Genomic DNA, 56,529 nt, shown 5'->3' with positions numbered 1-56,529 from the left:
GGGTGACGAGCCGTCGGGACTCCACGTCCTGGCCGTTCCAGCCGTCGCGCCCCTCCTCCCGGTGGACGACCTCCAGGAGCCGGTATCTTCCCGCCACCGGCTCGTCCGTGGAGACTTGCACCTTGACCATGGTCATCCCTCGCTGCACAACGGGCGTTCACCTTTCCCGTTTGTACGGCGCATGTGACGGTGGGTGTTCAAAGGCGGACGATTCCCGGGTCCCGTTTTTCCTGAATTCTTTTCATGTAGCGCACATGTACGAACAGTTCGGGCCCGCTCTGCCGCCGGGCCGCCCCGCTGCCGTCCGGCCGTCCGCGGCCGTTCAGCTCACGGCGTCCTTGCCGATGTACGACGCGGCGAAGGTGGCCGCCGCCGCGGGCGACTCCAGGACGCGCCGCAGCCGGGCGCGCGCGGCCCCCGCCCGGAAGGGATCGCCGGAGGACGGCCCGTGCAGCAACTCGGCCAGCCACTGGGAGAATTCCTGGTACTCCCAGACCCGCCGCAGACAGGCCGCCGAGTAGTCCCGCAGCCCGTCGCCGTCCCCCGTACCGCAGTACGCGACGAGCGCGTCCGCCAGCAGCAGGGCGTCGTGCAGCGCGAGGTTCATGCCCTTGGCGGCGATCGGCGCCACGAGGTGGGCGGAGTCGCCCGCCAGGAACAGCCGTCCGTACGCCATCGGTTCCACGACGTAGCTGTGCATGTCGAGCACGCGCTTCTCGATCAGCCGCCCCTCGGTCAGCGGGGGCGCCCCGGCCACCGCCAGCCGGGCGTGCAGCTCCGACCACACGCGGTCGTGCGACCAGCGCTGCGGGTCCTCGCCGGGTGCCACCTCCAGGTAGTAGCGCGTGACCTCCGGACTGCGGGCCATATGGGCGGCGAATCCCCGGGGGTGGACGCCGAAGACGACACAGTCACTGGACGGCGGGGCCTCGGCCAGCAGCGCCAGCCATCCGACGCCGTAGTCGTGACGGGCGACGGTGCCCCGCCCTGGCGCCACGCAGGAGCGGGTCACCCCGCGGGCCCCGTCGCAGCCGGCCACGAACTCGCAGTCGACGCGCCGCCGTTCGCCGGTGGCCGGATCCGTGTACAGCACCGAGGGCCGGTCGCCGTCGAGGCCGTGCAGGGTCACGTCCTTCACCCCGAACCGGATGTCGCCGCCCTTCACGTCGGCGTACGCGCGCACCAGATCGGTGACCAGCAGGGGCTGCGGATAGACGAAGTGGCGCTCCCCGGTCAGTTCGGCGTACCGGAAGCGGTGACGTTCGCCGTCGATGCGGAACTCGCACGCGCTGTGCGGCTGCGCGCGCTCCACGAGCCGGTCCGCGAGCCCCCGCTCGCGCAGCGCCCGCACCGCCCACTCCTCGATGAACCCCGCGCGGGGCCGCTGTTCGACGAACTCCCGGCTGTCGGTCTCCAGGACCACGCAGCCGACGCCCGCCGCGTGCAGGATGTTCGCGACGGTGAGTCCGGCGGGCCCCGCGCCGATGACGACGACCGGGACGCGCCGCGCCGGCGCCGAGGTGGGGGAGGGCTTGATCATCCGTGCATTATGTCGGTGGCCCGACAACCTCTGGCGGGTCTGCACAACCCCCTGACACTTCCTTCGCCGGCGCGCCGCGACCTCCCCGACACCTCAGGCGCGCGCCACGAAGTCCCGGCTCCCTTGCCTGAATGGTCGAGGCCATTCATCACGGTTTCAGCGACCCTGTGCACCATGTGCACCACGTCAGTTGGGCCTCAGGGGTCCTGCGCACATCTCATGGACAGGTGGTGGCGGACAGGGGAAGGATGGTGCATGCACCGAATGGCGTCCCCCGTTCCGACGCCACTGTCACCGTCAGTCACCCACCGCGTCCCACCGTCCCACCGTCCCACCGCGTTCCGCTGTCACCGCCGTCGCCCCGGAGGCCCGCGTATGAGTGCCCGTCCCCTGCCCGTCAGCACACCCGCCGCCCAGGGGGTCGACGCCGCGGGCGTCCACGCGTTCCTCGACGCGGTCGAGGCCGCGCCGGACATCGAACCGCACAGCCTGATGCTCCTGCGCCACGGGCACGTCGTGGCCTCCGGCTGGTGGGCGCCGTACGCGCCCGACCGCCTCCACCTGCTGTACTCGCTCAGCAAGAGCTTCACGTCCACGGCCGCCGGATTCGCCGTGGCGGAAGGGCTGGTGCGCCTCGACGACCCCGTGATCTCGTACTTCCCCGAGTTCGAGGCGGAGATCACCGACCCGCGCAGCCGCGCCATGCTCGTCCGGCACGTGGCGTCCATGGCCAGCGGTCACCTCGCTGAGACCTTCGAGGCGGCCGTCCGCGCCGACCGGAAGGAGATCGTGCGGGGATTCCTCCTCGTGCCGCCGGATCGGGATCCGGGCACCGTCTTCGCCTACAACCAGCCCGCCACGTACACGCTCGCCTCGATCGTCCAGCGGGTGACCGGCCAGTCGCTGACTGAGTACCTGCGGCCCCGACTGCTCGACCCGCTGGGTATCGGCGAGACCGCCTGGCTCCAGCGTCCGCACGGTCGCGACCTCGGCTTCAGCGGTCTGCACGCGGCCACGGACGCGATCGCCCGCCTCGGCCAGTTCTACCTCCAGGACGGTGTCTGGGACGGCGAGCGCCTGTTGCCCTCCTGGTGGATCAAGGAGGCCACGCGCGAGCAGATCCCCACCGCGGACGGAACGGCCGCGGGCACGGGGTCCGACTGGCAGCGGGGATACGGGTTCCAGTTCTGGATGGGCCGGCACGGCTACCGCGGCGACGGTGCCTTCGGGCAGTTCTGTGTGGTGCTTCCCGAACAGGACGTGGTGATCGCGACGACGGCCGCGACCGAGGACATGGAGGCCCTGCTGAACCTGATGTGGCGACACCTCCTCCCCGCGTTCGGCCCCGCACCTCTCGCGGGTACGGAGGACGAGGGACTGCGACGCCGGCTGGCGGACCTCGCCCTGCCGCCGGTCGGGGCGAACCCCGAACCGCCGGCCGCGCGGGACGCCTGGGCGGGCGCCGTGTTCGTCCCCCGGGACGGCGTCTGCGCGGAGCAGCGGACCCTGACGGGCGTCGAGGTCGTGGCCCCGGCGGACGGTGGCGGGTGGAGCCTGTCGCTCGCCGAGGGCGACGAGCGGCACCCACTGCGGCTCGCCGCGGGGGAGTGGACGGTCGAGGACGGACCGGTCCCCATGGCGGTGAGCGGAGGCTGGTCGGATCCGGACACGCTCCGCTTCGACGTGGTGTTCCTGGAGACCCCGCATCGCCTGACCGTGCGCTGCGTGCGGCCGGACGGGACGTTCGACGTGCGCTGGCACACGACCCCGCTGCACCGCGGCCCCCTGCGCTCGCTGGCGGCACCCGGACGGGGCCGGGAAGAGGCCCGGCAGCGGTAGCGGGGGTGCCGGCGGACTCGCCGCCCCCTTTGGGCTGCTGTAGCGTGAAATCACCCGCCGCCGCGTCCGTCAGCGGCCTGTCGAGGTGCGGGGGCGAGCCCCCGCCCCGCCGCTGACCGGCGCACACCACACGGGCGATGCCCGCCGGTCCGGTCCGCGTTTGAGCACGCGTCGGGTTCGCGGGCCCACCACGACCACCTGCGGGCAGAGAGCCTCGAGATCGGTCCGACTCTCCAAGGCAGGGATCCAGATGACCACCTATCGAGTCGCTCAAGTGGAATCCGCCGGCGGTTCGTTCGCGATCGCCGAGCGGGAGGCGACTCCGCCGGGCCCCGGCCATGTGCGGATCACCGTGGACGCCTGCGGGGTGTGCCACAGCGACACCCTCTTCGTGAACGCCGGGGTTCCGGGCGTGACGTTCCCGGTGGTCCCCGGGCACGAGATCGCCGGGCGTGTCGAGGTACTCGGAGAGGGGACGCAGGGCCGCGGGTGGGAGGTCGGCGACCGGGTGGGGGTCGGCTGGTTCGGCGGCGCCTGCGGCTACTGCACGCCGTGCCGGGAGGGCGACTTCATCGTCTGCGAGAACCTGAAGGTTCCCGGGTGGGCGTACGAGGGCGGATACGCGGAGTCGGTCGTCGTACCGGTGGACACCCTGGCCCGGATCCCCGACGCGCTGGCGGCGACCGACGCGGCGCCGCTGGGCTGCGCGGGAGTGACGGTGTTCAACGGGCTGCGGCGCAGCTCGGCCCGGCCGGGTGACCTGGTGGCCGTCCTCGGGGTCGGCGGACTCGGCCACCTCGCGGTGCAGTACGCGGTCGCGATGGGCTGCGAGACGGTGGCCATCGCGCGTGGCGCGGGCAAGGCGGACTTCGCCAAGCGGCTCGGCGCCCATCACTACGTCGACAGCACGGCCGGCACCCCGGTCGCGGAGGCACTGCGGTCCCTCGGCGGCGCGCAGGTCGTCCTCGCCACCGCCTCCAACTCCGAGGCGATCACGGCGACCGTGGACGGACTGCGCCACCGCGGCGAGCTGGTCGTCATCGGCCTGGACGGCACCCCGCTGGGCATCAGCCCGGCCCAGCTGATCACGGGCGCCAGGGTCGTCCGCGGTCATCCGAGCGGTACCTCGCAGGACGTGCAGGACACCATGGCGTTCAGTGCCCTGCACGGCATCCGCCCGATGACGGAGGTCGTACCGCTGGACCAGACCGACGAGGCCTACCGCAAGATGCTCGCGGGCTCGGCGCGGTTCCGGATGGTGCTCAGCAACGGGTGACGCCGGGCGGTTCGATCGGTGGGACGGGGCGCTGCCGTGGAGGGCGGCGCGCGGAGGGCGGGGTGCGCGGGGCGCGGTCGGCTCGTCGTCGCCGACCTCAGGGTGCCGTGACCGGCGCCGGGCAGGCCGCGTACCCGGCCGGGGCGGGAGCGGAGCGGCAGGGGTCGCGTCTCCCGCCGGAACTCACGAAGTGGCCGTGAGGCCTTCGTCCGCCCCTCCCGGTGTGCCGGACTCGGAGGAGTCGAGCAGTTCCCGCACCAGGTCGACGACCAGCTCCGGACGTCCGACGAACGGAGAGTGCCCCGTCGCCCACTCGCGAACGGAGTCGCAGCGCGCGGCCAGCGTCCGCTGGAGACCCGGGTCGACGGCTCGGTCCTGTGCGCAGACGACGTAGACGGAAGGGGCATGTTTCCACCCTTGACGTTCCGGGACTCCGCGCCCGCAGCCGGCCGCCTGGGCTCGTAGCAGTCCCACGGCCCAGGAAGCCAGGTGCTCGGGACAGTCCCCGTACAGCACGTCCATGGCCCGCGCCGGGTCAAGGCGCGTGGAACCGTCCGCCTGTGGCTCGATGGCGGCTTTCAACCGGACGGACGCGCCGCCCAGGCTCGCAGCGCTCTCCTGCGCATCCGGTACGAAGGCCGCCAGATACACCAGACGCCCGACTCCGCGCAGACCGGTGATCACCGACCCGCCGTACGAGTGCCCCAGAACCAGGGGAGGCTCCGCCAGCATGTCGACCGCGGCCTGCACCGCCGCCGTGTCCGCGGCCAAGGAGCCCCGGTGCAGTTCGGGAGTGACCACGTCCACGCCGGCCGCCCGTAGGCGTTCAGCAACCCGGGTGAAGTGCTCGGGCCGGTGATACAAGCCGTGAACCAAGACCACGCCGGCCACCACTTGGTCCGCCTCTCTGGGTCGACTTGCTGGAGAGAGCGATCCTAGACGCCGGGTATGGCCGGTGATCCACTTGCGAGAGACACCTCCCAGCCCGGCTCGGCCAGCCCAACCCAGTCCGTTCGTGCGCTGGCGCATACGCAGCCAGACCCCGCTCGGGCGGCCGGTGACTCAGAATCCTCGGAATACGCCATCGTTCCCGGCAGCACCGGTGAACTCCTCGAAGTCCATGTTCGCGAGCGAGAGGTTGTTCTCGATGCCCCACAGTTCGGCTGCCGTAACACGGGGCCGTAACCCGTCCCGCGCAAAACGGGGTTGCCCGGGCCCACCGGTGGCTGCGGTGGGCCCGGGACCGGCCGATGCGCGGTCGGTTCGCGGATTCAGTTCGCGGTGAAGGAGTAGTCGTAGAGGGCCAGTTGGATGCCGGTTCCGGTCGTCGCGTAGACCTGGAGGCCGTAGGAACCGTCCGAGTCCGGGGTCCAGTCCACGCTCGCGGAGCCGTCGGCTCCCGCGGCGACCGTGACCTCTGGTTCCGTGTCGAAGGAGTACGTGTAGCTCACGATGCCCTTCACCTTCGGCGTGAACGTGAAGGTGCCCGGGACGCCCACACCGCCCCCGGAGCCGTTCTCGGGGTAGGTGTCGGAAGTGACGGTGGGAGTCGTGTCGTAGTCGATGTCCCACGATGCCGCGTCACTGAGCCAGCCGTTCGCGCTCTTGCTGGTCACCCGGAGATGCTCGCCGACGATGCCGTCGAGCGTGAGCTCCGTCGTCGCCGTGCCGTCCGCCGCGGCCGGGACGTCGACGGTCTTGTCGCCGTCCGGGCCTCCGAAGGACTGCACGGAGTAACTGACGACCGGGCTCTTCGACTGGAGCGCGGCGTCGGGCCGGAGCGTGAACGTGGTCGGCTCACCGAACTCCGGCGACGGGACGGCCGGGGTGATGGTGGGTGCCGTCGTGCGGACGAGGAACCTGTAACTGGTGGTCTCCGACGGGTTGTAGGCCCGGTCCAGGCTGCGCACCCACAGGGTCGTCGGGCCGGCGTTGCTCGGCGGAACCAGGTCGAGCGTGGCCGAACCGCCGGGGGCGTCGGCCCGCGTGAAGTGACTCGGGTCCGCGTACGGGTCTTCGGGCTGCGGGATGCCGTGGTCCCCGATGTGCGCGACGACGACGACCGGGAGCGGCTGCGTCCACGAGTACTCGAACCCGGCGACATCGTCGGCCCCGTTGGCGTTCAGCGTGAACCTGACCGGGTCGCCGCCCTGGTTCCACTGGTCCGGCGCGTAGTTCGGCGAGGAGATGGTGGGCGCGCTCGCCGGGAGAGTGTCGTCGATCGTGACGTAGCAGGGAACGGACCAGTCCGAGGCCGTGCCCCCGGCCACCGTCTGCGCCCGCCACGCATAGGTCTGCCCGTCGGCGAGCACCTCCGCGGGCAGCAGGCTAGTGGCCTCGAACCCGGGGGTGGCGCGGTCACGGGTGAATGTCGTGGTCTGCGACGGGTCGGTGGCCGGCCAGACCTGATACCGCACGGCGACCGGGGAGTTGTCGGTGGTGTCCGTGGTCCCGGGGATGCCCTCGACGACGACGTTGTTGCCGGCCCAGAGGTACGTGGGCCGGTCCGCGTCGGTCGAGCAGCTCCGGTTGCCGTTGAACAACCGGGTGGGTGTGGTGGGCGTACCGCCGGCCGCGCTCGCGGGCGACACGGCGGCGGCCAGTGACAGGCCGAGGGTTCCCAGAAAGGCGAGGACAGCACGTGAGCGCGCGCTGAAGGAAATGGTCAAGTGGTCCCTCCCGTTTGGTGCCCGCTACGGCGCCCGAATGCGTACTGGCGTGCGAGCGAGGTGATCGTATGGGGTGCGGAAGGGCCGTTGCATGGCAATTAAGGAGGGGTGCCGGCCCCCGACTTGGTCGCGCCCGATGCCGATCGGCAACCCACCGGCGACCGGTGCGGAGCCGGGCCCGGCACAGGCAGAGTCGGGCATCGCGATTGAGGGCCGTTCTCGCGGCGCAGGCACGTTGAACGGCTGGCCGCCGGTCTCGGTGCTGCCGTAACTGTCCAGCAGCGGCAGGCCGAACGCCCCCTCGCCGCCCACGGGCGCGACGCCGGCGTACGCGCCCTCTGCCGGCCTTTCGTCCCGCGGCACCAGGACGCCCGCACCGCGATGGGCTGAGGCTCCGTCACGCCCGGAGTCGTCACGCCAGGAGTCGTCACGTTTTAAGCCGTCCCGCCGGTCGACACGGCCCCGTCAGCGCGGCGTGTCCGTGTCGACCGGCGGGACCTACCCCTTCAGCGCAGCGTTTCCGCCCAGTTCGCCGGCACGCGCCCCGCGGGGCCCGGTGTGGGCTGGTCCAGGGGGTGGTATTCCGGGGCGGCGAGATCGGGGCCCTTCTCGTACATCTCGTTCGTGTCGAAGTTCCAGAACCACGTCTCGCCGGGCTCGTAGCTGCGGATGATGGGATGCCCGGTGCTCTGCGCGTGGGCGGTGGCGTGCTTGGAGGGTGAGTCGTCGCAGCAGCCGATGTGACCGCACTGGGCGCACCGCCGCAGATGGAACCACCAGCCGTCGACGGCGTCGCAGTCACCGCACCCCGCACCGCTCGGCGGGACGGTCGGGTCGATTCCGTCGGGCAGGGTCATGACGCCTCCTCGGGCGTTTCGGTGTCCGCCGCGGTCAGCGGCAGACGGACCTGGAAACGGGTGTCACCGGGTACGGACTGCACCGACAGGCTCCCGTGGTGCTTGTTGGCGACGATCCGCCAGGAGATGTCCAGTCCGAGCCCCGTGCCCTCACCCACCGGTTTGGTGGTGAAGAACGGGTCGAAGATACGGTCGCGGATCTCGGCCGGCACCCCGGGGCCGGTGTCCCGGAACTCGACGAGCAACTGGTCGTGATCGTGGGCGGTGCGCACCGTCAGCGTGCCCTCGCCCTCCATCGCAGAGGCGGCGTTGTCGATGAGGTTCGTCCACACCTGGTTCAACTCGCCCGGATAGGCGGGGATCCTCGGCGCCGTGCGGTCGTACTCCTTGGTCACCTTGATGCCGGGACCCAACTTTCCGGCGAGCATCAGCAGGGTGCTGTCCAGGAGTTCGTGCACATCGACGACCTGGTACGGCGCGCGGTCGATCTGCGAGTACTGCTTGGCCGCGTCCACCAGGTGCGAGATGCGGGTGGTGGAGTCCTCGATCTCGTTCATCAGGAGCTCGGTCTCCACGGTGTAGTTCAGCCACCGCACGGCACCTTCGAGGGTCTCCTCGTCCACGGTCGCCGCGACCTGGTCCAGCCACTCCGTGTCCAGCCCGGCCTGTACGAACGCCGGCGCGAGCTGCCAGCCGCCGGCGATGTCGTGGTCCTCGAGCCAGTCGCCGAGCGCGTCCTCCCGGTCGGAGGCCTCCAGGGGGCTCAACGGCGTGGCCTTGGCGACCCGTTCGGCGGTGCGCTCCTGGATCTCGATGAGCGTCTCCAGGGTGTCGCGGGCGTACGGGCCCGCGGCGATGGCGCCGAGCTTGTGCCGCATGTGGGCCACTCGGTCGCGCAGCGTGGAAGTGGCCCGTACGGCCGCCGCGGCCGGGTTGTTGAGCTCGTGCGTCAGTCCGGCCGACAGCGAGCCCAGCGCGAGCAGCCGCTCGCGCTGGCCGATGGTCCGCTGGGTGTTCTGGCTGCCGAAGAACAGCCCTTCCAGCAGATGGACGGCCATCGGGAACCAGTCCCGCAGGACCGCCGCGAAGGTCGCGGCGGGCAGGACGAAGAAGAGGGAGGGCTCGGTGACCCTCATCGACCCCTTGTAGAACGCCTGGTCCGGTCCGTTCAGATAGGCCTGCATGGCCCCCGCGTACACCCCGCGCTGGGAACTGCGGCTGATCTCCACGTCGTCGGCGCCGACCCGGCGCGACATCACGACGGTCCCTTCGAGCAGCACGTAGAAGCAGGTGGCCTCGGCACCCTCGGTGTAGACCGGGCCGGCGTCGAACTGCTCCACCCGGCCTTCGCGGCACAGCCGCTCCAACTGGTCCTGGTCCAGCTTCTCGAACAGGAACAGCGTGCCGAGCTCGTTCTTGTCGCACGGCAACGACCGCCCGCTCACGACTGCTCCAGATAACGGTGGACGAGCATGACGGCCATGGCTCCCTCTCCGACCGCGGAAGCGACCCGCTTCGCGGACTCGGCACGCGCGTCCCCGGCCACGAACACGCCGGGCACATTGGTCTCCAGGTGGTACGGCGGCCGGTCCAGCTCCCAGCCCTTGGGCGGCTGCCCGTCGACGGTCATGTCGGGCCCCGCCATGATGAATCCGCGTGTGTCCCTCTGCACCGTACCCTCCAGCCAGTCGGTCAGCGGGGCCGCGCCGATGAACACGAACATCCATTGGGCGTCGACGAGTTCGGTGTGCCCGCTCGTCACGTCCCGCAGGGTGAGCTGCTCCAGGTGGTCCGTGCCGTGCGCGGCCTCGACGACCGTGCGGGTACGCACCGAGATGTTGGGGGCCTCCTCGATCTGCTGGACCAGATAGTGCGACATCGACGCGGTCAGCGAGGGGCCCCGGACGAGCAGGGTGACCGACTTGGCGCCACGCGACAGGTACATGGCGGCCTGTCCGGCGGAGTTCGCACCGCCCACGATGTACACGTCGTGGCCCTGGCAGGAGGCCGCCTCGGTCAGCGCCGAGCCGTAGAAGACGCCGCAGCCGGTCAGGTCCGCCAGCCCCGGCGCCTCCAGCTGCCGGTACGAGACGCCGGTCGCCAGGATCACCGCGTGCGAGGCGATCGCGGAGCCGTCGGAGAACCGGATGATGCGCGAGGCGCCGGTGACCTCGAGGCCCGTGACCTCACGCGCGGTCAGGATCTCGGCGCCGAACTTCGCGGCCTGCCGGCGCGCCCGCCCGGTGAGCTGGGAGCCGGACACCCCGTCGGGGAAGCCGAGGTAGTTCTCGATGCGCGAGCTCTGTCCGGCCTGCCCGCCGGTCGCCGACCGTTCCACGAGGACGGTCCGCAGTCCCTCGGACGCGCCGTACACGGCGGCTCCCAGGCCGGCCGGACCGCCGCCGATGACGACCAGGTCGTAGAACTCCTCCGTCGGCGTCGTGGCCAGCCCGACCTGCGCCGCGAGGTCCGGGTCCTCCGGTTCGACGAGCGGAGTGCCGTCCGGCGTGATCACCAGGGGCAGCCGGTCCCCGTCCTGGCCGGCCGCGGACAGCAGACGCTGCCCCTCCGGCGTGTCCGACGAGTACCAGCGGTACGGCACCTGGTTGCGGGCCAGGAACTCCCGTACGTCCGAGGAGCGCGCCGACCACCGGTGCCCGACCACCTTGCAGGTCGGCACGGGCCGGAAGTCGCTGGCCCGCCAGGCGTCCAGGAGGTCGTCCAGCACCGGGTAGAGCTTCTCCTCCGGCGGGTCCCACGGCTTGAGGAGGTAGTGGTCCAGATCGATCACGTTGATCGCGTCGATCGCCGCGTTCGTGTCCGCGTAGGCGGTCAGCAGCACCCGGCGGGCGCCGGGATACACGTCGAGCGCCTGCTCAAGGAACTCGATGCCGTTCATCTGCGGCATCCGGTAGTCGGCCAGGATCACCGCCACCTGGTCGCCGCGCAGCTTCAGCTCCCGGAGCGCCTCCAGGGCCGTGTCCCCGGACTCCGCCCGCACGATCCGGTGCGACTCGCCGTAGCGGCGCCTGAGGTCCCGTGCCACGGCGCGCGACACCCCGGGATCGTCATCCACGGTCAGAATGACGGTCCGCGCTGTACCGGCGGCCTGTGCCATACGTCTCCCACCCCGAGCAGGTCGATGTCGTCCCGGCCGCGCGCACGCCGTACGACGCGGAACGACCGGTCCTCGCTCAATCGTATGTATGAACGGTCGCGTTCGCTCTGCAACCGCCTCACGCGGGGTCGGCCGGGCCCTCCGACGGTGGCAGCAGGGACTCCCGGACCTTGGGGAGGATGGTGGTGACGTAGTCCTCGACCGCCGTGTCCAGGCCGATGTCGTGCTGGGCGTGCTCGGACAGGTACCAACGGTGTTCGAGCAGCTCGTGATAGATCTCCGCGGGGTCCATGGAGCCGCGCAGTTCCGGCGGCACGGCGCGGACGGTGGGCCGGAAGACGTCGCGCACCCACCGGTGGGCGAGGACCTCGGGGCGCGCGGCCTGGGGATACCCGCCGCCCGGGCGGGCCGACGATCTCGCGGACGGGTCGCCGGGGGCGTAGTCGTCCTGGGTGGCCATCCAGCTCTCCAGGTCGTTCAGCAGCCGGCGCGCCTGGTTCTCCTCCGCGTCGAGCCCGGTCAGCCGCAGCAACTGGCGCTGGTGGTGGCCCGCGTCGACGACCTTGGGGACGAAGGTGACCGTGTCCCCGTTCGAGGAGTGCGCGATCTGCATCTCGGCGACGTCGAAACCGAGGTCGTTCAGGCGCCGGATGCGGCGGTCGATGTAGTGGTGCTTGCCCGCGGGGTACACGGAGGTACGGGTCAGCTCCTCCCACAGGCTCTGGTAGCGCGCGCAGATCTCCCGGCCGAAGTCGATCGGGTCGACGGAGGGGTGCAGTGCCCCGGCCGCCTCCAGGTCCAGCAGCTCGCCGCTGATGTTCACCCGGGCGAGATCGAGGTCGTACTCCCGCTGCCCGTCGCTCAGCCGGGGGTGCAGCTCGCCGGTCTCGGCGTCCACCAGATACGCCGCGTAGGCACCGGCGTCGCGGCGGAAAAGGGTGTTGGACAGCGAGCAGTCGCCCCACGCGAACCCGGCCAGATGCAGCCGCACCAGGAGCACCGCCAACGCGTCCATCAGCCGGTGCATGGTCGCGGGCCGCATGGTCGTCTCGAACATCGACCGGTAGGGCATCGAGCCGCCCAGATGCCGGGTGATCAGGACGGACTCCAGCGGCGCGCCGTCGGCGTCCGTGCGCCCGGTGACCACGGCGAGCGGGTCCACCGCCGGGATGGAGAGCCGGTCCAGGCCGCGCAGCATCTCGTACTCGCGCAGGGCGGGCCGTTCCGCGAGTTCCTTGACCGCCACCACCTCGCTCCCGGCGCGCGCGTAGCGCACCACGTGCCGCGAGATGCCGCGCGGCAGCGGGACCAGGTGGTGCTCGGGCCATTCCTCCAGCGGCAGGTGCCAGGGCAGTTCGAGCAGGAGCGCGGGGTGCTCCGGGTTGGTGGCGCTGATCTGCAGGGCCATCGGTGGGCCGCCCTCTACCTCGGAGTCGAACGTGTACGTGCTCCCAGCATCTACGAATGATCGCCGAGGCGGAAGACGCGCCGGGCGTTGCCCGACAGGAACAGCTCGGTGGTCTCCTCGTCGAGGCCCAGTTCGGCGAGGTGCTCCAGCGCCCGACTCGGCGTGATCATCGGGTAGTTGCTGCCGAAGAGGACCTTCCGCCGCCCCCGTCCGCGCAGATAGGCGACCAGTTCGGGCGGGTAGCGGCGGGTGGTGTAGGCGCTGGTGTCGATGTACACGTTGGCGTGCTTGTCCGCGACCGCGATCATCTCGGTGGTCCAGGGGTAGCCGATGTGCCCGCAGACGACGGTGAGTTCGGGGAAGTCCAGCGCGACCTGGTCGATGTACGGGATGGGCCGGCCGGTCTCCGAGGGGCGCAGCGGGCCGGTGTGCCCGACCTGGGTGCAGAACGGGACGCCGAGTTCGACACAGGCCGCGTACAGCGGGTAGTAGAGCCGGTCGGTGGGCGGCAGCTGCCACAGCCACGGCACGATGCGCAGGGCCACGAAGCCCATCTCCTCGACGGCCCGGCGCAGTTCACGTACGGCCGTGACGGGCTTCGCCAGGTCCACCCCCGCGACGCCGCGCAGCCGTCCGTCGGACCTGGCGACGAAGTCGGCGACCTCGTCGTTGCTCACCAGCGGCCCCTGGGGCCCGTACCAGGCCGAGGACAGCCCGATCTCGACGTCGGCCGCGGCCAGCGCCGCCACGGTGACCTCGACCGGAAGGGGCTCCTCCAGGAGTTCCATGCCCGTCCAGCGGCGGAGCGACGCGAACATCTCGTGGTTGGCGTGGCGGACTGTGGGGTGCTGCATCCACGCGTCGACGACCGGCATGATCCCGTGCCCTCCCGGAGTTCGCGCTAAGCGATTGCTTACCCGACCCTAGGGGGTGGGCCGCCGCGCGGCTACCCCGACACCGCGTCGACCAGCGCGCCGAGCGCGGCGGCGAGACGCGCGAGCCCCGGGCCGGCCGGGCCGCCCGGCTCGCTCATGTACGTGTCCCGCCGGATCTCCACCATCAGGGACGTCACCCGTGGATCGGCGCCGTGGAAGCGCAACGGCACGTAGGCGCCGGAGAAGGGGCTGTCGATCCCCACGGTCCCGACGCCCTCGAACGCCTTGCGGGCGTGCTCCACCAGCCCGGCGGGGGTGTGGAAGGCGTCGGTGCCCAGGCAGACCGGTGGACGCGGTCCCGTGCCGTGCAGTTCGTACGGCAGCCGGGCCGTCGGATACGAGTGGACGTCGATCACCACGGCCCGCCCGGTGGCGGCCAGCCGGTCGGCCACGGCGGCGGTCATGGCCTGCGCGTACGGGTGGAAGTAGCGCTCGACCAGCGGCTCCGGGTCGGCGTCGGCCGGGCGCAGCGGGGCGCCGTGCGTGGTGCGGGTGTAGACCGCGCCCATTCCGACGGAGCGCATCTCCTCCCGCTCGTCGGGAAACCGTTCGGGGTCGACCACCAGACGGGACAGACGGTTGACGAACCGCCACGGGGTGACACCGGCCGCCCGCGACGCACGCTCGGCGAGCTCGGCGGTGTGCGCGTCCGTGATGTGGTCCAGCTCGCGGTCCAGCGCCGGGTCGTCGAGCGTGATGCCGGCGCGCACGGGCCCCGGTATGCGCCGCGACGAGTGCGGGACGTGCAGGACGACGGGGGAGGTGCCGGCGCCGGGCAGCAGCTCGAAGGAGGCGGGGCCGGCGGAGGTGTGACTCGCGGGGGAGGGGGCCCTGGAGGCGAGGTCGGCGGAGGCGGGGTCCCTGGAGGTGGGATCGGCGGCGGCGGGGTCCGTGGAGGCGTAATTCTCGGTCACCCCCGATTCCTACCGCTTCCGGCCGCGGCCCGGGGGACCTCGTGTCATCGCAGGCCGCCGCCTCCATGGCGCGCGTAGTGCTCGATGAGCGCCGCCCGTGTCGTTTCGAGCCGATGGGCGAGGATCGCCGCGATCGTCCGGGTCAGCGACAGCTCCAGCGCGGGATCCTTCGCGCAGAGCCCGAGCACCTCCCCGGCGTCGAACTCGTAGGCGCGCACCGGACTGAACGCCTCGGCGCCGAAGTCCCAGTGGTGCGGCGGGAACAGCCAGGACCAGCCGAGCAGATCGCCCGGTCCCAGGGTGGCGACGGAGATGCGCCGTTCCCCGACGACCTGTTGGTGGAGGGACACGGTTCCCGAGCGGATCACCCAGAACCGGTCCGCGGTTCCCCCCGCCTCGAAGATCTTCCCGTCCGCGGGGAAGGAGACCTCCTGGGCCACGGTCATCAGCCGTTCGCGGTGTTCGGCGGAGAGGGCGGGCAGCAGCCGCAGAGCAGTGGGCATCGCGGACCTCCATCGCACCGCCGCGGGACCACGTGGGCTCGGCGGCGCTGTTGTGCCGGTGGTATACCGTCACCCTCCATTGGAGCCGGATCCGCCCGATTCGTCTCGTCGGGGGACTCCGGTGGCCGACGGGCGACCCCGTGAGGCCGGGGCCACGCACCGCTCGGCGGGCCGTCCGGCCGCTTCCCGCGAGCTCAGGGCAGGGGCAGCTCGGCCCAGATGACCTTGCCGGCGGGCGTATAGCGCGTCCCCCAGCGCTCCGCGAGCTGGGCCACCAGGAACAGGCCGCGTCCGCCCTCGTCCGTGCCGGCCGCGTACCGCAGCCGGGGCGAGGTGCTGCTGCCGTCGAAGACCTCGCAGATCAGGCTGTGGTCGCGCAGCACACGGACCCGGATGGGACCGCTGCCGTAGCGGAGCGCGTTGGTGACCAGCTCGCTGAGGATCAGCTCGCTGCTGAAGGCCAGCTCGTCGAGGTCCCACTCCGCGAGCTGACGGGTGACCGCGGCGCGCACCTCGCCGACGGCCACCGGATCGGAGGGGACCTCCCATTCGGTGATGTGGTCGGCGTCGAGCACCCGCGTGTCGGCGATGATCAGGGCGATGTCGTCGCTGGGCCGGGCGGGCAGCAGGGCGTCGAGCACCGCCCGGCAGGTGTCCTCCGGGGAGTGGCGGCCGGTCCCGGCCAGGGCGGTGCGCAGCAGCTCCAGACCGACGTCGATGTCCCGGTCCCGGTCCTCGACCAGCCCGTCCGTGTACAGCACGAGACGGCTGCCCTCCTCCAGCTTGAGCTCGGCCGTGTCGAACGGCAGGCCGCCCAGACCCAGCGGGGGACCGGCCGGCACGTCGGGGAACTCGACGCTGCCGTCGGGCCGGACCAGCGCGGGCGGCGGATGCCCGGCGCGGGCGACGGTGCAGAGCCGGGAGGCCGGGTCGTAGATGGCGTACAGGCAGGTGGCGCCCGTGATCGCGGCGCTGCTCTCCTCCGTCGCCTCGTCCAGGTCGATGCGGGCGACCAGCTCGTCCAGGAGACCGAGGATCTCGTCGGGGGGCAGGTCCAGGGAGGAGAAGTTGTGCACCGCGGTACGCAGCCGGCCCATCGTGGCCGCGGCGTGCAGCCCGTGGCCGACGACGTCACCCACGACCACGGCGACACGGGCGCTGGACAGCGGCAGCACGTCGAACCAGTCGCCGCCCACCCCGGCCTGCGCCGGGAGATAGCGGTAGGCGATGTCCAGGGCGCTCTGCTCGGGCAGGCTGCGCGGCAGCAGGCTGCGCTGGAGTGTCACGGCCATGTTGTGCTCGCGTGTGTAGCGGCGCGCGTTGTCGATGGAGACGGCGGCCCGCGCGACGAGTTCCTCGGCGAGGGCGAGCTCCTCCTCGTCGAACGGCTCCGGCTTCTCGGAGCGCCAGAAGTTGACCACGCCCATCGCCAGCGGGCCCACCCGCAGTGGAACGGTGATCAGCGAGTGGATGCCGTACTCCACGACCTGGCTGGTGCGCCGCAGGTCCTGGGCGAGCCAGCCGGGTGCCTCGTCCAGCTCGGGCTCGACGACGGCCTCACCGGTACGGAGGCTGTGGGCCTGGGGCGAGGTGGCGACGAACCGGATGTGCTCGCCCACCGGGTACAGGGGAGCGTTGTCGCGGATACCGCTGTACGCCGTACGGCGCACGTCGGTGCCCGCCTCCGGATCGTCGCCGTTCAGCACCGAGTCGGCGAGGTCCACCGTGACGAAGTCCGCGAACCGCGGCACGGCCACCTCGGCCAGCGCCTCGGCGGTGCGGGTCACGTCCAGGCTCGTACCGATGCCCACCCCGATGTCGTACAGCAGCTTCAGCCGCTCCCGTGCCACCTCGGCGCGGCCGGACAGCGCGCGCAGCTCGGTCGAGTCGCGCAGCGTCGCGACACTGCCGGGCGGGCCGCCCTGGAGGTCCGTGGGCCGTTGGTTGATGGCCAGCAGCCGGTCCCCGACCAGGTGCACCTCGTCCGTGACGACGCGTCCCGACGCCAGCAGGGCGGCGGTGTCCGGGTCGAGGCCGAGTTCCAGGACATGCCGTCCCTCGGCGTCCGGGGGCAGGTCCAGCAGCCGCTGCGCCTCGTCGTTGGCGAGCAGCAGCCGGCCTTCCCCGCCGGCGATGATCACGCCCTCCCGCACGGCGTGCAGCACCGCGTCGTGGTGTTCGTACATGCGGGTCATCTCGTACGGGCCGAGGCCACGGGTCTGGCGCAGCAGCCGTCTGCTGACGAGGGCCGTCCCCGCCGTGGCGAGGGCGAGGGCCGCGGCCGCGGCGGCCAGGACGAGGGGCAGCTGCCGGTTGGCGACACCGCCCACGTTCGCCGTGGTGATGCCGGCCGACACCAGCCCTACGACCTTGCCGTCGGGTTCCTTGACGGGAACCACCGCCTGCACCAGCTGTCCGATGGTGCCGTTGACCTCCTCGACGCTGGTGCGGCCCTGCTGGGCGGGGGCGATGTTCCCGACGAACTTCTTGCCGATCCGGTCCGGCTTGGGGTGCGTGTAGCGGATCCCGTCGGTGTTCATCACGACGATGAAGTCCACACCGGACGCCTTGCGGGCGGCCTCGGCCCGGTTCTGGAGCGCCGCCGTGGGGTCGGGACCGTTCAGCGCGTCGCGGGTGCCGGGCGAGTTGGCGAAGGTCTCGGCGACCGCCAGCGAACGGTTGCGGGCCTCCTGGGTGCTGTCGTGCCGCACCTGCAGCACCAGCGCCACCACCGCGGAGACGACCAGCACCAGCACGATCACCACTTGCAGGAGGAACACCTGGCCCGCGACGCTGCGTCCGCTCAGCGCCGACCTCAGGATCGCCGCGCGCCCGGTCCGCTCGCGCGGCCCTTCGGGGCGAGGGGTCGACCGAGTCCGGGATCGACCCAATAGTCGGACCATGTGCCTATGTCTACACTGCCCGGGGCCCTGAGGCGAGGGGCGTCGCAGGGTGTCTGGGGGCCCTGATGCGGGCCGTACGGCCGCGCCCCTCGGCGCGTGTGCTGGCGGGAGCATCTGGCCGCATCATGGAGGGAAGTCATTTGCCCGCATTTGTATCTCGGGCGCGGGAGGTCACGATGCACACCCCGGACCGCTACCGGTTGAGCTTCACCCACCAGGAATCAGGTGTCGGCGTCATCACGGACGAGGTGGTCGTCGAACGGACCGCCACCCTCGGGCCGGGCGGCAACCCGGTGTACTCCGATCCCACCGGCATACTCCGTGCCGAGATCAGTTCGGCGGGAGAGGTGCGGATGCTGGCCAGCGGCGGCTATCAGTCGCCGGTGTCACCCACCGCCGAACCGCTTCCCTGAGCGGTGCTCCCGGGGCGCGCCGCCCCGCCCCGTTTCGTCGCGCACCTGGACCGTCTTGCCCCGCCCCGCCCCGCTCATGGGTGCGGGGCGCGTGGTCTGCGGGGCCCAGGGGGCGGCCGGGGCGCCGCCTGCGAGGGAGTGTCCCCCTGCGTGCGTGCCGGGTGTGAACGGCCTGCTTCCTGCCGTGTGTGGCCTGCTGCCCGGCCGTGAATGCCCGCTTCCTCGGCCGGGAGCGGGTCCTTCCGGGGCGGGAGGCTCCGCTCAAGGGGCTGACGGTAGGTACCTGGCGAAGCGCGTGGGCACGCTGTCGTACGTCCTGTGGTGAGCACGCAGGCGTGCTGTCGTACGTCCTGCCGTGAGCACGCAGGCGCGCTGTCGTACGTCCTGTCGTGGGCCGCAGGCACGCTGTCGTGCGGTCGAGGTGGCCCCGGGTCCGCGCGGAGCGGTCCGCTCGGGGCGGTCTACTCGGATTCCTGGCAGCTCACGCTGAAATGCGCCCCGTCGGGGTCGCTGAGGATCGCCTCCGTGGAGCCGGCGCCCTGCTGGTGGGCCGTGCCCCCGTGGGCGCGCGCGGCGCGGGCGCAGGCCTCGACGTCGTCGACGGTGAAGTGGACCCGCCAGTGGGGCCTGATCGTGGGGTCGGGTGCCGCGCCGACCGCGCCCGAGTGGATACGGGCCACGACGTCCCCCTGGCTGCGCAGCACGACCTCGTTGTCCTCGTAGTCGACCTGGCAGGAAGCGGGGTCCGAGGTGGCCCACTGGAGGACCTCGGCGTAGAAGATGGCGGAGTCGAAGGCGTCGCGGGTGTGCAGCCGTACGAAGACCGGTGCCGCCCGGCGCCAGGCCTCCCAGCCGGCCACGAGCTGGCCCTCCCAGATGCCGAAGACCGCGCCGTCCCGGTCGGCCAGCAGGGCCGCCCGCCCCGGCGGGAAGGAGATGGGTCCCACCGCGGTCGTCCCGCCGCGCTCCTGGCTGCGTGACACGGTCTCGTCCGCCGAGGCCACCGCGAAGTAGGCGGTCCAGGTGGCCATCTTCGGCCCGATCCCGGACATCCCCGAGACACCGGCGACCGGCACCCCTTTGACCCGTGCGAACCGGTACTGGTCACCCAGCGTGCCCGAGTGCCACTCCCAGCCCAGAACGGCGTGGTAGAAATCCTCCGTGGCACGGAGGTTGTGTGTGGTCAGACTGACCCAGCACGGCGCGCCGAACACCGTGTGGCTGGAGACGACCCCACGGTCGAGTGTCCTGTCGCTCATCATCGCCGCACCGTCCTGACATCGCTGGCCGGCTGCGGTCGGGCACGGGTGCCCGTGGGGATGTCCGCGGCCTGCAGCTCGCCTCCGGTATCCGCACAGCCGACAGGGGCCCTCCGGCCCGGAAGGCCTCCGGCGGCTTCAGTTCACTCGCGGATCCGCTGTCCCATCAGTAACAGCATCCCCCGGCACGGCGTCCCGCGCACTCCAACGAGGTCACAAGCGGGCATAAAAAGACGTAAACGGACTTATCCGCGGGGCCGCTCGAAGGTCAGGAGAAGTCCCTCGACGGCGCCCGGACCTATGCGGCCCTTGACGTCCGCGGACGTGATCGCCTTCAGCGCCCAGCCGTCCTCGGCGTGCTTGTTCAGCACCTTCTCCAGCTTGTCGCTGTCCAGCGCGTCGCCGATGAGCGACTCGCGGAAGGTGACGACCTTGTATTCGTACGTGTACGCGCTACTCATGGTGGCGAGGTTCTCCTGCGGATCGAAGGGTGTGGCCGGGCCCCACCCAATCACCCTTCGCCGCCGCGGCACAGGGGGGAACACACCTATGGCGATACCTTTGTTGAAGCTTCATGAAGGGCCGGTCCCGGGGCTCGGGAGAAGACCGGCCGCGGGGAGGGGACCCATGGACCGGACACGGAGCGACGGACGCGCGGGCGACAGCGCGGAGAAAGACGGGAAAGCCGGGGGCAGCGCCGAGAAAGCCGAGAAAGCCGAGAAAGACGGGAAAGCGGGGGACGGAGCCGAGGGGGCGGAGGACGGCGGCTTCGCGGAGCTGCGCACACGCGAGTTCGGCTACCTCGACGAGGGGGGCCACACCTATCTCGACCACACGGGGGCGGGGCTCCCACCGAGGTCGCTGGTCACCGCGAGCGCGGAGCGCATCACCGGCGGGGTGTTCGGCAACCCGCACTCCGAGAGCCCGGCCTCCCGCGCCTCGGGGCTGCTGCTGGCCGAGGCCCGCAGTGCCGTCCTCGCACACTTCAACGCCGATCCCGCCGAGTACGCCGTGATCTTCACGCCGAACGCGACGGGCGCCCTGCGCCTGGTCGGCGAGGCGTACCCGTTCCGGCGCGGCAGCAGGCTCGTCATGTCGCTCGACAACCACAACTCGGTGAACGGGCTGCGTGAGTACGCGCGGGCGGGCGGTGCCGCGACGGCCTACGTACCGGTGAGCGGGCCCGGTCTGCGGATCGACGAGGAGCGGCTGCGCCAAGCGCTCTCCGTACGGCGCCGCCTGCCCGGTCCGGCACGCGGACGGGGCGCGCCGGGCTCGCGCGGACTGCTCGCCTACCCGGCGCAGAGCAACTTCACCGGGGTCCGGCATCCGCTCGAATGGATCGCACGGGCCCAGGAGCACGGCTACGACGTCCTGCTCGACGCCGCCGCGTTCGTACCGGCGAGCCCCCTCGACCTCAGCCGGTTCCACCCGGACTTCACCGTGGTCAGCTGGTACAAGGTCTTCGGCCACCCCACCGGTGTCGGCAGTCTCATAGCCCGCCGGGCGGCCCTCGCCAGGCTGCGCCGCCCCTGGTTCTCCGGCGGGACCATCTTCGCGGTCAGCGCCCAGGCCCAGTGGCACGTCCTCGCCGACGACGAAGCCGCCTTCGAGGACGGCACGGTGAACTTCCTGTCCCTCCCGGACATCACCGCGGGCCTGCGGTGGATCGACCGCCTCGGCATGGACCGGGTGCACGCCCACGTCGCCGACCTGACCGGCCGACTGCTCGACGGACTGCGCGCGTCACGCCACAGCGACGGCTCCCCGATGGTCAGGATCTACGGTCCCGAACACGCCGGGGCGGCCCGGGGCGGCACGGTCGCGCTGAACCTGCTCGGGGCCGACGGCCGCATCGTCGACGAACGGATCGTCACCCGGGACAGCGCCGCCCGCGGCATCTCGCTGCGCACCGGGTGCTTCTGCAACCCGGGCGCCGGCGAAGCGGCGTTCTCCCTCCCGCTGCGGCTGCTGCGCTCGGCGGCGCGCCGCCGGGTCGGTTCACTGGAGGAGTACCTGGAGCTGCTGCGACTGCCCTCGGCGGGCGCCGTACGCGTCTCCCTGGGCGTCTCGTCGCAGCCCAGGGACATCGAGACGTTCCTGACCTTCGTGACCCGCACCTACCGCGACCGGACGCCGGGGGCGGCGGGACTGGCGGCCCGGGTGGGGTGCTGAGAAACCGGGTCTCGCCGCTGGAGGCACACTCACACGTCGCGGCGCCGCACGACGAGAACGGCGAGTGCGATCGTGATCAGCGGCCAGAGCGCGTACACGGTCCAGGAGCCGGAGACCGTGGCGGTGTGGCCCAGGGATCGGGGATCCGGCTCCCAGGTCTGGACCAGGCGATTCCAGGCGGCCGCCACCAGCGCGTGTTTGACCTCTGCCGACCGGCGGTCGCTCTCCGAGAACATGGTGGGCAGCATCAGCAGGGTGAAGACGCTGGTGACCATGGTCCCGGCGGCGTGCCGGAGCAGGACGCCGAGGCCCAGACCGACCAGGGCGCAGACCGGAGCCAGCGACGCGGATGCCACCAGCGCCCGGAGCACTCCGGGGTGGGTGATCGAAGCGCCGGCGTGGCGCCGGTCCAGGACGGCCTGGGAGACGAGGAAGGAACCGGTGGCGGCGGCCGTGCCGACCGCGGTCCACAGCGCGGCGGTGACGAGCGCCTTGGCCAGCACCACGGCGCCGCGGGCGGGGACGGCCACCGTGGTGGCGCGGATCAGCCCGCTGTTGTACTCGCTCACCACGGTGAGGGCGCCCATGCTCCCGGCGACGAGGATCAGCGTCCAGTAACCCGCGGGCGGATAGGCGTCGTAGGGCAGGAAATCAGCGGGGCCGGAGGGCGCGGCCTCGTCCGTCAGCGAGGCTACGGCGGCCGAGCCGACGACGAACAGGACGGTGAGGGCGATCGTCCACGGGGTGGAACGCAGGGACCGCGTCTTGATCCACTCGGAGGCGAGCAGGTCGCGGAAGCGGGCGGGCGGCCCGGCGGCATCGGTGGCCGGGGAGACGGAGGCGAGTGGGGTCATCGGGGCTCTCCTGCCGGGTATTCGACGCTGACGGCGGTGAGTTCCATGAAGGCCGCCTCCAGCGAGGCGGTACGCGTGGTCAGCTCGTCCAGCCGGATGCGGTTCTCGAAGGCGAGCGCCCCGATCCGGTCCGCCGGGAGTCCGGTCACGGCGAGCTTCTCGGCGCCCGGCGAGCCCTCCGGCTCGACCGAGGCGCCCGCCGCCGTCAGCAGCGCCGCCAGTTCGGCGGCCTGGGGTGTCCCCACCACCACACTGCTACGGGTGCCACGGGCCGCGAAGTCCCGAAGCGGCTCGGCGGCGATGAGGCGGCCCCGGCCGATAACGACCAGGTGGTCGGCGGTGTTCTCCATCTCCGACATCAGGTGGCTGGAGAGGAAGACCGTGCGCCCCTCGGCGGCCAGGCGCCGAAAGAGCCCGCGTACCCAGAGCACGCCCTCCGGGTCCATGCCGTTGATCGGCTCGTCGAACACGAGCACGGGCGGGTCGCCGAGCAGGGCGGCGGCGATGCCGAGGCGCTGCTTCATGCCGAGGGAGAACCCGCCGACGCGGCGGTTCGCCGGCTCGGTCAGTCCCACCTCTCGAAGCACCTCGTCCACCCGGTGTCGCGGGATGCCGTTGCTGCGGGCGAGAGCCGACAGATGGGCCGCGGCGCTGCGTCCGCCGTGGATCTGTCCGGCGTCGAGGAGGGCGCCGACGTGCCGCAGTCCGCGCGGGTGGCGGCGGAAGGGGACGCCGCTGACGGTGGCGGCGCCGGTGGTGGGCGCGTCCAGGCCGAGGATCATCCGCAGGGTGGTGGACTTGCCGGCGCCGTTGGGGCCGAGGAACCCGGTGACCCGGCCCGGCCGCACGGTGAAGGACAGATGGTCCACGGCCGTCCTGCTGCCGTAGCGCTTGGTGAGTTCGCTGACTTCGATCACGGCACCCACCCTGCCGACAGGAGCTGTGTCCGGACATGGGCCGTGGGCGGCAATCGTGTGGCCGGGTTCGCCCGTGGGCGTACGTCCCCGGGCTGATGCCGCGCATGCGGTGGCCGGTTAGTCTCACGGCGTGAACCCGATGACGACCACTTCGTTGCCGGCGCGCGTCGCGCATCACGGTGTTGTTCCCGGGACGGAATGCCGCCGATGACGAGAACCAAGGCCGTGGCTTGGGCGGGTGGTGTCTCGTACCTCCTCGTGGTGGGTCTGCTGGTGGGGGGCGCGCCGCGGGCGTCGGGCACGGTCCATGGTGTCGGGGCGCTGCTGGCCGTCAGCCTGCTCGCCGGTGTGGTGCGACGGATGCCGCTGTCGGCTCTGGCCTTGGCCCTCCTCGGCTCCACCGCCGTCGTGGTCGGGCCTCCGAGTTCGGGCCATGAGAGCCTGGCGGCGTCGTACCAGGGCCAGTTCCTGTCGTATCTGGCGGTGGACCTCGTGCTGGGTCTCACCGTCGCCACCTGCGTACGGCGCGCTTCGATCGTCGCGGTCGCCGTTTCTTTCACCGTGCAGTTCCTGGTGATCGGCTTCTTCACGCACGGGGACGGCCTGGCCGTCAACGAGCTGATAGCCCTCCTGGCGTTGGCCGCTTCCTGCATGGCCGGTCTGCTGAGCCGTGAGCGCCGCGAGCACGCGGTCGCGCTGCGTTCCCAAGAGGTGGCCGAGGCCGTGACCGCCGAACGGCTGCGGATCGCACGGGAGTTGCACGACATGGTCGCGCACAGCATCGGCATCATCGCCATTCAGGCCGGTGTGGGCAGCCGGGTCATCCGGACCCAGCCGGCGGAGGCGCGCGAGGCCCTCCGTGCCATCGAGGCCACCAGCAGGGAGACCCTGTCGGGCCTCCGGCGCACGCTGGTGTCGCTCCGTCAGGCGGACCGGAGCGCGACCGGCCCGGAGCAGTCGCCGCTCGCACCCTCGCCGGGGCTGTCGGACGTCGAACGGCTGGCGGAGGCGACCGCGGGCGCGGGGGTACGCGTCGACCTGCGCCGCAGCGGGGAGCGGCGTCCCGTGCCGGCCGACATCGACCTGTCCGCCTACCGCGTCGTGCAGGAGGCGCTGACCAACGTGGTCCGGCACGCGGGCACCGGGCGTTGCCGGGTGGCCATCGGCTACGGGGACGAGGAGCTGACCGTGGAGATCGTCGACGACGGGCGCGGCGCCGCCGGGAACGGCTCGGCCCAGGGCTTCGGCATCGTCGGGATGCGGGAGCGGGTCGGTCTGCTGGGCGGCCGGCTCAGCGCCGGCCCGCGCCCCGAGGGGGGCTTCCGGGTGGCGGCCCGGCTGCCGCTGCCCGCGCCCGCCGGAGTTCCGACGGAGGCCCGATGACCGTCCGGGTGGTGCTCGCCGACGACCAGCCGTTGGTCCGGTCCGGCCTGCGCGTCCTCATGGCCGATCACCCCGACCTGGAGGTCGTCGGTGAGGCCGCCACCGGCGCCGAGGCCGTCCAACTGGTGAGCGACACCAGCCCCGACGTCGTGGTCATGGACATCCGGATGCCCGGCATGGACGGGATCGAGGCGACCCGCCTGATCACGGCCGGTCCGGCAACCACCCGGGTCCTCGTCCTGACCACCTTCGACGAGGACGACCACGTCTACGGCGCGCTCCGGGCCGGCGCGAGCGGTTTCGTGGTCAAGGACATGGCGCTGGACGACATCCTCGCGGCGATCCGCGTGGTCGCCGCCGGCGACGCGCTGATCGCGCCGGGTGTGACGCGCCGTCTGATCGCGGACTTCAGAGGGCGTCCCGCGCCGGCCCCGGAGCGCTCCCCACGGCCGGTCGAGGGCATCACCGAGCGGGAACGGGAGGTGCTGACCCTGGTCGGACGCGGCCGGTCGAACACCGAGATCGCCGAGGACCTCTTCATCACGGTGGCCACCGCCAAGTCGCACGTGTCACGCCTGCTCACCAAACTGGGCGCCCGGGACCGGGTCCAACTCGTCATCACCGCCTACGAGACGGGGCTCGTCACCCTGCCTCGCTGATGGTGTCCCCGGCTCCCGTGGCGAAGCCGGAGCTGCTCTGCCGTCCACGTCTCGGGTGCGAGCGGCCGGAGGAACAGTCGCTGAGGACGACGTACGGGCACACGGGGGAGCTGGTCGAGCCGTCGGGCACAGGGGCGATCGCGTCCTGGAGCTGCGAGGTCGCGCCATCCGGACCAGCCGCGTTCTCGCCGACATCCGACACGAAGGCCGCCGGAGGACCAGGTGTCCTGCCCTGCGCGGCCCAGTGATCACTGATCCTCCGAAGGAGTGGCCGAGCACAGTCGGAGGCTCCGGTGGCGAGTCGATGACAGCCCGCACCGCGGCTGTGCCAGCGGGCGACGAGCCCCGGTGGAGCTCGGGAACGACGACCTCGGTTCCTGCGGTCCACAGGCGTTCTGCCACCAGGGCGAAGTGCTCGGGACGGTGATACAGGCCATGACCGAGCACCACGGCAGCCAAGGTGCAAGCCTCCTCGGGTTGGTGTCGGACGAGCGTTCCAGGGCCGGTCAGCCGCATCGTTGCAGCAGTCCGTCCACGTACGCCTCCAGCCGTTCTCCCAGCACCTCAGGTGTCAGATCGTTTCGCCCCAGGTCACGCCACGGCCCGGCCAGCTTCGCTGCGTCGGGGCAGTAGTGCAGGGCGTCGAGAAGCCGCCAGTACAGGTGGTCGGGGTCGTCGGCGAGGTCACGGCCGCCATGTGCCTTGTACCGCTCGCGGAAGTCCAACCCGTGCGCCGGCCCGTGCAGCAGTGCGAGCGCGGTCGAGCAGTGCGCCACGTCCAGATCGGCAGGTCCCCACGAGGTCTCGACCCAGTCGACGACGCCGGTGATCCGCAGCCCTGGCCCGGCTCCGGTGAAGAGCACGTTCCCGGGGTGGAAGTCGCGATGCAGAAAGCAGCCTTCGTACGGTGGCGGATCGCGCCGGATCACGTCCACGGCGCGTTCCCACAGCGGGCCGTCCGGGGTGCGGACACGCTCCGGGGACGTCCACGCCTGGTAAGTGCGTGGTCTTTCGGCCGGTACGACGCCGTGGACGCGGACGAGTTGGGCTGCGAGCAGATCCAGGCGCCGGTCGAGGTCGTCCTCGTCAACGCGGACATGGCCTGGCAGGGCGGACATCAACAGGGTCGGGTGCTCGCAGTGTTCCGCCGAAGCGTCCACAGCGACGAACCTGGGCGCCGGGATGTCTTCCTGTCCGGCGAGCAGCGTCAGGACGGACGCCTCGCGGGCCAGCAGCCCGGGCCCTGCGTCGCGGAAGAACGGCTTCACAAGGGTTCGTTGCACCAGGTCCGTGCCGTCGTCGAGCGTGAGGCGGCGCATCTGGGAGCTCCAACCGCCCGACAGGAGGCAGAAGTCGGCGACCGAGCGGCCGTGGCCGAGTCGCTCGGCCACCCACGCGCGTGTACCCGCCCAGCCACGGTCGTCGAGGCCGGTCAGCACCGCCTCCACGAACTCCCGCCGGTCGTCGCCGTGATCGCGAAACCACATTCCCAGCTGGTGCTGTGCGTGAGGAAGGTCGAACCGCGTGTACTGGGCGCGCGCGGTCAGCGCGTCCTGTACGGCCTCGGTCACCGCAGGCGGGATCACCGCGTCGGTGCCCGGCACGGCGAGCACTGCCCGGCCCTCGTACGCCCGCAGCACCTCAAGCGCGGGGGCCTCTCGCCAGCTGTCCGGCTGCCGGATGATCCCGCTGAACCGGCCGTTCCCGTCCTCGAAGGGCATGTCCCACGCCTTGGCGGTGTACACGGCGGGCGCGCACAACCCCAGCGCCGCCACTCGATTCCCGTAGTGCCGGACGAGATCAGCCACCGTCTGCCCGCTCATGCTGAAACCCACCAGGACGAGCGGTCCGTTCGCCCCCGCGTACGCGTCGATCACGGCAACAGCCTGCTCGAACCGTCGCCGCAGGCTCAACTCGGCAAGTTTTCCGGTGCTTTCGCCATGTCCGGAGAAGTCGAGGGAGACCCCTCGACAGCCGTGGGCCACGAACTCCTCCAGCAGTGGGAGCAGTCGCTCTGAGCTGCCGGCGCCTGCGCCGTGCAACACCACGGCGGTCGCCCCCGAAGGATCACCGCCGTACACACCCCTGAGCCGTTCACCGTCGTGGTCGTGCGTGAAGTCGAAGAGCATGCTCCCTATTCACTCACGCAGTGGCCTCCGTCTTTCGGGAGTCCCACTGCCCGCATCCGACCCTGGTCGTCATCCCTTCGGGACCGGACGGTTGGGAAGCCGAGGGCGACGGGGTCTCGGCGCGTGAGGCGAGCCGCGTCGGCTTGCCCGGCGCGGACGAAGGTCAGGGTCAGGTCGACACCCTCGATCTCGCCGAGCCACTCCGAAGCCGGAGGCACCTGGAGCCGATACGCCTCTGGGGACCATTGGCGACGGCGCGTGGGCCGAGACGTGCGGGCGCCCGGCGCGCCTCCTGACGACTGGCGCCCTGTCAACGCCCCGCCCGGCTGCGCACCACGCCCTCCCGGCACTTGCGTACCAGGATCGCCCACGCCACCGCCAGGAACAGCAGCGCGAACCCCGCCAGGAGCAGCCAGCCCCGGCTCGCCGGATGACCGAACGAGTCCCCGTACGAGTCCAGCAGCGGCCGGCCCAGCGGCGAGGCGCCCGCGCGCCACAGCGACTCCAGGCCGACCCCGCTGCCCAGCGCCTCGAACGCCCAGCGGTTGGTCATCGCCCAGCTGACGGCCTGCCCCGTACCCGTCATCCGCGGCACCGGGACGAACGCCCCAGAGAACAGCACCTGGGGGAAGCAGAGCAGCGGCAGCATCAGCGTCGCCTGCGCCGGCTCCGTCACCGCGGCCGAGGCGAGCAGCCCCAGCGCCAGCGCGGCGGCGGAGGCCAGCACGCTCGACACGAACAGGGACCCGTACGTCGTCCACCCCGCCGCGGGCAGCCGGTCCAGCGCCCGCAGCACCAGCAGCAACAGCGCGTCCGCGACCGCAAGTACCGGCAGCATCGTGGTGAGTTTCGACGCGAGGTACGGACCGATCCGCAGGCCGGCCAGCCACTCGCGGCGCAGCACGGGCAACTCGGCGCAGATCTGGAGCAGTCCGTACGTCAGCCCGAAGAAGAACGCGCCGAAGGCGATCCAGAACATGATCATCGCGGTCGACCCGGGATCCGGCGCCGCGGGATCGAACGCGCCCGCGCGGAACAGCACCGCGAACATCGCCACGATCATCACCGGCGAACCGGCCAGGACCGCGACCGACAGACGGTTGTGCAGGAGCAGCGCGGTACCGCGTCGGGTGAGCAGCGACCACTGCCGCACCACGCCGACACGCCGCGGACGTACGGGAGACGGCGCGCCACCGGCCCGCTCGGCGTCCGGCGGCGCGGTCTCCGTGACGCCTTCCCCGGCGCCCTCTGTGACGCGCTCCGCGGCGGCCCGCTCGACGCGCACCCCGCCCGCCACCGCCTCGTAGACCTCTTCGACCGTGCCGACCCCGAACGCGCCGCACAGCGCGCCCGGTTCACCGGCGTATGCCACCTCGCCCCCGGGCGACAGGAAGACGACCTGGTCACCGCGGAGCAGATCGGCGAGGGTGTGCGTGGTGAGTACGACGGTGGTGCCCTCCTCGGCCAGCGCGCTCAGGGTCCGCAGCAGAGCGGTCCCGGTCACCGGGTCGAGCCCGGAGGTGGGCTCGTCGAGGAACAGCACCCGCGGACGGGTGAGCAACTCGGCCGCGACGCAGGCCCGTTTGCGTTCCCCGCCGCTGAGTGCGTGCACGGGTGTCGAGGCCCGCGCGGAGAGTCCGAGCGCCTCCAGGACCTGGTCCACGCGCACGGTGACCGACTCGGCGGGCGTACCCGCGGGCATCCGCAGCCCCGCCGCGTACACCAGCGTCCGGTGCAGCGGCAGTTCGCGGTGGATGATGTCCTCCTGCGGCACGAACCCGAACTCCGGCCCGGGCGGCCCGGGTCGGGCACCGTCGTGCAGGACCGTACCCTCCGTCGGGACGCGCAGCCCGGCCAGTGTCTGCAACAGGACGGTCTTGCCGGCCCCGCTGCTGCCGGCGATCACGGTGAGCCGGCCGGGGGCGATGTCGAGGGACACGTCGTCCAGGACACGGCCCGCCCCGCGCACCCGCTGACTCACCGAACGTGCCTGTATGCGCGTGCCGTTGAACGGGGAAGCGGGGGCTTCGGCGGGCGAGCGTGGCTGCATGGGCGTCGGCATGCGTGCAGCATGCCAGGGACGGCCGAGTACCGGGTCGGACTCCGTCCGGCGGATCTTGCGGGCCCCTCCCTGAGTGCAGCCGGTGCCGGGGCACTTGACGGTCCTCCCGAACAATTCGGTCGACACCCGTCCCGAACCGCGGGAAACTCCCCGCGATGACTCAACGAACCGACACGCCTCCCGCATGGGACGAGCGCACGCAGCTGACCACCTTCCTGGACTACGCCCGTGCCACCGCGCGGGCCAAGTGTGAGGACGTCTCCGCCGAAGACGCTCGCACGGCCCCGCTCCCGCGTTCACCGCTGATGACGTTGTGCGGACTGATCGGCCATCTGCGGTGGGTCGAGTACTACTGGTTCCAAGTGGTGTTTCTGGGCGAGGAGCTCGCGGGGCCGCTCGCCGAGGCGACCGACGACGATCCCGATCCCGAGATGCGGACGGCGGTCGACATCCCTTTGCCCCGGCTTCTCGCCGAGTACGACGAGCAGAGCGCCCGATACCGTCGTCTCGTGTCCGACCACGAGCTGGACGAAACGGCCGAGCGACCCCTCAGCGGCGGCCGCCATGTCGACCTCCGCTGGGTGATCCTCCACGTCATCGAGGAGACGTCCCGCCACAACGGCCACCTCGACATCGTGCGTGAGCTCGTCGACGGGCGGACCGGCGTCTGAGACCCGCCGTGTCGGTCATGAGCGGAGCGGAGCGAGATCGCCCACACCCACGGGCATGCCAACGGGTATCACTGAAAGTGACATGACGAGGAACGCGTCTCCGCGGACCCTCCACGGCACGCGGGCGACCTCTGAGCACGCCACCAGCTCCTGAAACGCTCCCGCGTCCCGGTAGCGTGGGGCACCGTAGAGCTGGAATACCGTGACGGCCGACCCCATGGTGACGCGATGTGTTGGAGTGCGACGGCCGACCTGGCAGCCGGTGCAGGTATCGCCGCTGTCGGAGTGGCCTGTGTGACGCGTGCGCGGCGGCCCCGGGATCTTCCGCTGGCCGCGCTCCCGCTGCTGCTGGGAGCCCACCAGATCGTCGAGTCCCTGGTCTGGCACGCCGGGGGAGGCACCGGCCCCGCCACCGTCGCCTGGGCCGCCATCGCCCTTCCGCTGCTGCCCGTGTGGGTGTCGGCGGGCGTGATGTGCGCGGCGCCCCGGCACGCCCGCCGCCGGCTCACGGTGCCCCTCGTGATCGGCGTCGCCACCGCCGCCGTCCTCACGTTCGCCCTCGTGACCCGTCCGGTGCGGGCCGAGATCCGCGGCCACACGCTCGGCTACGTGGTCGATCTGGCCCACCCGGGTCTGCTCGTCGGCGGCTACCTCCTGGCCACGATCGGCTCGCTGCTGCTCTCCGGCGACCGGCTGCTCCGGCTGCTCGGGCTGCTCGTCGGGGCGGGCGCGCTGATTTGCTGGACGCTGTGGGAGCTGGAGTTCGTGTCGACGTGGTGCGCGTTCGCCGCGGTGTGTTCGGTGGCGCTGTACGGGTGGGTGCGTCGCCGGCCGGATGCCGGGAGCCGGGAGACCTGACGCCGCACCCGGCGTCGCGGGGCGCGACCCGAGGGGGCCTCCCCTCACATGCGCGGGGCGACGCGCGGACCGCCGTGCCCCCGGGTGGGGGACACGGCGGCGGGACCCGCGAACCCGTGCGCTGCCGGGTGACTGCGGGCGGCTGCGGGTGTCCGTGGGGATCAGCGGGCGGGCTGTCGCAGCACGGCGACGTCCCTGGGGGAGAGGACGACGGAGCCCTCGTCGTCCGTCGTGCCGACCAGCGGTTCCCCGGTGATCCCGGGCAGCGTCACCGTCCTGTCGGTCCGGTTGACCAGGAAGAGATAGCGGCTCCCGCCGCCACGCCGCACGATCAGCTCGACGCTCCCGCGTGCCGCGTCCGGCAGTTCACTCCCGACACCGGCGGGTGTGAGCAGCTCCGGGAGCAGGCCGGTGAGACCTTCGGCGCCGAGCCGGGTGGAGACGTACGCGGCCGAACCCTGCCCCACCGGTCGGCGGGTGACCGCGGGCCGGTCGGCGTACGGGCCGCTGCGGTAGTGGGCCAGCACCTCCACCGCGGGGTCGGTGACCGTGATCCGGTCGGTCCACACCGTACCGGTCGCCCCACTGGTCACGCCGTTCACACCGACCTCGACGGTGTCCGTGCCGAGCAGCGGGCCGAACTCCTCGATGCGGATGCCGAGCAGCTCACGCAGGGCACCCGGGTAGCCGCCGAGCCAGATGTGGTCGTTCTCGTCGACTACGCCGGAGAAGTACGTCGTGACCAGGTGGCCGCCGTTCTCCACGTATCGGGTGAGTTCCTTGGCCAGTGGCGCCGGGACGACGTGCAGCACCGGCGCGATGAGGACCTGGTAGCGGTCGAGTTCGGTGTGCGGGGTGACGACGTCGGCGCGGACGCCGAGGGCCAGGAGGGCCGAGTACCAGTTCAGCGCCTCCCGCCGGTAGTCGAGGAGGGAGGTCGGGTGGGAGTCCTGTTCGCTCGCCCACCAGGAGTCCCAGTCGAAGACGATGCCGACCCGGGCCGGTTCGCGCTCGGTCCCGGCGACCGGGGCCAGCGCGTCGAGGGTCTGCCCGAGGCCGGTCACCGCGCGGAAGACCTCGCTGTCGGGACCGGCGTGCGGGACCATCGCCGAGTGGTACTTCTCGGCGCCGGCCGCCGACTGGCGCCACTGGAAGAAGCACACCGCGTCGGCGCCGTGCGCCACATGGACCAGCGAGTCGCGGGCGAGGTCGCCCGGCCGCTTGGCCACGTTGACGGGCTGCCAGTTGACGGCGCTGGTGGAGTGCTCCATGAGGAACCACGGACGCCCGCCGGCGATGCCGCTGACGAGGTTGGCGGAGAAGGACAGCTCGTCCCGGTCCTGCGGCCCCGGCACCACGTAGTGGTCGTTGGAGACGAAGTCGATCTCGGCGGCCCAGTCCGTATAGTTCATGCCCTTGGTGCCGCCCATCACCATGAAGTTCGTGGTGACCGGCACCGTGGGCGTGAGCTCGCGCAGCACGTCGCGCTCCGCGCGCAGGTAGTCCTTGAGCGCGTCGGAGGAGAAGCGCTTGAAGTCCAGCTGCTGGGTGGGGTTCGGGTGGGAGGCGGCCAGGCGGGGCGGCAGGATCTGCTCCCAGTCGCTGTAGCGCTGCGACCAGAACGCGGTGCCCCAGGCGTGGTTGAGGGTGTCGAGCGTCGTGTAACGCGCGCGCAGCCAGTCCCGGAAGGCGCGGGCTGCGTCGTCGGAGTAGTCGTAGACGTTGTGGCAGCCCAGCTCGTTGGAGACGTGCCAGGCCACCAGCGCGGGGTGGTCCGCGTACCGCTCCGCCATCGCCCGCACCAGGCGCAGCGCGTGCGCGCGGAAGACGGGGGAGGTGGGACGCCAGTGCTGTCGGGCCCCCGGCCACAGTGTCTCGCCGGAGGCGGTCACGGGGAGGATCTCCGGGTGTGCGGTGGTGAGCCACGGAGGCGGGGACGCCGTGGCGGTGGCCAGGTCGACGCCGATGCCGCCCGCGTGCAGCAGATCCATGATCTCGTCGAGCCAGGCGAAGTCCCAGTCGTTCTCGGCCGGTTGGATGCGGGCCCAGGAGAAGATCCCGATGGAGACGATGTTGACGCCGGCCTCACGCATCAGCCGTACGTCCTCCTCCCACACCTCGCGCGGCCACTGCTCCGGGTTGTAGTCGGCGCCGTAGGCGAGCCGGGGAGTGGGATCACCGTCCGGCCCGTGCCGCAACTGGGACAGGAGGGTGGAGATCATGGCGGTCCTTCCGGTGTGCTGCACGGGGTGGTGCGAGGTGCGTGGTTGCTTCCGGGCGCCCGCCGCCGAGCACCCGTGGGTGCTCAGCGGCGGATCCGGAGGGGAATGCCGGTTACTTCGAGACGGTGAAGCCCTGCTCGTTGCCGTACTTGACGGAGGCGTCCTGCCAGGACTTCAGACCGGCGGCCAGCTTGGTGCCGGATATGTAGGCCTTGCCGACGGTGTCGTTGAAAATCGAGTTGGCGTACTGCTGGAAGGGCAGGTACGACCAGTCGCTGCCGACGTTGGCGGCGGATTCAGCGAAGATCTTGTTGGCCTCCTGGCCGCCGAAGTAGTCGAACTTGATGTTCTGGAAGTCGGTGGACTGGAGTTCGGCCTTGGTCGCCGGGAACGCGCCCTCCTTGATGCGGCTCTGCACGCCGTCGCCGGAGTCGGCGTACTCGACGAACGCGTAGGCGAGTTCCTTGTTCTTGCCCAGCGCGGGCAGGGCGAGGGAGCTGCCGCCGTTCTCCGCGGTCGTCTTCTCCCCCGTGGCCCACTGCGGCATGGGGGCGGCTCGCCAGTCACCGGAGGCGTTCGGCACACCGGAGACGAAGTTGGCGGGCATCCAGGCGCCGGTGGTCAGGGTGGCGATGGTGCCGTCGCCGAGGCCCTTGTACCAGTCGTCGGTCCAGCCGTTGATGGGCGCGAGGAGCTTCTCGTCGATGAGCTTCTGCCAGGTGTCGGTGTACTTCTTGGCGCCCGCGTCCTCGAAGTCGACCGCCACCTTCGTGCCGTCGACCTTGTAGGGGCGCGAACCGGCCTGCCACAGCATGCTGGTGGTGAAGCCCGCGTCGCCGGCGTCGTTGGCGATGTACGCCTTGGGGTCGGCCTTGTGCAGCTTGCGGGCCGCGTCGACGTACTCGTCCCAGGTGGTCGGGACGGCGATCTTGTACTTGTCGAAGACCTTCTTGTTGTAGAACATCGCCATGGGGCCGGAGTCCATCGGCAGGCCGTAGACCTTGTCACCGTCGCTCACGGCGTTCCACGGGCCCGGGGTGTACTTGGAGGCGAGCTTGTCGGCGCCGTAGGGGGTCAGGTCGCTGAGGCCCTTGGTGAGGGAGTACTGACTCAGGGCGAAGTACTCGACCTGGGCGACGTCGGGGACGCCCTTGCCGGCCGCGATGGCGTTCGACAGCGCCGTGTAGTGCTTGTCGCCGGACCGGTCGCCGACGAGGTTGACCTTGACCTTGGGGTACTTCTTCTCGAAGTCGGCGACGACCGTCTTCAGCGTGGGCTCCCAGGCCCAGACCGTGACCGACCCGCCCTTCTTGAGGGCCGCCTGGATGTCCGTGGCGGAGACCGCCTTCTGGCCCGAGCCGCTGTCGTCGGAGCTTCCGCAGGCGGTCGCCCCCAGGGCGAGGACGGAGAGGAGGGTGAAGCCGCGCAGCAGGCGGCCGGTGGTTCTGCGCATGGAGGTGCTTCCACTTCTTCGTGGGCGGGACTTCTTCATGGGTGGGGCAGGGGGAGCAAGAGGGGTGTGACTGGGGCCTGGGGTCGGGCTATTCCTTGACGCTTCCGGCGGCGAGCCCGGACTGCCAGTACTTCTGCAACAGCAGGAACGCGGCGATCAGCGGCACGATGGTGAGCAGGGAACCGGTGATCACCAGGTTGAAGATCACGTCGCCGCCGATCGTCTGGGCCTGCGAGTTCCACGCGTCCAGGCCCAGGGTCAGGGGGTACCAGTTCGGGTCCTTGAGCATGATCAGCGGCAGGAAGTAGTTGTTCCAGGTCGCCACCGTGGTGAACAGCAGGACGGTCACGGTGCCGGGGGCGAGCAGCGGCAGGGCCACCTGGAAGAAGGTGCGGATCTCGCCCGCTCCGTCGATGCGGGCGGCCTCCATCAGTTCGGTGGGGATGGCCTCGCTGGCGAAGACCCACATCAGATACAGACCGAAGGGCGACACGAGCGACGGGATGATCACCGCCCAGGGCGTGTCGGTCAACCCCATCTTGCTGAACATCAGGAAGGTCGGTACCGCCAGGGCGGTGCCGGGGACGGCCACGGCACCGATGACCACGGCGAAGACGGCGCGCTTTCCGGGGAACCTGAACTTCGCCAGCGCGTAGCCGCCCAGGATCGCCAGGAGGGTGGCGCCGCCGGCGCCGAGCACGACGTACAGAAGGGTGTTCAGCAGCCACCGGACGAAGATGCCGTCGTGGTAGGCGAACGTGTCGTGGATGTTGCTCCAGAGGGCGAACTTGTGGCTGAACCAGAGTCCGGAGGAGTCGGCGAGTCCGTCCTGGGTCTTGGTGGCGCTGATGACCAGCCACAGCAGGGGCACCACCGTGTAGACCAGGATCAGTCCGGTGAGCACGGTCAGCAGAATGCTGCGTCGCGGGCGCCTGGACGCGTTCTTGCGGGGGGTGCGCAGTCGGGGTGTCACCGTGGAGCCGCCGGTCCCGGCCCGGGCGGGCGCGGAGGGGGAGCCGGTGGTGACGGGGCTGCTCGTGCTGCTCATCGGGTCACGCTCCCTTGCGCATGCCGCGGAGCTGCACGACATAGGCGATGACCATGGTGATCAGCCCCATGATGATGGCGACCGCCGCGGAGTAGTTGTGCTGCTGCCCGTTGAAGGACAGCGAGTACGTGTAGAAGTTCGGGGTGTAGTCCGTCGTGATGGCGTTGCGCGCCAGCGGCCGCAGGATGCTCGGCTCGTTGAACAGCTGGAAGCTGCCGATGATCGAGAAGATCGTCGCGATGACCAGGGCGCCGCGGATCGCGGGGAGCTTGATGGCCGAGATGACGCGCAGCTGCCCCGCACCGTCGATCTCCGCCGCCTCGTACAGGGACTGCGGGATCACCCGCAGCGCGGAGTAGAAGATCAGCATGTTGTAGCCGACGAACTCCCAGGTGACGATGTTGCCGATCGACGCCAGGATCAGGTTCGAGGAGAGCGGGTCGGGCAGGGTGACGTCGAAGGCGCTGTTGATGTCGCCGACCAGGCCGAACCGCGTGCCGTACATGAAGCCCCACATCAGGGTGGCGACCACGGCGGGCACCGCGTACGGCAGGAAGATCGAGATCCGGAAGAAGTCCCGGCCGTACAGGCGGCCGCTGTCCAGAGCGAGTGCCACGAACAGGGCGATGCCGAGCATGATCGGCACCTGGATGGCCAGGAACAGGGAGACGCGGGCCAGGGAGTCCCAGAACTGGTGGTCCTGGAGCGCCTGTTGGTAGTTGTCGAGGCCGACGAAGGACGTGCCGCCGATGAGCTTGTCGCGGAAGAGGCTGAGATAGATCGAATAGGCGATCGGAGCCAGGAAGACGAAGGCGAAGACCACCGCGAACGGGCCGATGAAACCCCAGCCGGTCCAGGAGCGGCGGTCCCGTTTCCCCGGAGGCCTCTCGGGGCGCCGGGTCACGGCCGCGGGGGGTTGAAGCGTCGTCATGTCGTTCCTCGCTCGTCCATCTCGGAACCGGCGTCTCACACCGTCGCGATGTTTGCGTAAACATCAGCCGCGAGAAGTGCCGTGGCCTGTTATGTTTACGTAAACATCTGATGGCGGCATGTCTACACTGCGCCAATGTCGGTGGTCAAGAGTCGCCGGAGGAACGGCTTCTCGGGAGCAGGGGAGACGGGTGGACACTGCGGACAGCGGGTCGACGGACCTGGATCGGGCCCGTACGCGCACGGGAAAACGGGCAGGGCGCCGGACGCAGGGCGCGTCCATGGCGGACGTCGCACGGCTCGCCGGTGTCTCGTCGCAGACGGTCTCCCGGGTGTCCAACGGTTACGACGGTGTCAACGAGGAGACCCGGCAGCAGGTCCTGGCGGCGATGAAGGAGCTGGGCTACCGGCCCAACAGCGCGGCCCGGGCCCTGAAGCGCGGTGAGTTCCGCACCATCGGCGTCATCACCTTCAACCTCTCCACCACGGGCAACATGCGCACCCTGGAGGCGATCGCCAACTCCGCGGCGCAGGACGGCTACGCCGTCACCCTGCTGCCCGTCGCCGTCCCCACCCAGGACGAGGTGCGAGGCGCCTTCTCCCGGCTCGGCGAGCTCGCCGTCGACGCCGTCATCGCCATCATGGAAGTGCACCTGCTCGACGCGGCGACCATCTCCCTGCCTCCCCATGTACAGGTGGTCGTCGCCGACTCCGACGCCGGCGACCGCTACGCCGTGGTCGACACCGACCAGGCGGGCGGAGCCCGTGCCGCCGTACGGCACCTGCTGGACCTCGGCCATCGCACGGTCTGGCACCTCGCGGGTCCGGAGGAGTCGTTCGCGGCGCAGCGCCGCGCCGACGCTTGGAACGCCGCGCTGACCGTGGAGGGACGCGTCACGCCGCCGCTCGTACGGGGCGACTGGTCGGCGGAGTCCGGTTACCGCGCGGGCCTGCTCCTCGCGGACGAACGGGACTGCACGGCGGTGTTCGCCGCCAACGATCAGATGGCACTGGGGCTCCTGCGGGCCCTGCACGAGCGCGGCCGGCGGATTCCCGAGGACGTCAGTGTCATCGGCTTCGACGACATCCCCGAGGCCGGCTCCTTCCTGCCGCCGCTGACCACGGTCCACCAGGACTTCGCCGAGGTGGGACGCCTCTGCGTCGAGGGCGTCCTGCGGAGGATGCACCTGGACGGTACGGAACACGGCACCACCCTCGTCCCCACCAAGCTCGTGGTCCGCGCCAGCACCGGACCGCCGCCCACCGGGGAACGGTCGGACGGGGACACGCGGGTGTCGCTCGACGCGGGGTGAGTCCTGTCGTCCGGAGGGGGGCGCGCCGCGCGTCGGTCCCGGCTTCGCGTGCGGGCGTGCGGGCGTGTGGGTCCACGGGCGTGCGGGTACACGGGCGCGCGGGGCGGATGTTCGAGTGCGATCCCCGTGGCCGTCGGCACCCGTTCCTGCCATGGACGTGACGTTCGCCAAGGTGTCCGGACGCCGGTACTGCATGACCGTCGTCCGCGAACACGGCCGCCCCCAACTGGCACCGCGACAGGGTCCGGGCTCCGGCCGCTCCTCGACGCCCCTCGTACCGTGAGCGTGCAGGCCCGAGCCGCTGCGCGACACGCCGTGAACCGGACGGGACCCGGTGCCGCGACAGGCACAACACGACGGTCGAGGCAGCCGAGGCAGCTGGAGGGCATCGGGCATCCGCGCCCCGGCCGGCACGACAGCGGCGGCCGAGCAAGCGACGTAGACAAGACGACATTCCACGGCTGCACAGCTGCGGGGCTCCTTCGTGTGCGGCGGGCTACTCGGCCAACTGGTCCTCCAGATACGCCTGGACCGGCCCGAACAGCCCACCCGGCACGAGCTCTGGGATTTCTCCAAGCCGCACCCAGCGAACTTCCGCCACCTCCCGCGGACTCGCCGCGTGAGCAGTACCCGACAGCAGCCGGCACGCGACGTAGGCGACGGGCCGACCAGTCACCGGGTGCACCCGCTCGCCCAGCGAGGAGACCGGTTCCACGACCACGCCAGCCTCTTCCAGAGTCTCGCGCGCCGCTGCCTCGCCCGGGGTCTCGCGCGGCTCGACCTTGCCTGACGGGAACGTCCAAAGAAGGGAGCCCTCCGGAGCGTTGCGGCGAATCAGCAAGACATGCCCTGCATGAACGATCACTGCGCCGGCGATCGCGCCTTCGTCCGACATGACACCTCAACTCGCCCTCAGAGAATGGCTATCACCGCGTGCGCCCCGGTGGCACGGACATCATGCCGCCATTACGGGCCCGCCTCGGGAGGCGTACAGGTCCCGACGCAACCGCCGCTATCTGCGCAGGCGCCAGATCAAGGTCGAGCGAAGGATCGACCAGCTCGAGCGGTCAAGGGCCGTTGTCACCTGCTACGACAAGTACGCCTGCGTCTTCACCGGCACCGGCACTCTCCGGGCCTCAGCGAACTCGTCATGCCTGGCTCGGGAGCGGCTCTCTTGGCGTACCCGAACGTCGTCGAACCCCGCGTCACGAATTCGCGACGTCGTCGACGCTCGGTCACCACATCCGCGATGATCACGCGATGAACAGAACCCTTGCCGCCACCGCAGTCACCGCCCTGCTCCTCGGCGCGCTCACCGCCTGCAACAGTGGCGACAACAAAGCCGACCAGGGCGCCAACGGCAAGGACGGCGGCGCCAACGGCAAAGCGCTCGACGCCGGTGCCGCGTTCACGGAGCTGTCCGGCAAGGTCGGATCAGCGAAGCTCTCCGGCACGGTCACGGCGGAGAACGACCCGAACAAGCTGCTCGGCCGCCCCAACCAGTACACGTCGAAGATCACGTTCTCGGACAGCCGGATCTCCGCCGACGACGTCACCGGCACCGACAAGGGCGACGTCAGCCGGGGCGGCGCCATCGAGGCGTTCAGCTCGGGTGCCGACGCCACGGCTCGGGCCGAGTACATCCAGGCCGTCACCAAGGGGATGCCCGCGCTCTCCGAATACGACTACGTCCACGGCACGGTCGTCGTACGGGTATCGCACTACCTCACACCGAAGCAGGCCGCCGTGTACAAGGCCGCCGCCGACGGCCTGAACTGACAGCGGCCAGGAAAAGGCCCCTCGCCGCTGTCGGCACTGTGCTCGCCCCGGTACCGCTCACCAGCTGCTGCGGCGAGCCCACCGACAAGGAGAAGGTGTACACGGAAGGCGTACGCGGACGCTGTCTCCTCGCCGACCCGGACGTCACCCTGCTGACCGACTGACAAGTCGGTGGAGGTCGCTGCGCTCAGCGACTCGCGTCTTTGTCCCCGTCTCCGCCTCCGTCGCCCTCCTCGTTCCCGGCCGAGCGTCACTCCATCGGCTCACCTGTGGATGCTCCGCCCGTGGCGGTGGAGTCGACTGGGTGGACCGTCGAGGCGACTTCCGTCGAAAGGGACACAGCGTGCCCATATCCGGTTCCATAGCGGGCCGTCGGCGTGGGGCCACGGTCATCGCGTCGGCGGTGTTCTGTTCCACCGTGCTCACCGCGGCGGATCCCGCTCCGGCAGACGTGCCCTTCCCTCCGGCACCCGCCCCGCGACTGGACTGGAAACCCTGCGTCGAGGGACCCGAGTACGACTGCGCGATCGCCAAGGTCCCGCTGGACTATCTCGACCCCGGTCGCCGCACCATCGAGCTGGCCGTCGTCAGACGAAAGGCGACCGGCCCCGGACGGCGCGCGGGCACCCTGTTCTTCAACCCCGGCGGCCCGGGCGGCCCGGGAACCGTACAGATGCCGCAGAACTACGGGTCCTTCCCACGCGAGATACGGGAACGCTTCGACATCGTCAGCTGGGATCCACGCGGAGTCGGCAACAGCACCGCGGTGAACTGCTTCCCGACCACCGAGGAGGCCGTCGCCTGGGCTGCCGGCAAGCCGGTCGGTCTCCCCGTGGGCGAACAGCAGCGGGCGGCCTGGATCGCCGCGTTCGCGGATCTGGGCCGGCGCTGCGAACGACGGGACCCCGAGCTGCTGCGCCATGTGTCGACCGCCGACACCGCCCGCGACCTCGACCAGCTCCGTCAGGTGGTCGGCGACCCGCAACTGACCTACCTCGGCGTCTCCTACGGCACGTTCCTCGGCGCCACCTACGCCAACCTCTTTCCCGGCAAGGTCCGCGCGATGGTCCTCGACAGCAACATCGACCCGCAGGCCTGGACGAACCACGCCTCCGACGCGGAACCCCGGCTGACGCCGTTCCTGCGCATGGGCACGGACGTCGGCGCCGCGGCGACCCTGGACCAGTTCCTCACCCTGTGCGGGTCCGCGTCCACGGCCGCCTGCGCCTTCTCCGCGGGCGGCGCGCGAGCCACCCGGGACAAGTTCGACGAGCTGATGCGGCGACTCCGGCAGCGTCCGGTGGGCGACTGGACCTACGGCAGGACGGTCGCCGACGTGGTCAGCTCGCTGTACGTCGTCCACCCCGGCTGGACGGACCTCGCGGCCAGGCTGCAGGACCTGTGGCAGGGACGCCTTCCGCAGTCGGCCGCCCCGTCGCCCGCGCCGCCGGTACCGGTCCCGTACACGGGCACCGAGCAGGCCGCCGCCATTCTGTGCTCCGACAGTCCCACCCCGCGCGACCCCGGTGTGTACCACGCGCTGGAGGAGGCCGCCGCCCTCCGGGCCGGGGACGCCGGACGTTTCTGGACCTGGGGCGCGGAGCCGTGCGCCACCTGGCCGGTCGTCGCCGCGGACCGCTACCGCGGGCCGTGGAACGAGCCGACGGCGCACCCCGTCCTCGTGGTCGGCACCACCTACGACCCCGCCACCCCTTACACGGGCTCGCAGGCCATGGCCAGGGATCTGGCCTCCGCCCGTCTGCTCACCAACCACGGCTACGGACACACGGCGCTGCTCAACCCCAGCGACTGCGTCAGGCAGTACGAGAGCCGCTACTTCATCGACGGCACCCTCCCGCCCGTCGGAGCGACGTGCCAACCGGACGCACGTCCCTTCCCCGCCCCCAAACCGCGCGGCGGCATCGCCACCGGCGGCGGTGGGAAGGCCGGACCCACCAACACCTCCTGAACCCGCTTCCGGTCATCACGGGCACGGTCCGCGGGTCCGTGTCCGAAGCCGAAACCGATCCCGAAACCGGACACGGAACCAGGGGAAGCCAAGGCGCCCGATCCGGGAGCGTCAAGATCCGTGCGTACGGCAACTTCCGTCCGGCCAGGGCAAGGTGACCTTGGTCCGGGCTCGCGGGACGGGCCGGCCCGGACCCGCGGGATCGGGCCGGATGTGCTCGCGGAATCGGCCGGACGTGCTCGGGGGGACGGGCCGAACGGACCCGTGCCCTGGGACTCCGCCGGGCGGGTGCGACGAGGGCCGAGAGAGCCGAGAGAGCCGACCAGGCCGCCTCGCACGCGGATGTCAGGAAGTCGTCAGCGTGTGGGAAGCGTCTCCCACCTGCACCGTTCCCACCCGCCGACGCCTACCATCGGCGGAGTGTGCGCACATGTGCTGGTCGCGGAGGACGACGAGAAGCAGGCGGAGCTGATACGCCGCTCGCTGCTGCGGGAGGGACACACCGCGACCGTGGTCCACGACGGCGCGGCCGCCCTCGACGAGGTCCGGCGGCTCAAACCGGACCTCGTCGTCCTGGACCTGATGCTCCCGGTGATCGACGGCTTCGGGGTGTGCAGGGTGCTGCGCAGGGACGGCGACATCCCGGTCCTCATGCTCACCGCCCGCTCCACCGAGGACGACGTCCTGCTCGGCCTGGAACTCGGCGCGGACGACTACATGACCAAGCCCTACAGCCCCCGCGAACTGATGGCCCGCATCCGCACGGTCCTGCGGCGCAGCGGGCGCGCGGCCACCGAGCAGGACCGGATCGTACGCGCGGCCGGCATCGCCGTGGACCCGGTACGGCACGAGGTGCACTGCGACGGCTCACGCGTGGAGTGCACACCCGGAGAGTACGAGATCCTGCGCGCCATGACCGCCGAACCCGAACGGGTCTTCTCCCGGAGGCAGTTGTTGGACCGCACCCGCGGCAGCGACCGGGCCTCCACCGAGCGGGCCATCGACGTGCACATCATGAACCTGCGCAGGAAGATCGAACCGGACCCGCGCCGGCCCGTGCGGTTGCTGACGGTGTTCGGCGTCGGGTACAAGCTCAGCGGTGACCGCGGATGAGGTCAGGCATACCGCTGCGCAAGAGCCTGCTCGTACGGCTGATGATCACCTCGGTCCTGATCGCCCTCTGCTCGGTGGCGGCGACGGCGTGGCTCGCGGTGCAGACCACGACGCGCGCCATCCAGGAGGAGCAGGGGCAGGCACTCGCCGACGACACGGAGATCCTCCGACAGCTCAGCGGATACGCCGCGACACACGCCGACTGGTCCGGCGTCCGCGGCACCCTGCGCGAACTGTCGGGCAGCACGGGCCGGCGCGTCGCGCTGACGGCGCCGGACCACACACCGATCGCCGACTCCGCGGCCCCCGGCACCGCCCTGCCGCCGGGCGCCGCGGCCACGATCGACCCCCTGCGCACCGACACCTACTCCGAGCCCGGGGCGCAGCTCAGCGGCATCGACCCTCGTGCGGTGGGCCCCTACCGACTGCCCTCCCGGGAACGCGCGCGGCTGCGGGTGCTGGCGACGGAACGACAGAAGTGCTTCCTGCGCAACGGCATCGAGACCACCGTCAAGGGAACACCGAGCGGCCGCCCTGTCCTGATCGACGCGAACGGGGTGAACGGCAACGCGAACGTGCCGAACGAGTGCGCGGACGGACGGCTCAACACCCCCACGCACACCGAGCAGACCGCGCTGGACGAACTGACGAGGCTCGCCCGGCCGTGCCTGGACCGGGAGCACGTGGGCCCCACCGCGTTCATCGAGTTCGGCACCACCGACCGGACCACGGAGCCGGGTTTCGCCTTCGCCAAGACGGCGAAGGGCGGGGAGGACACGGCACGTGAGCGCAAGGGGCGGGAATGCGTCACCGAAGCGCGCCGAGAACAACTCGACCCCACGGTCGCCCCGGTCGCCGAACTGTTCCTCGGTACGGGCGACACGGCCGTACCGCACTTCGACATGTCAACCGCCAACAAGGCCAAGGTCGTCGCCGTCACCGGTCTCGTCCTCGCCCTCACCGTCGCCGTGACCGCGCTGGTCGCCACCAGACTCGTACGCCCGCTGCGCGCGCTGACCCAGGCCGCCCAGCAACCGCCCGAGGCGCACGCCCGGGTGCCGGTCACCACCCGGGACGAGACGGGCATCCTGGCCATGGCGTTCAACGAACTGACCGAGCGCCGTGAACGGCTGGAGGCCCAGCGCAAGGCGATGGTCAGCGACATCGCCCACGAACTGCGCACCCCGCTCACCAACATCCGCGGCTGGCTGGAAGTGACCCGGGACGGCATCGTCGCCCCCGACCCGGAACTGCTCGCCTCGCTGCACGAGGAGGCGATGCTCCTCCAGCGGGTCATCGACGACCTCCAGGACCTCGCGGCGGCCGACGCGGGCGCCCTCGCGCTGCACCCGGAGGCGGTCCGCGCGGACGAACTGGTCGAACAGGTCGCCGCGGCGCACCGGGTGATGGCGGAGGCGGCGGGCATCGCTCTGCGGACGACGGTGGACGGGACGCCGTGGTTCGACGCCGACCCGGTGCGGATGCGGCAGGCGCTCGGGAACCTGGTGTCGAACGCGGTACGCCACACCCCGAGAGGCGGCACGGTCACTCTCTCGGCACGGCGGGTGGACGGCGAGGTGGTCCTCGACGTGACCGACACCGGCAGCGGTATCGCTGCCGGGGATCTGCCCAGCGTCTTCGACCGGTTCTGGCGAGCGGAGAAGTCACGCAGCCGACGCACCGGCGGCAGCGGGCTCGGCCTGTCCATCGTCCGCCAGCTCGTCGTCGCGCACGGGGGTACCGTCACCGTGACGAGTGAGGTCGGGACAGGCTCGGTGTTCACCCTCCGCCTTCCCGGCAGCGTCCCCCCGACCGACCCGGAGGACGACCACTGACCTGCGCAGGGTGGTGCTGCCGGTACCAGGATCCGCGTTCCTCCTCACAGCAGGGTTCTGGCTGCCCCGACTCCCCGGGAGCACTGTGGTCCCATGAACACCATCAGGATGTCGGCCGCCGGAATCCGGGTCACGCCCCTGAGGTCGCTCGCGGGACGCACCTACGTCCCGCGCGGCGGACGCGGAGCGACGATCGCGGGCACGAGCGTCGGAAGAGCTGGCGCGGGAGGCACCGGCGCCGGAAGCACGAGGGTCGGAAGCGTCGGGATCGGAAGACGGGCAGACGGCGCGGAAAACCAGGCTCCAGCGGTCGAGGCGACCGTGACCGGTGGCGAAGACGCCGTGAGTGCTGTCGGTGACATGGAGCCGCCGGACGCTGTCGGTGAAGGGGGATACCGAGGCGTGGGCCTCTACGGTACGGGTCGCGTGCGGCACCGCCCTGGTGTGCCCGACGAGGTCCTTCACCGTGTCGCGGGAGGCGACGTTCTGGTCGGTTCGGCGGCCGGGGACTGCCCGCGCGGACCAGACCGGACCTTCTGACTCCGGTCAGGCATGCGTCGACGAGTCGACGAGGTCGCCGCGGCGGGCCGATGCCGCTGGTTCGTACCGCCGACAGTGGGCTCGACAGCCTTGGGGCGCACCCGGCGGGCACGTCGCCTTGTCAGTGGTCTGGTGAATGATCGGCGGGTCAGTTCCTCTACGACGTCGGGACACCATGCCGATCAAGAACGAGCAGGTAGTGGGGCGTGCGTTTCTGCGGCCGCTGTACGCGGACACGTACTTCCCCGATCACGTCGTCGACAAGGGCAGGGCGATTCTGCTTCGGCTGTGCGAGCGGATCGAGGCCGAGCAGCCGTCGGACCTGGCGGCCCTGTATGCCCTCACACAGGCCGCGACGGAGGAGTTCAACCTGCTGGAGGCGGAGTTCGAGGCGGCCGGAAGCGAGATCGAGACGGTAGCGCGCGAGGAGATCGCCGAGGACTTCTCGTTTGTCGCCTCGGCCTACGGCTTCGCGGGCGCGGACGTGGAGGAGCTGATCGCTACGCGGGATTGGTGACCACCGAGTCCCTAGCTTGTCGTCTTAACGACTCCGGCGGGAAGGCAGCGGTGCTGAGGCAGCGGTCGACGGAGATCTATCCCCAACAGCGTCCTACCCACCATCCGTCGTCGGGCGAGGCGAAGGGGTCGGGCCAGGTTTTGGCGATGTAGAGATCGTCGAGCGGTTTCACCAGACGCCGCAGTTCACGCGCCGCCGGTGACGGAAGGGCGTGCATCGCCGCTTCCAGGACTCCCCGCTCGTCGGCTGTGTGGAAGGGGTTGCACAAAGGGCAACCACAACCGCCGGAGAGCGCTCGACGGGGGCGGTGGGCTGTTCGCGACCACTGCCGCAAGGCCTGGGCTATGGCCCCGGGCCAGAACCGATCGTGTTCGAGGCGGGAAACCGCTCCGGCAAGCTTGCCGGAGCCACGCGCCAACCCAGGTGTTGGTGTTCCATGCGTCTGCCGCCTCGGGTGACGTCCGGAGGCGCGGACTTGGGACGGCCGATTACGCGGCATCGCCCTTTCTGAGCTTGTTGTTCACGGGGCCAGCATTCCAGATCCGGGGTCGGCTTCGCACCCCGGATCAGGCATCGGACGGATCGTCTCGCCAGTGAGCCGGGGCTTGGTTCGTTGCTTGCCAACTACGTGATCAGCGGGAACCTAGGCACGTTCGGAAGGATGGGCGCCGGACTTGTCTGGAGCCAGAGACGCTTTCCCAGGTAAGAACCGAAACACCCGCGAGACCACCTCAGTCCTGTGCATCACCCTCCTCGAAATGCAGCGCCAGCGCGCGCAGGATGTCAGCGGTCGACACTTCCGCTGCGCCGTCGTCGTGCGCCTCGGCGAGAGTGACGAACGCCAGGGCGAAGGCGGCGGCCATCTGCTCGATGGCCGGTGACCACTCGCGCTTGACGGCCATGGTCACGTCGCGGACGGTCGCGTCGGGAGCGAACTGCAGCTTCGGCATCAGATCCGTCAGGAGCGAGGAGATCATCCTGGATGCCGGTTCGTCGCCCTTCTCCTGGCCTTCGCGGATCAGTCGCCGCCTTTCGAGGGCTTCCGTCAGTACGGCAACGACTCCTTGCATTACCTCGCGGTGCTCCATGCGCGGCAGCCTACGACTCCCGTGCGAGCCACGATCCAGAAGCGCGTGGGCTGTTCGTGTGCAGAGACGAGCGCTTCGGCCCCCAGGACCAGGAGTGCAGCCACGGCCTCCGGGGAGCACGGGTCGCTGCTGTAGCGGGGTACGACAGCCGAGTGCGGCCCCGGCAGGCGTGTGCAGCCCAGCCGGGGTACGCCAAGGTAGAAGCCCGGGCGGAGATGTTCGGCAAGCGCGTCGTACCTTCAGACGGAGTCCTCCTGCCGGGGGACGAGCGCGTGGTAGGTGTCCTGCGGAGCACGCCAGGGGTCGTAGACCGACAGGCCGTCGAGGACTTCGGCCGGAACGTCGATGGCCCACCTGGCCGCTGCCCGGCCGTAGCGGCTACGACCCCGCCGCCCGCGAGAGAACCAGGGCGCGTTTCGAAAGTCGATCTTCGATGTGAGCGGAGTCCGTTGCGGGGGTGGCGCCCGGCGGCCGCCTTTCCAACACTGGTGGCGTACAGGCGACGGGGGGCACAGACATGGCGACGCGCACAGAACCGACGCAGGCGCCGTTACCGGAGCGGCGGCCGGAGCTGGACGCGATCCGGATGCTGGTCGTGATCGGGCTGGTCTTCTTCCACTCGGCGCTCGTATTCGCTGCCGACGACGACTTCTACGTCAAGAACACCGAGACCACCGAAGCCATCATGATCATCGCAGGGTTCGGGGTCGTCTGGGCCATGCCGCTGCTGTTCCTCATCTCCGGCCTCGGTGCCTGGCACTCGATTCAGCGCCGCGGCGCCTGCGGCTTCGCCGGCGAACGGCTGCTGCGGCTCGGCGTTCCGCTGGTCTTCGCGACCCTCGTGCTGAACCCGCTGCCCCAGTGGCTGCGGCTGCGCTCGGCCGACGCCGACTACCACGAGTCGTACCTCGGCTTCCTGCCCCACTTCTACGACGTGCACCTGGAGCCCGAGGAGTTCCCCTTCCTCGTCCAGGGCGAGCACTTCGAGACCGGCCATCTTTGGTTCGTCGTGCTCCTCCTGGCGTTCTCCCTCATGCTGGTGCCGTTCCACCGGTGGTTGCCGCACGAGCGCGTCCGCCGCATCGGCGACCGGGTGGCGGAGGCGACCCTGCACCGGCGGGGCGTCGTGTTCCTGCCGGCCCTCGCCTTCGCGGCGATCTGTGCCTTCGCACGGCTGGAGGAGGACTACGCGGGCTGGCACCGCTGGTCGTACCTGCTGTTCTTCGTCGCCGGCTTCGCGCTCGCCTCCGACGCCCGCTTCCGCGTCGTGATGCGGCGCGACGCCGGGACCGCAGCCTGGCTCGGCGCCCTGCTGTTCGCGGCAGCCGGCCCCGGCTTTGCCCTGGCCGACGAGCCCTTCACGGAGATGACCCCCTTGGCCACCGCCTCACGGGCGCTGTTCGGTGCGGCCGGATGGTGCCTGGTGGTCGCCATCCCGGGTCTCCTCGACCGCCGGCGGCTGGAGCAACCGCCTGCGGCGCCGAACCCGACCCCGACGACGCGTCGGCGCCTCTATGGCTATCTCGCCGCGGCCGTGCTGCCTCTGTACGTCCTGCACCAGCCGATCGTGGTCGCCGTCGCGTACTTCGTGATCGGCTGGTCCGCGCCGATCCTGGTTGAGTACGTCGTACTGGTGGTGATCTCCCTCATCCTCACCCTCACCGCGTACGAGCTGCTGGTCCGCCGTACGCGGGCGACCCGCTTCCTGTTCGGGATGCGACGCTAGGGGCGTCTCGAACGTTCGGCTGGTCGTGGTCAGGCTGCCGGGGAAGGGACCGCCTCGGCCGCCAGCCGGAGATTCCTGATCATCGGATTCGGGTCGTCCTTGCGGCTGACCAGGACGACCCGGCTCGGGGGAGCGCCCTCGATCGGGACGGTGACGAGGTCGGGACGCAGTGAACTGCGCCGATCGCCGACGGGTAGCACGGCGATCGCCCTGCCGCTCGCGACGAGTTCGAGCTTGTCCTCGTAGCTCTCGACCGGTGGCACACCGGCCCCGAGGATCCGGTAGGAAGTCCAGTCTGCGGTCTCGAACGCGCAGGGCGCCGCCTCCTCGCCGGCCAGTTCTTCCGCGGTCACCGACGCGCGGTCGGCCAGGGGATGGCCGCGCGGGACCACGAGCATCCGGGGCTCCTCGTACAGCGGGGTGGTGTCCACGTCGTCGGCGGCGAGCGGCAGCGGAGCCCGCGCGATCAGGGCGTCGACCCCCTTGTCGGACAGCGCCCCGACGTCGCGGCAGCTCAGGTACCTGGTGGCGATCTCGGCGTCCGGGTGCCGGCGGCGCAGTTCCTGTACGGCGTCGGTGATCACCAGGTCCTCTACGTAGCCGATGGTGATCCGCTCGGTCTCGGCCTGCTCACGTACGGTCAGCTCGGCCTGGCGGGCTGCCCGCAGCAGGGCCTCGGCCTGAGGAAGGAACCTCTGGCCGGCCGAAGTGAGCCGGGTGCCCTGGGGCACCCGGTCCAGCAGCCGTACGCCGAGATACTTCTCGAGCCGTTGGATCTGGCGGCTCAGTGCCGGCTGGGCCACGTGCAGGTCGGCTGCGGCCCGGCCGAAGTGCTGGTGCGCCGCCACCACGGTGAAGTAGCGCACCAGCCGCAGTTCCAGATCCTGTCCCAGATCGTTCACCGGGCCAGCGTAACGCGTCATGCCTTTTCGGAATGATCAGGTTGCCGAACCGGTCTTGGACGGCCGTGCCGTCGTGGGCCTTGACTGAAGGAGCAACGATTTCCGAGGAAAGAGACAGGCGCGATGAAGGCGATCCAGTTCCACGAAGCGGGCGGGCCGGAAGTCTTGCGGTATGACGAGGTGCCGGTTCCCGAAATCGGTCCAGGGGAGGTACTCGTCCGGGTGCACGCGGTGGGCATCAACCCGCCGGACTGGTACCTGCGTGAGGGAATGAAGGTCATGCTGGCCGAGATGAGGCCGGTACTGGAATACCCCCTGACCCCCGGAACGGACATGTCGGGCGTGGTCGAGGCGGTCGCACCGGACGTGCTGGGATTCGCTGTCGGGGACGAGGTCTTCGGCATGCTGCGGTTCCCCGGATTCGACGGCCGGACGTACGCCGAGTACGTCGCCGCGCCGGCTTCGGACCTGGCCCACAAGCCGGCCGGCATCGACCATGTTCACGCGGCCGGCGCGCCGATGGCGGCGCTCACTGCCTGGCAGTACCTGGTCGATCTCGGCCACGACGTGCCGTCTCCGTTCACCGGTCAGGTGCACCGGCCGGTGCCGATCACGCCAGGCATGACCGTGCTGGTCAACGGGGCCGCCGGGGGAGTGGGCCACATCGCGCTGCAACTGGCGAAATGGAAGGGCGCGCACGTCGTCGCGGTGGCCTCGGGCCGGCACGAACAGTTCCTGCGCAAGCTCGGTGCCGACGAGTTCATCGACTACACCAGAACACGGGCTGCGGACGTGGTCAGCGGTGTCGACCTGGTGATCGACGCCGTCGGGGGCCCGGACAGCTCACGCTTCCTGGCCGTGCTCAAGCGCGGAGGCACCATGCTTCCGGTGTTCTTCGCCCAGTACGACCCGGAAGAGACGGCGAGTCTGGGCATCACCGTCTCGAACATTCAGGTGCGCTCCAACGGCCCCCAACTCGCGGACATCGGGCGCTTGCTCGATGACGGGACGGTCCAGGTCGGGGTGGACAGCACCTACCCGTTGCACGAGGCGGCCAGCGCACACACCCGAGCCGCACAGGGTCATATCCAAGGCAAGATCGTGCTGACGGTGGTCTCGTGATCGCCGAACTCCACCAGGCGGTGGCGAAGTTCACCCACGCCCTGGACTGACTGAATGTGTCCGAGCTGGAAACGGTCCTGACCGAAGATACGACCTGGACCTTCACGATGCCCGGACAGGAAGTGCTCGGTCCGGTCGGCGGCCGTGCGAGGGTGCTCGACTCTCATTCGTGACGAGCGTCCCATCGGGGGTACCAGCCGATCAGCCCCAGAGAGCCGGGCGGTTTCGCCCGGCGCGCCTGCTCCCGCACGAGGCCGGCGTGCCTGATCGGCGCATACGCGAAAACCCTCCGCGACCTGTGCGGGTCGCGCGGGACGGGGCGCCGGCACCAGCGCCCCGTCCGTCTCGTACCGTCTCGTTGCGTCACGTCCCGATCGGGCATGCCGTGTGCTGAAAATCGGGTGGTGAGAGTGGTGAGAGACAGCCGCCGTCGGCGTGCGTTCTGCGAGCTGCTGTCAGCTCAGATCGTCGGCGTGTCGTCGACGGGCTCCTGGTGCGGTTCGACGATGAACTTCCAGCCGGTGCTGGGCTCCATGAACCGCACCCGCGTGGGGTAGATGTCCAAGGCGCGGCGGTCGCGGTTCTGGCCGCCTGTGCTCTTCCGCCCGCGGGCCGGCTCTTCGTACAGGTCGACCTTGACGTCCGGCACCGCCACGACTTCCTCGTTCCAGCGCTGGACGATTCCCGCGCCGAACGCTTCCCTGGCGGCGGTGTAGAGCGACTCCAGAGATTCCTTGTTCCCGTTGGGCACGAAGAGGGCGAGGTTCAGGAGGACGCCGGCGCTCTGGAGAACCTCGATTTCCTCCCCGGCTTCGTCGGCAATCCAGATCCCGCGCTCTTCGGCGTTGTCCGGAAGAACGTTGATCTCCTTGCCGAAAATTGTCTTCGCGATGAAGGATCCTCCGTCAAAATACTTTCCCGGCTTCGTGAGGAAAGCCGGAGCGAAACAGTCGAGAGAAAGGTCGTCCAGATCCGCCGAGACGAAGATCTCCTCCTGGAGGCCCAATTCTGAAACCTCGTCGCTCGTAAGACGTCGAGCGGTAATCTTTTCGGTGTTCACGCTATTTCTCCCTTTTCGTATGGCCACGGACAGTCCGAAGATCCGCTGGGTCCGATGCTTCCGGCTCGGCCACGGCTCCACCAGCAGGCCTGAGTTGAGGCCGGGGCGAGTGGTGCCGGCGGCTGAGCGCGTTGCTCGAGATCGCCGCCCCGGACAAGATCCCAGATGCGGGACCCAGGCGGCAAATCTTCGTGGGAAAGGCGGAGGCGACAGCATCGCCGCCGGACATCTCGGGCTTCCCGCCCCGCCCCGCTGCTCAGGACGCCCGCCCGCGTGGACCTGTTGAGGTGTATCGGTTTGTCAGTATTGATATTTCGATGTGGATGTGTCAGCACCTGTAGTGCTGATAAGGGCCGGTTGGTTCGTGTGAGCATTCAGTGGGATCGGCGGCGGCTGGCTGAACTCCTCGCGAAGTGGTGAACATACGCAGTCCGTTCTCGGGTTGTGGGTCAACTTCCGTGCGGAGGGACGCTTCGTCATGGCTGGGCGTCGAAGTGCGCGATGGAAAGCGGCGGCGGGAGAGGCACTGCGCGAACGCGTGTGCGCATGGCCTGCCACTGCTTCCAGTCCTCCGGGGCGGCCCACTTCGAGGCCGGCCCAGCTTCGGCGCCGGCGATGCGGGCGAGGGCTCGCCGGCGAGCGTCCGAAGGTCGGAAGGGAGCACGGGCATCGGCGTTTTCGGGCCGTAGGGCGTGTCGACGACAGCTTGGCCCCCCGGGCATCGCGCCGCGACGAGTGCGGCGGCGGCCACCGCCCCGTCCGCTTGCTTCCCTGAGATGGCCCGCGCCGACGACCGTCCGGACGGGAACGCCTCGGACCAGAGCTTCACATGCCGCGGGCTCGGCGTCGTCGAGAGCGTTGGCCAAGCCCGCGGCTGTGTCGTTGCCGAGGGGGCCGATGCCCGAGGTTCCCATGCTGATCTCCTTGCGTGATGTCGTCCGGATCCTCGCATCAGGCACTGACAACGCGGCTACTGCGTACAAGTCGGAGACCTGCGCGGCCGAACACGCAGGCGGGTCGCACTGCGAGGCGGGCGAGCGGTGTGCCCTCTTGGAGCGACGGTGCTGCCGGGGCGGTCGTGTGGAATCTGGCTTACGTCCTCGGCGGCACTGCGTAGGGTTGGGGTTCCGGACGGATCAGGGGGGCTTGTGAGTCTGAAGAGCGCTTACTTGGAGACCGCCGCGCAGGCCGTAGCGTTGTTGGAAGCGCCGGAAGTGGCCGCCTCGTGGGAGAAACCCAGCGCGTTGGCGCAGTGGACGGTCGGCGGTCTGGCGGGCCACCTCGCGTATCAGATTTTCAGCGTGGATCCGGCGCTGGAGGGACCTGACTCTGAGCAGGAACCCATCTCTGTGCTGGAGCACTACGCGCGGGCCGTGTGGATCGACGCGCCGCTCGACGGCGAGGTCAGCTCTGGAATTCGGGCGAAGGGCGAAGGCATCTCGTCCGAAGGCGTGCGGCTGTTGGTCGAGCGCGTCCGTGCCGCGCTCGACCAGCAACGAACCGGCCTTGAGGAAGTACACGGCGACTGGGTGGTGTTCATACCGCAAACAGGGTGGGCGCTGAGTCTGGACGACTTCCTCGTGACCCGGATGGTTGAGCTCGCTGTGCACATGGATGACCTGGCGGTCAGCGTGGGCCTCAGCGCGCCGGAGCTCTCCGGCGCGGCCCTCGATCCCGTCGTGGCGCTGCTGACCGGGCTTGCGGTCCGGCGCCATGGCCAAGCGGCCCTGCTGCGTGCCCTGACTCGCACGGAGCGGGCACCAGCTGCGATCAACGCGTTCTGAACGTTGGGTCAGCTCGTGGGCAGCCCGGTCGACCTTGGCTCTGGTGTGGGCGGGTCGCTGGGACTCAGATGATGAGAGCCGCAGGCTGAGCGATTGCCCCGTGCTGGATTCAGATGCCCGGAGCCGCGCGCGGCGTCGGGAAGGGGCTGCCCGATGTCCTACTTGACCACCAGGGGTGATCCTCTTGGCGAGGAGAGGTCGTGGTGCCGTCTGGTTCAATGCCGTGGGGCCACAGTCGCACCCATGGAGGCTCGGTGTGATGGGGGACGGGGGAGGCGGAGGGGCGTCTCCTCGGTCGAGTGCTTCGCGGGCAGTGCGGAGTCCTTGGTTGATGTCATGCGCTTCGTATGGGGAACCGGCGATGTGGGCGAGGGTTTCGGGTTCTCCGGCGCGTCACTCGTAGGCGCATCTTCCTGGGCTTGATCGGGACGATCGCTGCCGTGCGGCATACTCACATCGGCTCTGGTGGGCCAGGTCAGGGGGAATCATGGGGATCGCCATCGGACTGCTCATGCTGGGCGGGGTGTTCTCTCTGGGGTGGATGATCTTCACTCGGAAAGTCGGCCTTCAGCCCGGGCGGACGGCTTCCTTCGACCGCGTCTTTCCCCGGATCGTCGGCGGCGTCTTCATGTTCGGGGCCGTGTATGGGCTGCTGATCCTGGTGCACGCGCTCCTGCGCTGATGTTCTTCCGGAGCGCACCGGGGTGACCGGACGGGTGGCTTCGTCTCTCCAGTGACACCCCGCACGACGGCCCGGGCCACGAGGTCGCGTCGCCGCCCACCGGCACGCGAAGCTCGAAAAGACGGTCTGGTCCACCATCCGTGCGGATCCCGCGGCTTGAACTGTGGGTGGAACGGTGGAACGCGGCCTCCGCGCGGACGGCTGAGCGTGCCGGGTGCCAGCGGGTTCCAGCGGGAGAGGCTGCTGCGGGGTGGCCGCGGGTCGGGGACGAACGCCGGGACATGTTCGTGTATCCACTGCAGAACGGCGAGCCGTGACGCCGTCGGTCCGCCTGCCGGACGGTGGAACCAGCAGGACCGACACGTCGGCAGCACCGCCGGCCGGCACCCCGTGTGGCACAGGCGCGGACGTGGTGCGTACACCACGTCCGCATCCTGCCATCCGGCGCTCCGCGGCCACCGGGAAGCCCTGTGCCCGAACTGCCGTCGTGGCCGTGCTTCAGCCGATGCGAGCTCCCGAGCCGCTGACCCGGACGCGAGGGTCACCCGCGCGCAGTGTCACCGTGAGCTCGCCGGGGCGGCCCAGGTCCGCGCCCTGGTGCAGGGTGAGGACGGCGTCCGCGGGGACCAGTCCGAGGTCACGGGCGTAGGCACCGAACGCGGCGGCCGCGGCACCGGTCGCCGGGTCCTCGACGACGCCACCGACGGGGAACGGGTCACGGACATGGAAGGCGGTGGCCGACTCCCGCCACACCAGCTGGACCGTGGTCAGGTCCAAACGGTGCATCAGCGCTTCGAGGCGCGCGAAGTCGTAGGCGAGATCCGCGAGACGGGCACGCGTCGCCGCCGCGAGAACGAGATGGCGGGCGCCGGCGAAGGCGACACGGGGCGGGAAGGCCGGGTCGAGATCGGCGGCCGGCCAGTCGAGCGCGGCGAGTGCCTCCGCGAGGTCGGTGTCGGCGATCTCCTCGATGTGCGGCTCGACACTGGTGAGCGTGGCCCGGAGGGTCCCGCCCTCCTCGGCCACTTCCACCGGCACGGTGCCGGCGCGCGTCGCGAACACCAGCTCCCCGGGGCCCATCCGCTCGGCGAGCGCGACCGCGGTGGCGATGGTGGCGTGCCCGCAGAACGGCACCTCGGCCTTGGGGCTGAAGTACCGAATGCTGTACGCCCGCCCCTCCTGGCCGCCGAGATCCTTGGGGGGCGCGGTCAGGAACGCGGACTCCGAGTATCCGAGGCCGGCGGCGATGGCCAGCATCTCGCTGTCGTCCAGCGCAGTGGCGTCCAGGATGACACCGGCGAGATTCCCGCCGTCGGGGGTGCTGGAGAAAGCGGTGTACCGCAGTACCTCGGGCTTCGGCGTATTCGTCGTCATGCTCGTGGCAACGCCGGGTGGGTCCAAGGGTGTTCCCGGACGCGGGGCGGCCGGCTCACGGCCCGCGGTGAACGCCCTGGGTCCGCCGGGGGCGGCCGGCGACGCGGAAGACGCGCTCGCCCTGTGAGGTACGGGCGGCGTGTGACGGCACGGTTCAGGTCCGTTGTTCGCGGCAGCCTTCGTCGTTGCATTCGAGGGTGGCGAGGGTTTGGTTGACCTGTTCGCTGGTGAGGGGTGGTTCGGGTAGTTGGTGGGCGCCTTGGGTGCGGAAGGCGTCGAGCATGAGGTAGAGGTGGCGGCGCCAGGCTTGGGGGGCGATGGTGCGGGTGGCCTGGATGATGCCGGCTTGGGACCAGATGACGAAGGCGATGTCCTGTGCGGTGACGTCGTCGCGCAGGGCGCCTTGTTCCTGGGCGTTGTGCATGATCTGGGTGCAGATTTTCTTGGCGCGTTCGTACATCTCGCGGCCGGCTGCGTGCAGGGGCAGGCGGGCTGAGACCAGGTCGTTGAAGGCGCGGTCGCAGGCCTGGAGCTGGCAGAGCTTTTCGAGGTAGCGGCAGAACCCTTCCCAGGCGTCGTCCATGGCCGCGGCTTCTTCTGCTGAGGCGAGCAGTTCCGTGTACTTCGCGTTGAAAAGCGTCTCGACGAGGGCGAGGCGGGTGGGGAAGTGGCGGTAGAGGGTGCCGATGGCGACTCCGGCGTCGCGGGCGATGCCTTCGAGGGATGCGTT

50 protein-coding genes (1 of these 50 only partly in view) are annotated in these 56,529 nt (G+C 70.6%); 20 read left to right on the top strand and 30 right to left on the bottom strand.

Translation table 11 applies throughout. The annotated features are described in order from the left end of the window. On the bottom strand, positions 1-130 hold part of the coding region annotated (locus ACFV2J_RS13560; protein ID WP_385438617.1) for a serine/threonine protein kinase (this coding region is incomplete at its 3' end). The annotated region extends 1,334 nt beyond the left edge of the window; 130 of 1,464 annotated nt are visible. A 192-nt stretch (positions 131-322) separates the two neighbouring features. Continuing rightward, the gene (locus ACFV2J_RS13555; protein WP_385097272.1) at positions 323-1,540 is read right to left on the bottom strand and encodes a 4-hydroxybenzoate 3-monooxygenase; all 1,218 of its coding nucleotides are present in this window, start codon (positions 1,538-1,540) and stop codon (positions 323-325) included. 375 nt (positions 1,541-1,915) lie between these two features. Between ACFV2J_RS13555 and ACFV2J_RS13550 the strand changes: the two genes are divergently transcribed. Next, positions 1,916-3,379, top strand: a complete 1,464-nt coding sequence (locus ACFV2J_RS13550; protein ID WP_385438613.1) for a serine hydrolase domain-containing protein — start codon at positions 1,916-1,918, stop codon at positions 3,377-3,379. Positions 3,380-3,629: 250 nt separating this feature from the next. Next, positions 3,630-4,655, top strand: coding sequence for an alcohol dehydrogenase (locus ACFV2J_RS13545; RefSeq protein ID WP_385095803.1), 1,026 nt, complete (start codon positions 3,630-3,632; stop codon positions 4,653-4,655). Positions 4,656-4,838: 183 nt separating this feature from the next. Here the strand turns inward: ACFV2J_RS13545 and ACFV2J_RS13540 are convergent, their stop codons facing one another. From ACFV2J_RS13540 to ACFV2J_RS13490, 11 genes are all read right to left on the bottom strand, one after another. Continuing rightward, positions 4,839-5,546, bottom strand: coding sequence for an alpha/beta hydrolase (locus ACFV2J_RS13540; RefSeq protein ID WP_385095801.1), 708 nt, complete (start codon positions 5,544-5,546; stop codon positions 4,839-4,841). Between the two features lie 171 nt (positions 5,547-5,717). After that, entirely contained in the window at positions 5,718-5,930 is a 213-nt protein-coding gene (locus ACFV2J_RS13535; RefSeq protein WP_385438701.1) for a DUF6924 domain-containing protein, read from the bottom strand. Further along, the gene (locus ACFV2J_RS13530; protein ID WP_385095795.1) at positions 5,927-7,324 is read right to left on the bottom strand and encodes a hypothetical protein; all 1,398 of its coding nucleotides are present in this window, start codon (positions 7,322-7,324) and stop codon (positions 5,927-5,929) included. Before ACFV2J_RS13530 ends, ACFV2J_RS13535 begins: the two co-directional genes overlap by 4 nt. A gap of 506 nt (positions 7,325-7,830) precedes the next feature. Continuing rightward, the gene (locus tag ACFV2J_RS13525) at positions 7,831-8,181 is read right to left on the bottom strand and encodes a UBP-type zinc finger domain-containing protein (RefSeq protein ID WP_385082031.1); all 351 of its coding nucleotides are present in this window, start codon (positions 8,179-8,181) and stop codon (positions 7,831-7,833) included. Then, complete coding sequence (locus ACFV2J_RS13520; RefSeq protein WP_385082033.1) at positions 8,178-9,626, bottom strand: ATP-binding protein; 1,449 nt, start codon at positions 9,624-9,626, stop codon at positions 8,178-8,180. The genes ACFV2J_RS13525 and ACFV2J_RS13520 overlap by 4 nt, the downstream gene beginning before the upstream one ends. Beyond that, a complete protein-coding gene (locus tag ACFV2J_RS13515) occupies positions 9,623-11,299 on the bottom strand; it encodes an FAD-dependent oxidoreductase (protein WP_385082034.1) in 1,677 nt (558 codons plus the stop codon). The genes ACFV2J_RS13520 and ACFV2J_RS13515 overlap by 4 nt, the downstream gene beginning before the upstream one ends. A gap of 118 nt (positions 11,300-11,417) precedes the next feature. Beyond that, positions 11,418-12,707, bottom strand: coding sequence for a DUF4032 domain-containing protein (locus ACFV2J_RS13510; RefSeq protein ID WP_385082035.1), 1,290 nt, complete (start codon positions 12,705-12,707; stop codon positions 11,418-11,420). A gap of 50 nt (positions 12,708-12,757) precedes the next feature. Continuing rightward, positions 12,758-13,582, bottom strand: a complete 825-nt coding sequence (locus ACFV2J_RS13505) for an amidohydrolase family protein (RefSeq protein ID WP_385082036.1) — start codon at positions 13,580-13,582, stop codon at positions 12,758-12,760. A gap of 71 nt (positions 13,583-13,653) precedes the next feature. After that, on the bottom strand, positions 13,654-14,424 hold the full coding sequence (locus ACFV2J_RS13500; RefSeq protein WP_385082080.1) for an N-formylglutamate amidohydrolase: 771 nt from the start codon (positions 14,422-14,424) through the stop codon (positions 13,654-13,656). Between the two features lie 176 nt (positions 14,425-14,600). After that, positions 14,601-15,059 (bottom strand): cyclic nucleotide-binding domain-containing protein, encoded by a 459-nt coding sequence (locus tag ACFV2J_RS13495; protein ID WP_385082038.1) that lies wholly within the window; start codon positions 15,057-15,059, stop codon positions 14,601-14,603. A gap of 194 nt (positions 15,060-15,253) precedes the next feature. Then, positions 15,254-17,962 carry a SpoIIE family protein phosphatase gene (locus tag ACFV2J_RS13490; RefSeq protein WP_385082039.1) on the bottom strand — a complete coding sequence of 903 codons (2,709 nt, stop codon included), beginning with the start codon at positions 17,960-17,962 and terminating at the stop codon, positions 15,254-15,256. Between the two features lie 176 nt (positions 17,963-18,138). On the opposite strand from ACFV2J_RS13490, the gene ACFV2J_RS13485 reads away from it, so the two are divergent. Beyond that, on the top strand, positions 18,139-18,375 hold the full coding sequence (locus tag ACFV2J_RS13485; RefSeq protein WP_228120348.1) for a DUF6296 family protein: 237 nt from the start codon (positions 18,139-18,141) through the stop codon (positions 18,373-18,375). Between the two features lie 461 nt (positions 18,376-18,836). On the opposite strand, the gene ACFV2J_RS13480 is transcribed toward ACFV2J_RS13485, so the two are convergent. Together ACFV2J_RS13480 and ACFV2J_RS13475 are read right to left on the bottom strand one after the other, a co-directional pair. Next, positions 18,837-19,637 (bottom strand): VOC family protein, encoded by an 801-nt coding sequence (locus ACFV2J_RS13480; RefSeq protein ID WP_385082041.1) that lies wholly within the window; start codon positions 19,635-19,637, stop codon positions 18,837-18,839. 242 nt (positions 19,638-19,879) lie between these two features. Continuing rightward, positions 19,880-20,095 (bottom strand): DUF4177 domain-containing protein, encoded by a 216-nt coding sequence (locus tag ACFV2J_RS13475; protein WP_046728804.1) that lies wholly within the window; start codon positions 20,093-20,095, stop codon positions 19,880-19,882. Positions 20,096-20,261: 166 nt separating this feature from the next. Between ACFV2J_RS13475 and ACFV2J_RS13470 the strand changes: the two genes are divergently transcribed. Continuing rightward, entirely contained in the window at positions 20,262-21,809 is a 1,548-nt protein-coding gene (locus ACFV2J_RS13470) for an aminotransferase class V-fold PLP-dependent enzyme (RefSeq protein ID WP_385082042.1), read from the top strand. A 29-nt stretch (positions 21,810-21,838) separates the two neighbouring features. Here ACFV2J_RS13470 and ACFV2J_RS13465 read toward each other — a convergent pair whose 3' ends face one another. Both ACFV2J_RS13465 and ACFV2J_RS13460 read right to left on the bottom strand, forming a co-directional pair. Beyond that, positions 21,839-22,663 carry an ABC transporter permease gene (locus ACFV2J_RS13465; protein ID WP_385082043.1) on the bottom strand — a complete coding sequence of 275 codons (825 nt, stop codon included), beginning with the start codon at positions 22,661-22,663 and terminating at the stop codon, positions 21,839-21,841. Next, the gene (locus ACFV2J_RS13460) at positions 22,660-23,580 is read right to left on the bottom strand and encodes an ATP-binding cassette domain-containing protein (protein ID WP_385082044.1); all 921 of its coding nucleotides are present in this window, start codon (positions 23,578-23,580) and stop codon (positions 22,660-22,662) included. The genes ACFV2J_RS13465 and ACFV2J_RS13460 overlap by 4 nt, the downstream gene beginning before the upstream one ends. A gap of 207 nt (positions 23,581-23,787) precedes the next feature. On the opposite strand from ACFV2J_RS13460, the gene ACFV2J_RS13455 reads away from it, so the two are divergent. Then, positions 23,788-24,963 (top strand): sensor histidine kinase, encoded by a 1,176-nt coding sequence (locus ACFV2J_RS13455; protein ID WP_385082046.1) that lies wholly within the window; start codon positions 23,788-23,790, stop codon positions 24,961-24,963. Further along, positions 24,960-25,622 carry a response regulator gene (locus ACFV2J_RS13450; RefSeq protein WP_385082047.1) on the top strand — a complete coding sequence of 221 codons (663 nt, stop codon included), beginning with the start codon at positions 24,960-24,962 and terminating at the stop codon, positions 25,620-25,622. The genes ACFV2J_RS13455 and ACFV2J_RS13450 overlap by 4 nt, the downstream gene beginning before the upstream one ends. Here ACFV2J_RS13450 and ACFV2J_RS13445 read toward each other — a convergent pair. The 3 genes from ACFV2J_RS13445 to ACFV2J_RS13435 form a co-directional block, all read right to left on the bottom strand. Continuing rightward, entirely contained in the window at positions 25,533-26,138 is a 606-nt protein-coding gene (locus ACFV2J_RS13445) for an alpha/beta fold hydrolase (RefSeq protein ID WP_385082048.1), read from the bottom strand. The two genes, ACFV2J_RS13450 and ACFV2J_RS13445, sit on opposite strands and share 90 nt — an antisense overlap. Further along, positions 26,129-27,751: an alpha/beta fold hydrolase gene (locus ACFV2J_RS13440; RefSeq protein ID WP_385082050.1), complete on the bottom strand. Its 1,623-nt coding sequence runs from the start codon at positions 27,749-27,751 to the stop codon at positions 26,129-26,131. Before ACFV2J_RS13440 ends, ACFV2J_RS13445 begins: the two co-directional genes overlap by 10 nt. A gap of 310 nt (positions 27,752-28,061) precedes the next feature. Continuing rightward, entirely contained in the window at positions 28,062-29,813 is a 1,752-nt protein-coding gene (locus tag ACFV2J_RS13435; RefSeq protein ID WP_385082051.1) for an ATP-binding cassette domain-containing protein, read from the bottom strand. A 155-nt stretch (positions 29,814-29,968) separates the two neighbouring features. Here ACFV2J_RS13435 and ACFV2J_RS13430 point away from each other — a divergent pair, with 155 nt between their 5' ends. Both ACFV2J_RS13430 and ACFV2J_RS13425 read left to right on the top strand, forming a co-directional pair. After that, complete coding sequence (locus ACFV2J_RS13430; RefSeq protein ID WP_385082052.1) at positions 29,969-30,484, top strand: DinB family protein; 516 nt, start codon at positions 29,969-29,971, stop codon at positions 30,482-30,484. 228 nt (positions 30,485-30,712) lie between these two features. After that, positions 30,713-31,342 (top strand): DUF6629 family protein, encoded by a 630-nt coding sequence (locus ACFV2J_RS13425; RefSeq protein ID WP_385082053.1) that lies wholly within the window; start codon positions 30,713-30,715, stop codon positions 31,340-31,342. Between the two features lie 161 nt (positions 31,343-31,503). On the opposite strand, the gene ACFV2J_RS13420 is transcribed toward ACFV2J_RS13425, so the two are convergent. From ACFV2J_RS13420 to ACFV2J_RS13405, 4 genes are all read right to left on the bottom strand, one after another. Continuing rightward, the gene (locus ACFV2J_RS13420) at positions 31,504-33,564 is read right to left on the bottom strand and encodes a beta-galactosidase (protein ID WP_385082054.1); all 2,061 of its coding nucleotides are present in this window, start codon (positions 33,562-33,564) and stop codon (positions 31,504-31,506) included. Between the two features lie 112 nt (positions 33,565-33,676). Continuing rightward, on the bottom strand, positions 33,677-35,017 hold the full coding sequence (locus ACFV2J_RS13415; RefSeq protein WP_385438596.1) for an ABC transporter substrate-binding protein: 1,341 nt from the start codon (positions 35,015-35,017) through the stop codon (positions 33,677-33,679). 88 nt (positions 35,018-35,105) lie between these two features. Further along, on the bottom strand, positions 35,106-36,065 hold the full coding sequence (locus ACFV2J_RS13410; protein ID WP_385082057.1) for a carbohydrate ABC transporter permease: 960 nt from the start codon (positions 36,063-36,065) through the stop codon (positions 35,106-35,108). Between the two features lie 4 nt (positions 36,066-36,069). Next, positions 36,070-36,996 (bottom strand): carbohydrate ABC transporter permease, encoded by a 927-nt coding sequence (locus ACFV2J_RS13405; RefSeq protein WP_385082058.1) that lies wholly within the window; start codon positions 36,994-36,996, stop codon positions 36,070-36,072. A 280-nt stretch (positions 36,997-37,276) separates the two neighbouring features. Here ACFV2J_RS13405 and ACFV2J_RS13400 point away from each other — a divergent pair, with 280 nt between their 5' ends. Both ACFV2J_RS13400 and ACFV2J_RS13395 read left to right on the top strand, forming a co-directional pair. Next, on the top strand, positions 37,277-38,308 hold the full coding sequence (locus ACFV2J_RS13400) for a LacI family DNA-binding transcriptional regulator (protein WP_385438592.1): 1,032 nt from the start codon (positions 37,277-37,279) through the stop codon (positions 38,306-38,308). 151 nt (positions 38,309-38,459) lie between these two features. Continuing rightward, a complete protein-coding gene (locus ACFV2J_RS13395; RefSeq protein ID WP_385082060.1) occupies positions 38,460-38,591 on the top strand; it encodes a hypothetical protein in 132 nt (43 codons plus the stop codon). A 213-nt stretch (positions 38,592-38,804) separates the two neighbouring features. On the opposite strand, the gene ACFV2J_RS13390 is transcribed toward ACFV2J_RS13395, so the two are convergent. Beyond that, the gene (locus ACFV2J_RS13390) at positions 38,805-39,203 is read right to left on the bottom strand and encodes an NUDIX hydrolase (protein ID WP_385082061.1); all 399 of its coding nucleotides are present in this window, start codon (positions 39,201-39,203) and stop codon (positions 38,805-38,807) included. A gap of 365 nt (positions 39,204-39,568) precedes the next feature. Here ACFV2J_RS13390 and ACFV2J_RS13385 point away from each other — a divergent pair, with 365 nt between their 5' ends. The 6 genes from ACFV2J_RS13385 to ACFV2J_RS13360 all read left to right on the top strand — a co-directional run bounded on the left by ACFV2J_RS13385 (position 39,569) and on the right by ACFV2J_RS13360 (position 46,061). Next, positions 39,569-40,087 (top strand): hypothetical protein, encoded by a 519-nt coding sequence (locus ACFV2J_RS13385; RefSeq protein WP_385082063.1) that lies wholly within the window; start codon positions 39,569-39,571, stop codon positions 40,085-40,087. Positions 40,088-40,125: 38 nt separating this feature from the next. Next, entirely contained in the window at positions 40,126-40,251 is a 126-nt protein-coding gene (locus ACFV2J_RS13380) for a hypothetical protein (RefSeq protein ID WP_385082064.1), read from the top strand. A 179-nt stretch (positions 40,252-40,430) separates the two neighbouring features. Then, positions 40,431-42,056, top strand: a complete 1,626-nt coding sequence (locus ACFV2J_RS13375; RefSeq protein ID WP_385082065.1) for an alpha/beta hydrolase — start codon at positions 40,431-40,433, stop codon at positions 42,054-42,056. Positions 42,057-42,476: 420 nt separating this feature from the next. Beyond that, positions 42,477-43,169 (top strand): response regulator transcription factor, encoded by a 693-nt coding sequence (locus ACFV2J_RS13370; protein ID WP_385082066.1) that lies wholly within the window; start codon positions 42,477-42,479, stop codon positions 43,167-43,169. Next, a complete protein-coding gene (locus tag ACFV2J_RS13365; RefSeq protein WP_385082068.1) occupies positions 43,166-45,004 on the top strand; it encodes a sensor histidine kinase in 1,839 nt (612 codons plus the stop codon). Before ACFV2J_RS13370 ends, ACFV2J_RS13365 begins: the two co-directional genes overlap by 4 nt. A gap of 715 nt (positions 45,005-45,719) precedes the next feature. Beyond that, positions 45,720-46,061, top strand: a complete 342-nt coding sequence (locus tag ACFV2J_RS13360) for a DUF5713 family protein (RefSeq protein ID WP_385082070.1) — start codon at positions 45,720-45,722, stop codon at positions 46,059-46,061. Positions 46,062-46,792: 731 nt separating this feature from the next. Here the strand turns inward: ACFV2J_RS13360 and ACFV2J_RS13355 are convergent. Next, entirely contained in the window at positions 46,793-47,149 is a 357-nt protein-coding gene (locus tag ACFV2J_RS13355; RefSeq protein ID WP_385082071.1) for a hypothetical protein, read from the bottom strand. Positions 47,150-47,666: 517 nt separating this feature from the next. Between ACFV2J_RS13355 and ACFV2J_RS13350 the strand changes: the two genes are divergently transcribed. Next, positions 47,667-48,875 (top strand): acyltransferase, encoded by a 1,209-nt coding sequence (locus ACFV2J_RS13350; protein WP_385082072.1) that lies wholly within the window; start codon positions 47,667-47,669, stop codon positions 48,873-48,875. 29 nt (positions 48,876-48,904) lie between these two features. Here the strand turns inward: ACFV2J_RS13350 and ACFV2J_RS13345 are convergent, their stop codons facing one another. Then, on the bottom strand, positions 48,905-49,777 hold the full coding sequence (locus tag ACFV2J_RS13345; RefSeq protein WP_385082073.1) for a LysR family transcriptional regulator: 873 nt from the start codon (positions 49,775-49,777) through the stop codon (positions 48,905-48,907). Positions 49,778-49,900: 123 nt separating this feature from the next. On the opposite strand from ACFV2J_RS13345, the gene ACFV2J_RS13340 reads away from it, so the two are divergent. Then, positions 49,901-50,899 carry an NADP-dependent oxidoreductase gene (locus ACFV2J_RS13340; protein ID WP_385082074.1) on the top strand — a complete coding sequence of 333 codons (999 nt, stop codon included), beginning with the start codon at positions 49,901-49,903 and terminating at the stop codon, positions 50,897-50,899. A 460-nt stretch (positions 50,900-51,359) separates the two neighbouring features. Here ACFV2J_RS13340 and ACFV2J_RS13335 read toward each other — a convergent pair whose 3' ends face one another. Beyond that, positions 51,360-51,959: a hypothetical protein gene (locus ACFV2J_RS13335; protein WP_385082075.1), complete on the bottom strand. Its 600-nt coding sequence runs from the start codon at positions 51,957-51,959 to the stop codon at positions 51,360-51,362. Between the two features lie 1,148 nt (positions 51,960-53,107). Between ACFV2J_RS13335 and ACFV2J_RS13330 the strand changes: the two genes are divergently transcribed. Together ACFV2J_RS13330 and ACFV2J_RS13325 are read left to right on the top strand one after the other, a co-directional pair. Continuing rightward, complete coding sequence (locus ACFV2J_RS13330) at positions 53,108-53,743, top strand: maleylpyruvate isomerase N-terminal domain-containing protein (RefSeq protein WP_385082076.1); 636 nt, start codon at positions 53,108-53,110, stop codon at positions 53,741-53,743. A 487-nt stretch (positions 53,744-54,230) separates the two neighbouring features. After that, the gene (locus ACFV2J_RS13325; protein WP_385082078.1) at positions 54,231-54,425 is read left to right on the top strand and encodes a hypothetical protein; all 195 of its coding nucleotides are present in this window, start codon (positions 54,231-54,233) and stop codon (positions 54,423-54,425) included. 498 nt (positions 54,426-54,923) lie between these two features. Here the strand turns inward: ACFV2J_RS13325 and ACFV2J_RS13320 are convergent, their stop codons facing one another. Together ACFV2J_RS13320 and ACFV2J_RS13315 are read right to left on the bottom strand one after the other, a co-directional pair. Further along, a complete protein-coding gene (locus ACFV2J_RS13320) occupies positions 54,924-55,799 on the bottom strand; it encodes a PhzF family phenazine biosynthesis protein (RefSeq protein ID WP_385082079.1) in 876 nt (291 codons plus the stop codon). Between the two features lie 154 nt (positions 55,800-55,953). Beyond that, positions 55,954-56,529, bottom strand: a 576-nt coding sequence (locus tag ACFV2J_RS13315; protein ID WP_385438580.1) for a TetR/AcrR family transcriptional regulator, incomplete at its 5' end; no start/stop codon positions are given.

The sequence above is a fragment of the Streptomyces sp. NPDC059668 genome (assembly GCF_042734135.1).
In the GTDB taxonomy this organism is placed as follows: Bacteria; Actinomycetota; Actinomycetes; order Streptomycetales; family Streptomycetaceae; genus Streptomyces.
Note: the sequence above shows the minus strand (reverse complement) of the source record. Positions and strands in the feature narration are given on the sequence as shown.

What these genes read in the sequence shown, in the direction of transcription:
- ACFV2J_RS13440 (WP_385082050.1), bottom strand. Translation starts at nt 27,751, where the DNA reads ATGCTCTTCGACTTCACGCACGACCACGACGGTGAACGGCTCAGGGGT.
- ACFV2J_RS13480 (WP_385082041.1), bottom strand. Translation starts at nt 19,637, where the DNA reads ATGATGAGCGACAGGACACTCGACCGTGGGGTCGTCTCCAGCCACACG.
- ACFV2J_RS13360 (WP_385082070.1), top strand. Translation starts at nt 45,720, where the DNA reads ATGCCGATCAAGAACGAGCAGGTAGTGGGGCGTGCGTTTCTGCGGCCG.
- ACFV2J_RS13450 (WP_385082047.1), top strand. Translation starts at nt 24,960, where the DNA reads ATGACCGTCCGGGTGGTGCTCGCCGACGACCAGCCGTTGGTCCGGTCC.
- ACFV2J_RS13490 (WP_385082039.1), bottom strand. Translation starts at nt 17,962, where the DNA reads ATGGTCCGACTATTGGGTCGATCCCGGACTCGGTCGACCCCTCGCCCC.
- ACFV2J_RS13325 (WP_385082078.1), top strand. Translation starts at nt 54,231, where the DNA reads ATGGGGATCGCCATCGGACTGCTCATGCTGGGCGGGGTGTTCTCTCTG.
- ACFV2J_RS13390 (WP_385082061.1), bottom strand. Translation starts at nt 39,203, where the DNA reads ATGTCGGACGAAGGCGCGATCGCCGGCGCAGTGATCGTTCATGCAGGG.
- ACFV2J_RS13495 (WP_385082038.1), bottom strand. Translation starts at nt 15,059, where the DNA reads ATGCCCACTGCTCTGCGGCTGCTGCCCGCCCTCTCCGCCGAACACCGC.
- ACFV2J_RS13470 (WP_385082042.1), top strand. Translation starts at nt 20,262, where the DNA reads ATGGACCGGACACGGAGCGACGGACGCGCGGGCGACAGCGCGGAGAAA.
- ACFV2J_RS13430 (WP_385082052.1), top strand. Translation starts at nt 29,969, where the DNA reads ATGACTCAACGAACCGACACGCCTCCCGCATGGGACGAGCGCACGCAG.
- ACFV2J_RS13350 (WP_385082072.1), top strand. Translation starts at nt 47,667, where the DNA reads ATGGCGACGCGCACAGAACCGACGCAGGCGCCGTTACCGGAGCGGCGG.
- ACFV2J_RS13395 (WP_385082060.1), top strand. Translation starts at nt 38,460, where the DNA reads ATGGACGTGACGTTCGCCAAGGTGTCCGGACGCCGGTACTGCATGACC.
- ACFV2J_RS13355 (WP_385082071.1), bottom strand. Translation starts at nt 47,149, where the DNA reads ATGGAGCACCGCGAGGTAATGCAAGGAGTCGTTGCCGTACTGACGGAA.
- ACFV2J_RS13425 (WP_385082053.1), top strand. Translation starts at nt 30,713, where the DNA reads ATGTGTTGGAGTGCGACGGCCGACCTGGCAGCCGGTGCAGGTATCGCC.
- ACFV2J_RS13420 (WP_385082054.1), bottom strand. Translation starts at nt 33,564, where the DNA reads ATGATCTCCACCCTCCTGTCCCAGTTGCGGCACGGGCCGGACGGTGAT.
- ACFV2J_RS13510 (WP_385082035.1), bottom strand. Translation starts at nt 12,707, where the DNA reads ATGGCCCTGCAGATCAGCGCCACCAACCCGGAGCACCCCGCGCTCCTG.
- ACFV2J_RS13525 (WP_385082031.1), bottom strand. Translation starts at nt 8,181, where the DNA reads ATGACCCTGCCCGACGGAATCGACCCGACCGTCCCGCCGAGCGGTGCG.
- ACFV2J_RS13485 (WP_228120348.1), top strand. Translation starts at nt 18,139, where the DNA reads ATGCACACCCCGGACCGCTACCGGTTGAGCTTCACCCACCAGGAATCA.
- ACFV2J_RS13505 (WP_385082036.1), bottom strand. Translation starts at nt 13,582, where the DNA reads ATGCCGGTCGTCGACGCGTGGATGCAGCACCCCACAGTCCGCCACGCC.
- ACFV2J_RS13435 (WP_385082051.1), bottom strand. Translation starts at nt 29,813, where the DNA reads ATGCCGACGCCCATGCAGCCACGCTCGCCCGCCGAAGCCCCCGCTTCC.
- ACFV2J_RS13340 (WP_385082074.1), top strand. Translation starts at nt 49,901, where the DNA reads ATGAAGGCGATCCAGTTCCACGAAGCGGGCGGGCCGGAAGTCTTGCGG.
- ACFV2J_RS13405 (WP_385082058.1), bottom strand. Translation starts at nt 36,996, where the DNA reads ATGACGACGCTTCAACCCCCCGCGGCCGTGACCCGGCGCCCCGAGAGG.
- ACFV2J_RS13545 (WP_385095803.1), top strand. Translation starts at nt 3,630, where the DNA reads ATGACCACCTATCGAGTCGCTCAAGTGGAATCCGCCGGCGGTTCGTTC.
- ACFV2J_RS13365 (WP_385082068.1), top strand. Translation starts at nt 43,166, where the DNA reads ATGAGGTCAGGCATACCGCTGCGCAAGAGCCTGCTCGTACGGCTGATG.
- ACFV2J_RS13445 (WP_385082048.1), bottom strand. Translation starts at nt 26,138, where the DNA reads ATGCGGCTGACCGGCCCTGGAACGCTCGTCCGACACCAACCCGAGGAG.
- ACFV2J_RS13400 (WP_385438592.1), top strand. Translation starts at nt 37,277, where the DNA reads ATGGCGGACGTCGCACGGCTCGCCGGTGTCTCGTCGCAGACGGTCTCC.
- ACFV2J_RS13385 (WP_385082063.1), top strand. Translation starts at nt 39,569, where the DNA reads ATGAACAGAACCCTTGCCGCCACCGCAGTCACCGCCCTGCTCCTCGGC.
- ACFV2J_RS13320 (WP_385082079.1), bottom strand. Translation starts at nt 55,799, where the DNA reads ATGACGACGAATACGCCGAAGCCCGAGGTACTGCGGTACACCGCTTTC.
- ACFV2J_RS13550 (WP_385438613.1), top strand. Translation starts at nt 1,916, where the DNA reads ATGAGTGCCCGTCCCCTGCCCGTCAGCACACCCGCCGCCCAGGGGGTC.
- ACFV2J_RS13465 (WP_385082043.1), bottom strand. Translation starts at nt 22,663, where the DNA reads ATGACCCCACTCGCCTCCGTCTCCCCGGCCACCGATGCCGCCGGGCCG.
- ACFV2J_RS13555 (WP_385097272.1), bottom strand. Translation starts at nt 1,540, where the DNA reads ATGATCAAGCCCTCCCCCACCTCGGCGCCGGCGCGGCGCGTCCCGGTC.
- ACFV2J_RS13410 (WP_385082057.1), bottom strand. Translation starts at nt 36,065, where the DNA reads ATGAGCAGCACGAGCAGCCCCGTCACCACCGGCTCCCCCTCCGCGCCC.
- ACFV2J_RS13455 (WP_385082046.1), top strand. Translation starts at nt 23,788, where the DNA reads ATGACGAGAACCAAGGCCGTGGCTTGGGCGGGTGGTGTCTCGTACCTC.
- ACFV2J_RS13475 (WP_046728804.1), bottom strand. Translation starts at nt 20,095, where the DNA reads ATGAGTAGCGCGTACACGTACGAATACAAGGTCGTCACCTTCCGCGAG.
- ACFV2J_RS13515 (WP_385082034.1), bottom strand. Translation starts at nt 11,299, where the DNA reads ATGGCACAGGCCGCCGGTACAGCGCGGACCGTCATTCTGACCGTGGAT.
- ACFV2J_RS13415 (WP_385438596.1), bottom strand. Translation starts at nt 35,017, where the DNA reads ATGCGCAGAACCACCGGCCGCCTGCTGCGCGGCTTCACCCTCCTCTCC.